At 70.8% G+C, this 46,906-nt stretch carries 44 protein-coding genes and 1 tRNA gene; 16 read left to right on the top strand and 29 right to left on the bottom strand.

Annotated features, from left to right (window positions below; genetic code table 11):
* From HII36_RS21760 to HII36_RS21725, 8 genes are all read right to left on the bottom strand, one after another.
* The coding region (locus HII36_RS21760) for a hypothetical protein (RefSeq protein WP_173525073.1) at positions 1-832 on the bottom strand (832 nt) is incomplete at its 3' end.
* A complete protein-coding gene (locus HII36_RS21755; protein WP_173525072.1) occupies positions 829-1,155 on the bottom strand; it encodes a PadR family transcriptional regulator in 327 nt (108 codons plus the stop codon). The genes HII36_RS21755 and HII36_RS21760, both read right to left, overlap by 4 nt.
* A gap of 112 nt (positions 1,156-1,267) precedes the next feature.
* Positions 1,268-2,749 (bottom strand): hypothetical protein, encoded by a 1,482-nt coding sequence (locus tag HII36_RS21750; RefSeq protein WP_173525071.1) that lies wholly within the window; start codon positions 2,747-2,749, stop codon positions 1,268-1,270.
* 175 nt (positions 2,750-2,924) lie between these two features.
* Positions 2,925-3,872 carry a Ppx/GppA phosphatase family protein gene (locus tag HII36_RS21745; RefSeq protein WP_173525070.1) on the bottom strand — a complete coding sequence of 316 codons (948 nt, stop codon included), beginning with the start codon at positions 3,870-3,872 and terminating at the stop codon, positions 2,925-2,927.
* Entirely contained in the window at positions 3,863-4,351 is a 489-nt protein-coding gene (locus HII36_RS21740) for a DUF501 domain-containing protein (protein ID WP_173525069.1), read from the bottom strand. The genes HII36_RS21745 and HII36_RS21740 overlap by 10 nt, the downstream gene beginning before the upstream one ends.
* Entirely contained in the window at positions 4,341-4,760 is a 420-nt protein-coding gene (locus tag HII36_RS21735) for a septum formation initiator family protein (protein WP_173525068.1), read from the bottom strand. Before HII36_RS21735 ends, HII36_RS21740 begins: the two co-directional genes overlap by 11 nt.
* 105 nt (positions 4,761-4,865) lie before the next feature.
* Complete coding sequence (gene eno, locus HII36_RS21730; RefSeq protein ID WP_173525067.1) at positions 4,866-6,143, bottom strand: phosphopyruvate hydratase; 1,278 nt, start codon at positions 6,141-6,143, stop codon at positions 4,866-4,868.
* Between the two features lie 89 nt (positions 6,144-6,232).
* On the bottom strand, positions 6,233-8,107 hold the full coding sequence (locus tag HII36_RS21725) for a WD40 repeat domain-containing serine/threonine protein kinase (RefSeq protein WP_236003737.1): 1,875 nt from the start codon (positions 8,105-8,107) through the stop codon (positions 6,233-6,235).
* 102 nt (positions 8,108-8,209) lie between these two features.
* On the opposite strand from HII36_RS21725, the gene HII36_RS21720 reads away from it, so the two are divergent.
* Positions 8,210-8,848, top strand: a complete 639-nt coding sequence (locus tag HII36_RS21720) for a class I SAM-dependent methyltransferase (RefSeq protein ID WP_173525066.1) — start codon at positions 8,210-8,212, stop codon at positions 8,846-8,848.
* 22 nt (positions 8,849-8,870) lie between these two features.
* Here HII36_RS21720 and HII36_RS21715 read toward each other — a convergent pair whose 3' ends face one another.
* From HII36_RS21715 to HII36_RS21700, 4 genes are all read right to left on the bottom strand, one after another.
* Positions 8,871-9,812 (bottom strand): MazG family protein, encoded by a 942-nt coding sequence (locus HII36_RS21715; RefSeq protein WP_173525065.1) that lies wholly within the window; start codon positions 9,810-9,812, stop codon positions 8,871-8,873.
* A gap of 2 nt (positions 9,813-9,814) precedes the next feature.
* Positions 9,815-10,405 (bottom strand): SurA N-terminal domain-containing protein, encoded by a 591-nt coding sequence (locus tag HII36_RS21710; protein WP_173525064.1) that lies wholly within the window; start codon positions 10,403-10,405, stop codon positions 9,815-9,817.
* Positions 10,406-10,450: 45 nt separating this feature from the next.
* Positions 10,451-13,939, bottom strand: coding sequence for a transcription-repair coupling factor (gene mfd / locus HII36_RS21705; protein WP_173525063.1), 3,489 nt, complete (start codon positions 13,937-13,939; stop codon positions 10,451-10,453).
* Positions 13,940-14,008: 69 nt separating this feature from the next.
* Positions 14,009-14,260, bottom strand: a complete 252-nt coding sequence (locus HII36_RS21700) for a hypothetical protein (protein ID WP_173525062.1) — start codon at positions 14,258-14,260, stop codon at positions 14,009-14,011.
* A 53-nt stretch (positions 14,261-14,313) separates the two neighbouring features.
* Here HII36_RS21700 and HII36_RS21695 point away from each other — a divergent pair, with 53 nt between their 5' ends.
* The 3 genes from HII36_RS21695 to HII36_RS21685 are packed head-to-tail and all read left to right on the top strand — an operon-like array spanning position 14,314 to position 17,250.
* Complete coding sequence (locus HII36_RS21695) at positions 14,314-15,030, top strand: methyltransferase domain-containing protein (RefSeq protein WP_173525061.1); 717 nt, start codon at positions 14,314-14,316, stop codon at positions 15,028-15,030.
* A gap of 58 nt (positions 15,031-15,088) precedes the next feature.
* Positions 15,089-16,321, top strand: a complete 1,233-nt coding sequence (gene cysC, locus HII36_RS21690; RefSeq protein WP_173525060.1) for an adenylyl-sulfate kinase — start codon at positions 15,089-15,091, stop codon at positions 16,319-16,321.
* Entirely contained in the window at positions 16,309-17,250 is a 942-nt protein-coding gene (locus HII36_RS21685) for a sulfite exporter TauE/SafE family protein (protein ID WP_328807819.1), read from the top strand. The genes cysC and HII36_RS21685 overlap by 13 nt, the downstream gene beginning before the upstream one ends.
* An 8-nt stretch (positions 17,251-17,258) precedes the next feature.
* Here the strand turns inward: HII36_RS21685 and HII36_RS21680 are convergent, their stop codons facing one another.
* Entirely contained in the window at positions 17,259-18,296 is a 1,038-nt protein-coding gene (locus tag HII36_RS21680; RefSeq protein WP_173525059.1) for a glycoside hydrolase family 26 protein, read from the bottom strand.
* 353 nt (positions 18,297-18,649) lie between these two features.
* On the opposite strand from HII36_RS21680, the gene HII36_RS21675 reads away from it, so the two are divergent.
* The 6 genes from HII36_RS21675 to HII36_RS21650 are packed head-to-tail and all read left to right on the top strand — an operon-like array spanning position 18,650 to position 25,129.
* On the top strand, positions 18,650-19,960 hold the full coding sequence (locus HII36_RS21675; RefSeq protein ID WP_173525058.1) for a Wzz/FepE/Etk N-terminal domain-containing protein: 1,311 nt from the start codon (positions 18,650-18,652) through the stop codon (positions 19,958-19,960).
* Positions 19,957-21,222: a hypothetical protein gene (locus HII36_RS21670; protein ID WP_173525057.1), complete on the top strand. Its 1,266-nt coding sequence runs from the start codon at positions 19,957-19,959 to the stop codon at positions 21,220-21,222. The genes HII36_RS21675 and HII36_RS21670 overlap by 4 nt, the downstream gene beginning before the upstream one ends.
* Before the next feature lie 16 nt (positions 21,223-21,238).
* Positions 21,239-22,135, top strand: coding sequence for a hypothetical protein (locus tag HII36_RS21665; RefSeq protein ID WP_173525056.1), 897 nt, complete (start codon positions 21,239-21,241; stop codon positions 22,133-22,135).
* Entirely contained in the window at positions 22,132-22,986 is an 855-nt protein-coding gene (locus HII36_RS21660) for a sulfotransferase family protein (protein ID WP_173525055.1), read from the top strand. Before HII36_RS21665 ends, HII36_RS21660 begins: the two co-directional genes overlap by 4 nt.
* A complete protein-coding gene (locus HII36_RS21655; RefSeq protein ID WP_173525054.1) occupies positions 22,974-24,230 on the top strand; it encodes a lipopolysaccharide biosynthesis protein in 1,257 nt (418 codons plus the stop codon). The genes HII36_RS21660 and HII36_RS21655 overlap by 13 nt, the downstream gene beginning before the upstream one ends.
* Positions 24,227-25,129, top strand: coding sequence for a sulfotransferase (locus HII36_RS21650; RefSeq protein WP_173525053.1), 903 nt, complete (start codon positions 24,227-24,229; stop codon positions 25,127-25,129). The genes HII36_RS21655 and HII36_RS21650 overlap by 4 nt, the downstream gene beginning before the upstream one ends.
* 17 nt (positions 25,130-25,146) lie before the next feature.
* Here HII36_RS21650 and HII36_RS21645 read toward each other — a convergent pair whose 3' ends face one another.
* From HII36_RS21645 to HII36_RS21605, 9 genes are all read right to left on the bottom strand, one after another.
* Entirely contained in the window at positions 25,147-25,986 is an 840-nt protein-coding gene (locus HII36_RS21645) for a WecB/TagA/CpsF family glycosyltransferase (RefSeq protein WP_173525052.1), read from the bottom strand.
* Positions 25,983-26,903: a glycosyltransferase family 2 protein gene (locus tag HII36_RS21640; protein ID WP_173525051.1), complete on the bottom strand. Its 921-nt coding sequence runs from the start codon at positions 26,901-26,903 to the stop codon at positions 25,983-25,985. Before HII36_RS21640 ends, HII36_RS21645 begins: the two co-directional genes overlap by 4 nt.
* A complete protein-coding gene (locus tag HII36_RS21635) occupies positions 26,900-27,784 on the bottom strand; it encodes a sulfotransferase family protein (protein WP_328807818.1) in 885 nt (294 codons plus the stop codon). The genes HII36_RS21640 and HII36_RS21635 overlap by 4 nt, the downstream gene beginning before the upstream one ends.
* Before the next feature lie 159 nt (positions 27,785-27,943).
* Complete coding sequence (cysN, locus tag HII36_RS21630) at positions 27,944-29,206, bottom strand: sulfate adenylyltransferase subunit CysN (protein WP_173525050.1); 1,263 nt, start codon at positions 29,204-29,206, stop codon at positions 27,944-27,946.
* On the bottom strand, positions 29,206-30,120 hold the full coding sequence (cysD, locus tag HII36_RS21625; protein WP_173525049.1) for a sulfate adenylyltransferase subunit CysD: 915 nt from the start codon (positions 30,118-30,120) through the stop codon (positions 29,206-29,208). Before cysD ends, cysN begins: the two co-directional genes overlap by 1 nt.
* A 17-nt stretch (positions 30,121-30,137) precedes the next feature.
* Positions 30,138-30,917: a 3'(2'),5'-bisphosphate nucleotidase CysQ gene (locus HII36_RS21620; RefSeq protein WP_173525048.1), complete on the bottom strand. Its 780-nt coding sequence runs from the start codon at positions 30,915-30,917 to the stop codon at positions 30,138-30,140.
* A complete protein-coding gene (locus tag HII36_RS21615; RefSeq protein WP_236003732.1) occupies positions 30,917-32,299 on the bottom strand; it encodes a sugar transferase in 1,383 nt (460 codons plus the stop codon). The genes HII36_RS21620 and HII36_RS21615 overlap by 1 nt, the downstream gene beginning before the upstream one ends.
* A 189-nt stretch (positions 32,300-32,488) precedes the next feature.
* Positions 32,489-33,073 carry an aminoacyl-tRNA hydrolase gene (pth, locus tag HII36_RS21610; RefSeq protein ID WP_173525047.1) on the bottom strand — a complete coding sequence of 195 codons (585 nt, stop codon included), beginning with the start codon at positions 33,071-33,073 and terminating at the stop codon, positions 32,489-32,491.
* 135 nt (positions 33,074-33,208) lie between these two features.
* The gene (locus tag HII36_RS21605; RefSeq protein ID WP_173525046.1) at positions 33,209-33,853 is read right to left on the bottom strand and encodes a 50S ribosomal protein L25/general stress protein Ctc; all 645 of its coding nucleotides are present in this window, start codon (positions 33,851-33,853) and stop codon (positions 33,209-33,211) included.
* 137 nt (positions 33,854-33,990) lie between these two features.
* On the opposite strand from HII36_RS21605, the gene HII36_RS21600 reads away from it, so the two are divergent.
* Positions 33,991-34,473 (top strand): DUF5946 family protein, encoded by a 483-nt coding sequence (locus HII36_RS21600; RefSeq protein ID WP_173525045.1) that lies wholly within the window; start codon positions 33,991-33,993, stop codon positions 34,471-34,473.
* A 19-nt stretch (positions 34,474-34,492) separates the two neighbouring features.
* On the opposite strand, the gene HII36_RS21595 is transcribed toward HII36_RS21600, so the two are convergent.
* The 3 genes from HII36_RS21595 to HII36_RS21585 form a co-directional block, all read right to left on the bottom strand.
* Positions 34,493-35,470, bottom strand: a complete 978-nt coding sequence (locus HII36_RS21595; protein ID WP_173525044.1) for a ribose-phosphate diphosphokinase — start codon at positions 35,468-35,470, stop codon at positions 34,493-34,495.
* The gene (gene glmU, locus HII36_RS21590; protein ID WP_173525043.1) at positions 35,467-36,918 is read right to left on the bottom strand and encodes a bifunctional UDP-N-acetylglucosamine diphosphorylase/glucosamine-1-phosphate N-acetyltransferase GlmU; all 1,452 of its coding nucleotides are present in this window, start codon (positions 36,916-36,918) and stop codon (positions 35,467-35,469) included. The genes HII36_RS21595 and glmU overlap by 4 nt, the downstream gene beginning before the upstream one ends.
* A gap of 184 nt (positions 36,919-37,102) precedes the next feature.
* Positions 37,103-37,177 (bottom strand) — tRNA-Gln (locus HII36_RS21585).
* 293 nt (positions 37,178-37,470) lie between these two features.
* Between HII36_RS21585 and HII36_RS21580 the strand changes: the two genes are divergently transcribed.
* From HII36_RS21580 to HII36_RS21565, 4 genes are all read left to right on the top strand, one after another.
* Positions 37,471-38,412 (top strand): acyl-CoA desaturase, encoded by a 942-nt coding sequence (locus tag HII36_RS21580; RefSeq protein WP_173525042.1) that lies wholly within the window; start codon positions 37,471-37,473, stop codon positions 38,410-38,412.
* A 79-nt stretch (positions 38,413-38,491) separates the two neighbouring features.
* On the top strand, positions 38,492-39,364 hold the full coding sequence (locus HII36_RS21575) for a TetR/AcrR family transcriptional regulator (RefSeq protein WP_236003730.1): 873 nt from the start codon (positions 38,492-38,494) through the stop codon (positions 39,362-39,364).
* A gap of 53 nt (positions 39,365-39,417) precedes the next feature.
* Complete coding sequence (locus HII36_RS21570; protein ID WP_173525040.1) at positions 39,418-41,478, top strand: RNA degradosome polyphosphate kinase; 2,061 nt, start codon at positions 39,418-39,420, stop codon at positions 41,476-41,478.
* Positions 41,471-42,313 carry an NUDIX hydrolase gene (locus HII36_RS21565; protein WP_217369789.1) on the top strand — a complete coding sequence of 281 codons (843 nt, stop codon included), beginning with the start codon at positions 41,471-41,473 and terminating at the stop codon, positions 42,311-42,313. The genes HII36_RS21570 and HII36_RS21565 overlap by 8 nt, the downstream gene beginning before the upstream one ends.
* A 23-nt stretch (positions 42,314-42,336) precedes the next feature.
* Here the strand turns inward: HII36_RS21565 and HII36_RS21560 are convergent, their stop codons facing one another.
* The 4 genes from HII36_RS21560 to HII36_RS21545 all read right to left on the bottom strand — a co-directional run bounded on the left by HII36_RS21560 (position 42,337) and on the right by HII36_RS21545 (position 46,189).
* The gene (locus tag HII36_RS21560; RefSeq protein ID WP_328807817.1) at positions 42,337-43,407 is read right to left on the bottom strand and encodes a cytochrome P450; all 1,071 of its coding nucleotides are present in this window, start codon (positions 43,405-43,407) and stop codon (positions 42,337-42,339) included.
* A gap of 102 nt (positions 43,408-43,509) precedes the next feature.
* Positions 43,510-44,988, bottom strand: coding sequence for a CYTH and CHAD domain-containing protein (locus HII36_RS21555; RefSeq protein ID WP_173525039.1), 1,479 nt, complete (start codon positions 44,986-44,988; stop codon positions 43,510-43,512).
* A 52-nt stretch (positions 44,989-45,040) separates the two neighbouring features.
* Positions 45,041-45,388, bottom strand: coding sequence for a VOC family protein (locus tag HII36_RS21550; RefSeq protein ID WP_173525038.1), 348 nt, complete (start codon positions 45,386-45,388; stop codon positions 45,041-45,043).
* A gap of 30 nt (positions 45,389-45,418) precedes the next feature.
* Positions 45,419-46,189 carry a trans-aconitate 2-methyltransferase gene (locus HII36_RS21545; RefSeq protein WP_217369787.1) on the bottom strand — a complete coding sequence of 257 codons (771 nt, stop codon included), beginning with the start codon at positions 46,187-46,189 and terminating at the stop codon, positions 45,419-45,421.
* Between the two features lie 252 nt (positions 46,190-46,441).
* Between HII36_RS21545 and HII36_RS21540 the strand changes: the two genes are divergently transcribed.
* The coding region (locus HII36_RS21540; RefSeq protein WP_173525074.1) for a MarR family winged helix-turn-helix transcriptional regulator at positions 46,442-46,906 on the top strand (465 nt) is incomplete at its 3' end.

Below are 46,906 nucleotides of genomic sequence, written 5' to 3'. Positions count from 1 at the left end.
GGGCGGGCGTGGGGTTCGATCCCTCGCCGCTCCAGGTCTGGTCCCTGACCAGCGGCAGCGGATAGCGGTTGAGCACCGGCTCGCCGCACGACTTGTCGATGACGTAGCCGCGGTGCTGCCAGTCGGTGGTGAGCGGCTCGCCGTCCTGGTCGTAGAGGTAGACGTCGCTCAGCGGGGTGCCGTCCTTGGCGTACGGCCGGATGTTGTACACCTCGTCACCCAGCGACGAGGCCGACTCGACGTAGACGGACGCGGCGTCGAGCGACCGGTCGCGCCCGGAGGTGCTCTCCACCGCCGCCCAGCCCACCAGCAGCGCCAGCGCCGCGACGACGTTGACGGCCGCGGTCAGCGGGACCAGCACCCGGCCGCCCGGCCGGCGGCGGCCGAACCAGACCGAGGCCCAGATCCCGCCGGCCACCACGATCAGCTCGACCGGGTTGCGCGGCACCGGCCCGGCGTTGGCGAAGATCGTCAGCAGCAGCATGGCCAGCAGGTAGCCGCGCAGCACCCACCAGCCGGGACGCAACTCCGGCAGGAAGCCCGTGAAACCGCGGTAGGGCGCGTGACGCAGGAGCCCGGCGTGCAGGCCGAAGATCCGCTCACGCAGGCGCAGGCGGCCCTTCTGGCGGCCCTGGGGCCGCCCCCCGTAGGCGGCGACCAGTTCCTCGGCGTAGGCGGCGGGCGGGCCGAGCCGTTCCTCCAGCGGGACGTCGGACTCGGCGGCGATCTCGGCCAGGTGGTCGTCGAGGTCTTCCAGCAGTTCCTCGCGGTCGGGATGGCCGGCCAGAGCATCCCGTACGGCCTGCGCGTACTGTCCGGGGGTGGTGGTCACGCGTGCCCCTTCTCGAGTAGGGATGCCATGGTGGCGGCGAACGAGGTCCAGGTCTTGGCCGATCGGGCGTACAGGTCCCGGCCGGTGTCGTTGAGTCCGTAGTACTTGCGGTGCGGCCCTTCGTCGGAGGCCACCACGTACGAGGTGAGCGCCCCGGCCTTGAACAGGCGGCGCAGCGTGCCGTAGACGGAGGCGTCGCCCACGTCCTCCAGGCCCGCCTCCCTCAGCCTGCGCACCACGTCGTAGCCGTAGCCGTCGCGTTCGTCGAGCACCGCCAGGACGGCCAGGTCGAGGACGCCCTTCAGTAGCTGACTGCTATCCACGCGAAGCACACTACTGTGTTAAGCGTAATACCGGCAACAAGAAAACCGGACGGCGTCACGGGGGACGCCGCCCGGTTCCCGTTTTCAGCGACTCACGCTCTGATCAGGTCGATCAGGCTTCGGCGCTCTTGGTGCTCTCCGCGGCCGGGGCCGGAGCCGGGCAGGTCGCGTTGAACTGGGTCGCGCCGGAGGACACGGCGTTCGGGCTGACGACCACGAGCTCGATCGAGCCCGAGGTCACACTGGCGCCGTGGGTGCCGCCGATGCCCCAGGTCACGTCCATGCTGCCGGCGGCGTTGAAGGTCCGGGTCAGGTTGCCCACACCGTCCTTCTTGCCGTTGATCAGCCAGTAGTACTCGACCGTGGTGGCGCCGGTGGCCGACAGCGTGGCCTTGAAGTCCACGCCCGGGCCCCGGGTGTCCTGGCACATGTCGTTACGCTGGCCGGCGACCGACACCGACGACACGCTCACCGAGACCTTGGCCTGGCAAGCGGCGTAGTCCTGGGTGATCGAGTCGTTGTTGTTCGGCCCGTACACCGACAGGGTGATCTTGCCGCCGTTCTTCGCGGCGCCGTCCAGCGCCTGCTCGGGCAGCGTCACGTTCTCCGCACCGCCGTGACGGCCGAAGGTGACCTCACCCTTGGCGACGGAGGTGCCGTTCACGGCCCAGGTGTACTGGACGCGAGCGGCGCCGGTCGAGCGGATGTTGGCGTGCGCGCCGACCTTGCAGTTGTCGTGGTTGGTCGCGGTCACCAGGTCGGTGGCCGAGACCTTGGCGGCCGGGGCGGGCTCGTAGTCCTTGCACCAGACCTTGTAGTAGGCCCGGTTGGAGGACGTGCGGTCAGGGCCGAGGATCTCGAGCTGGGCCCAGCCACGCTGGCTGTGCTTGGGCGCGAAACCGAAGCCGACCTTGCGCGAGTTCCAGACCTTCACCTTGCCGTAGTCGACGACCTCGCCGTTGAGAACCCAGCGGTAGCGAACCCAAGACGGCTGGTTGACCTTGATCAGGCCGGTGAAGCCGATCTTGTCACCCGGGGTGCACGGACCGGCGTACGAGTCGGGGCTGGCCCAGGCCCGGGCCGCGACACGCACGTCCTTGTCGTTGGGCACACCGTTGAGGTCGACACACGAGACCGCGAAGTAGCCCTTCTTGGACGTGGCCTTCTTCGGGGCGAGGACCTGGATGGCCTCCCAGCCCTTCACGTTGCCCTTGAAGGTGATCGACTGCTTGGCCGTGATGGTCTTGTAGCCGTTGCCCTTGAGCTTGACTACCTGAACCTTGCCCTTGGAACCGTCACCGTGGAGCCAGCGGTAGGCGAGCTCGGTCTTCCCCTTGACGGGGACCTTGATCTTGGCCGAGAAGTTGACCTTGACCGGGCAGGCTCCCTGATAATCCTTGGGGGAAGCCTTGGGCGTGGAGACCGAGACCTTGGACTTGGCGGTGGCCGTGGCGGCGGCGGCCGTGGTGGCCTTCGCCGACGTGGCCGTGGTCGCCGCCTGGGCCGGGCTGGCGGCCAGCCCGCCGACCATGGCGGCCAGCACCGCGCCGGCGCCGAACGCCGCCGCCTTACGTGCTAAACCAACAGACATCATGATGAGAGTGCTCCATTCCGTGAGGGAAAAGATGCGCTCGGGAACGGTCGCCACGCCGACACCATCCGTGTACGGCAATATGGCAAAGCCCCCGTAATGCCCCTTTACCTAATCACAATACAGATTGCACACTCAACACAGCCCCTAGATCGGAAATGTCCGGATTCCGCTACTTCTATCCGGCGAGGGACCAGGCAATGCCGTCCAGGATGTCGTGCTCGCTCACCACCACCTGGGCAAACGCGAAACGACGAACGATCCGATCCAGAATTAGCGCACCAGCCCCAATCACGTCAACACGTCCGGGGTGCATCACCGGAATCGCGGCGCGATCACCATGGGTCATCGCGAGCAGCCGCCGCGTCACCTCGTGCACCTCGTGCGCGGAAATCCTGGCGTGGTGAATTCGCTCCGGCTGGTATGCGGGCAGGTCGAGCGCGATGCCCGCGACCGTGGTCACGGACCCGGCCAGGCCGACCAGCGTGTGCGCCCGGCGCACCGGCACCTCCCGCTCGACCCGGTCGAGCGCGGCCTCGATGTCGGCGACCACGGCCTCCAGCGCCGGCGCCGACGGCGGGTCGCCCGCGTCTCGCAGGTGCCGCTCGGTCAGCCGCACGCAGCCGATGTCCACCGACAGCGCGGACTCGGCGTGCTCGGCGCCGACCACGAACTCGGTGGACCCGCCGCCGATGTCGACCACCAGGTAGGGCGGCAGCGGCCCCTGCGGCACCTCGGTCTCCGGCGACAGCCTGACCAGCCCCCTGGTCGCGCCGGTGAAGGACAGCTCGGCCTCCGCCGACCCGGTGATCACCTCGGGCTCGACGCCGAAGATGGCGCGCACGCCGTCGACGAACTCCTGCCGGTTGGCCGCGTCGCGGGTGGCGCTGGTGGCCACCACCCTGGTGGCCGTCGCGCCATGGCGCTCGATGAGCTCCTGGTAGCCGCGCATCGCCTTGAACGTGCGCTCCAGCGCGTCGGGCGCGAGCCTGCCGGTCTTGTCGACGCCCTGCCCCAGGCGGACGATCTCCATCAGCCGTTCGACGTCGCTCAGCGTGTCGTCGGAGACGTCCGCGATGAGCAGGCGAACGGAGTTGGTCCCGCAGTCGATGGCGGCTACACGCATGGTCCGTCACTCCACCACTCGGGGAGCACGTCGAGCGCCTCCCTGCCGAACGGGTTGGTCCCCGGCGCCGCCAGCTCGTGCGCGACCAGCGCGTGCAGGCACTTGACCCGCTGCGGCATGCCGCCGGTGCTCTGCATGTCGCGCGGCAGCGGCTCCAGGCCCTCCTGCCGCGCGGCCTCGTCGCGATCGGCGACGTACGCGTCGTGCGCGGCCTGGTAGGCGGCCGCCAGCTCGGGCTCGGTGGCGAGCCTGGCCTGCATCTCGCGCATCAGCCCCGAGCCCTCCAGCGTGCCGATCGCTGAACTGGCCTTGGGGCAGGTCAGGTAGTAGAGGGTGGGGAAGGGCGAGCCGTCGGGCAGCCGCGGCGCGGTCTCGACCACGTCGGGATTGCCGCAGGGACAGCGGTGCGCCACCCCGCGCAGCCCTCTGGGCGGGCGCCCGAGCTGCCGCTCGACCGCTTCGACGTCCTTATTCTCCAACGCTTTCCTTCTCCCCAGTGGCCGCTCTGCGGCCGTTGCCCCGGTCGGCGGCCTCGACGGACTCCCACAGCGTCTGATACCACGGCGGCGCCGCGGCCGGCTGCTTCACGGCCGTCTGCTGCTTGCCCTGCTCGGGCTCCATCACCACGAAACACTTCTCGCCGACACCGCAGTAGTGGAGCCGCTCCTTGAGCGTCTTCTTGATCCAGTTCGGGTCGCGGATCTGCCGGTCACGCGCGATGAGCGCCTGCTTCTCCGCCTCGACCCTGGCCTTCTCGGCCTCCAGCGCGGCGATGTCGCGGCGCATGCTGATGGTCTCGCGCACAGGGTAGGCCAGGCTCATCGCGATCGCGCACACCACGATCGCCAGGATGGCGGCCCGCCCGGTCAGCTGCGGCCTCTTCGCCAATTGCTGCACCCCTTTCGAGTACGGCTCGCGGTCGCGACCGAGTGCCCCACCTGGTGAGGCGGCTCGGTCGTCAGAGGGTTCGCCGGCCGCGAGCCGTACTTGAAACTAGCGCCGGAAGCGCGGGAACGCCGCGCGACCCGCGTAGCGGGCGGCGTCGTCGAGCAGTTCCTCGATGCGCAGCAGCTGGTTGTACTTGGCCACGCGGTCGGAGCGGGCCGGGGCGCCGGTCTTGATCTGGCCGCAGTTGGTGGCCACGGCCAGGTCGGCGATCGTGGTGTCTTCCGTCTCGCCGGAGCGGTGGCTCATCATGCAGCGGTAGCCGTTGCGGTGGGCCAGGTCGACCGCGTCGAAGGTCTCCGACAGCGTGCCGATCTGGTTGACCTTGACCAGCAGCGCGTTGGCGGTGGCGGCGGAGATGCCGCGCTCCAGCCGCTCGGGGTTGGTGACGAACAGGTCGTCGCCGACGAGCTGCACCTTGTCGCCGAGGGCTTCGGTGATGGCCTTCCAGCCGTCCCAGTCTTCCTCGTTCAGCGGGTCCTCGATGGAGACCAGCGGGTAGTTGGCGACCAGGTCCTCGTAGAAGGCGATGAGCTCCTGCGCCGACAGGCCCTTGCCGTCGATGGTGTAGACGCCGTCCTTGTGGAACTCCGAGGCGGCCACGTCGAGAGCCAGCGCGATGTCCTCGCCCGGGGTGTAGCCGGCCTTCTCGATGGCGACCAGGATCAGGTCGAGCGCGTCGCGGTTGGAGGGCAGGTTGGGCGCGAAGCCGCCCTCGTCGCCCAGGCCCGTGGCGTAGCCCTTCTCCTTGAGCACGCCCTTGAGCGCGTGGTAGACCTCGGTGCCCATGCGCACGGCCTCGCGGAACGTCTCCGCCCCGATCGGCGCGATCATGAACTCCTGGATGTCGACGTTGGTGTCGGCGTGCGCGCCGCCGTTGAGGATGTTCATCATCGGCACCGGCAGCACGTGCGCGTTGGGCCCGCCCAGGTAGCGGAACAGCGGCAGGTCGGCGCTGTCGGCGGCGGCCTTGGCCACGGCCAGCGACACGCCCAGGATGGCGTTGGCGCCGAGCTTGGACTTGTTCGGGGTGGCGTCCAGATCGATCATGATCTGGTCGATGATGCGCTGGTCTTCGGCCTCGATGCCGTTGATCTCGTCGAAGATCTCGTCGGTGACGGCGAGCACGGCCTTCTCCACGCCCTTGCCGCCGTAGCGGGGTCCGCCGTCGCGCAGCTCGACCGCCTCGAACTGACCGGTGGACGCCCCGCTCGGCACGGCGGCGCGGCCGCTGCTGCCGTCGTCGAGGACCACCTCGACCTCGACCGTCGGGTTGCCCCGGGAGTCGAGGATCTCTCGAGCGTAAACGACCTCGATGGTAGCCACGGGATGCGCTCCTAAATCTGAAGGGCAGTATGCCTTCAGAGCCTATCGGTACCCCGCCGCGCGAGGTCGGGTGCCCGGCCCGGCGGATGTCAGCCCTCGTCCACCAGGCTCCAGGCGCGCAGCCGGTTGCCGACGGACGCGGCGAGCAGGCCGTCGCCGGTGGCCAGGATCGGCGCCCAGGCGTCCGACTCCAGCAGCCTGCCCAGCTTCTCGCCCGTCCGCGCGTTCCAGACGGTCAGGCCGTCGCCGCCGACGATCATCGGGTGGCCGTGCCCTTGCACCACCGCCATGCCGCCCTTGCCGGTGCTGAAGGTCCGCAGTTGCCGGCCGGTGGCCGCGTTGTGCACCGAGGTACGCCCGGCCACGGTGGCCGCGACCAGGTTCTGGTCGATCGAGGCCAGCCACCGCACGCTGCCTGGGACCAGCGTGCCGCGCGTGCCGCTCCAGCCCTTCGCCGTGCCGACCACGAGTTCGGTGTCCTGCCCGCCGCCCAGGTCGAGCGCGGTGACCGGGCCCTTGGCGCGCGGCTCCTGGCCGATCAGCTCGCCGGTGGCCATGTCGGCGATCCGCACGGTGCCGTCGGGGCAGCCGATGAACAGCGCCGCGCGGGTGCGCCATTTGCCCGCCGTCATCCTGGCGCCGCCGCTCGGGCACACCTGGCGCCAGGGGCCCTGCGCGGGCTGGTCGACGCGCCATCTGCGCAGCTTGCCGCCGGTGTCCGTCCAGAACACGGTCTGCTCGCCCGCCACGTCGGCCAGCGCCATCGACGACACCGGCGTGTACGTGCCGTACTTCAGCGTCCGCACCTCGCCGTTCGCCTCGGGACGCCACACCCTGACCACCCGGGCCACGTCGTCGGCGTAGGCCACCATGGCGACGCCCTTGCGGTTGCCGACGGCCATCGCCGCGACCCCGCGCGCCACGGGTCCCGCGCTGCCGCCCAGTTCCACGCCGATCGTCCGGTTCGTCGCCACTGACCCGCTCGCGGCCGGCATGCCGCCGCCCCGCCAGACCAGCCCGACCACGAGCCCGGCCGCCAGCAGCACGCCCACGCCCGCCGCGGTCCACTTGCGTCTCTTGCCGGCGAGCAGGCCGCCGGTGCGTCCGCGCCGCCGCGCGCTCTCGGGTTCGAGCACCCGTGTGGCGCCCGCGGCCTGCTCCCCGGTCCGCCCGAGCAGCCGCATCAGCACGTCGTCGGCCGTGGGGCGCTTGGCCGGGTCCTTGGCCAGGCAGGCTTCGAGCACCCCGCGCAACGGCCGGGGCACCTCGCTCAGGTCGGGTTCGGCGTTGAGTATCCGGTTCATCACGGCCGGGATCGAGTCGCGGCCGAACAGCGGCGTGCCGGTGGCCGCGAACGCCATCGTCGAGGCCCAGCTGAAGATGTCGCCCGCCGAGGTCACGCTCTCGCCGGCGATCTGCTCGGGCGCCATGTAGCCGGGCGTGCCGACGACGCTGCTGGCCGTCGTGGAGGCGTCCATGGCCTTGGCGATGCCGAAGTCGATCACGCGCGGGCCGTCCGGGCCCATCAGCACGTTGCTCGGCTTGAAGTCGCGGTGCACGATCCCGGCCCCGTGGATGGCGGTCAGCGCGGTGGCGGTCCCCACGGCCAGCCGCTCCAACTGGCCGCCGGTCAGCGGGCCGCCGTCGAAGACCAGGTCGTGCAGCGACGGCCCGTCGATGAACTCGCTGACGATGTACGGCCGCCCGTCGACCAGGCCGCTGCCGTACACCTTGGCCGTGCAGAACCCGGCCACCTGGGCCGCGGTCGCGCTCTCGCGCAGGAACCTGCGCGTGGCGCGGTCGTTGGTCAGCAGCCGCGCGTGCAGCACCTTGATGGCCACGTGCCGGCCGGCCGCGTCCTTGCCCAGAAAGACCGAGCCCTGTCCCCCGTCACCCAGCCTGCCGAGCAGGTGGTGACCCTCGATCTCCCGCGGCTCTCCCGCCAGCAGCGGTCTCAGCTCCATCACCAGTCCCCCTGGATCTCACTGGTATCAAGCTAAGGATCCTGACATTTCGCAACATTTGCCGCTACTTTGGGATTTTGGACGTCTGCTCTAATAGGGCGTATGGAGTCGATCGCCCAGCGTCTGATGCGTTCGCGCGTGCTGCCGGAGATCTACGAACGGCTCTGGCGACCGGCGCTGATCGGCCTGGCGAAGGGACCGCTCGGCCCGACGACCGCGCAGGAGATGGCGCTGCTGCGGAGCATGCTGGCGGCCGGGCCCGGCATGAGGATCCTCGACGTGGCCTGCGGCCCGGGCAACACCACTCGCGCCCTGGCGTCCGGTGTCCGGCCCGGCGGGCTCGTCGTGGGGCTGGACGCGTCACCGACCATGCTGGCCCGAGCCGCGCGCGACACGCCGCCAGGCGACCGCGTGGCCTTCGTCCTGGCGGACGTGCTCGACCTGCCCTTCCCGCCGCGGACGTTCGACGCGGTCTCCTGCTTCGCCGCGCTCTACCTGTTCGACCGCCCCTTCGACGCCCTGGACGCCATGGCGCTCGCGCTGAAGCCGGGCGGCCGGCTGGCCGTGCTCACCACCAGGCGGGTCCCCGGGCTCGGCCGGCTCAACGACGTCTTCGGCGCGCTCGGCGGGATCCGCATGTTCGGCGACCGCGAGGTCACCGAGGCGCTGGCCAAACGCGGGTTCACCGGCATCAGGCAGCGCAGGACCAGCCTGATGCAGTTCGTCTCGGCCGTGCGCTAGCGAGGCTCCCGACGCCCGCGCTCTAGCGCGATTCCCAGGCCCGCACCCGGTCACGGTAGGCCCGGGCGGCGGCCCGCAGTTCGGCCTCGGCGTCGAGCCCCGCCTCGGCCGCCCGCTTGACCAGGTCGAACAGCTCCCTGGCCACGCCCTGGCCGACGGCCGACGCCAGCGACTCCGGCGCGCCCGCCCGCTCGGCCCTGCGCAGCAACTGGGCCGCCAGCGACAGCGCGGGCTGGCCCAGCGGCACCCCGTCGAGCGCCGACTGCTCGCCCTTGGCCGCCCGCTCGGCCGCCTTGATCGCGTTCCAGTTGGCGTTGACCTCGTCGGCGCTCTCGACCTGGACCGAGCCGAACACGTGCGGATGACGCCGCACCAGCTTCTCCACGATGCCCGCGGCCACGTCGTCCATGTCGAAGCCGGTGGCCACCCGGGCGTGGAAGACCACCTGCAGCAGCAGATCGCCCAGCTCCTCGCGCAGCGCCGGGTAGTCGCCCTGCTCGATGGTCTCCAGCACCTCGTAGGCCTCTTCGAGCAGGTACGGCACCAGCGTCTCGTGCGTCTGCTTGCGGTCCCACGGGCACTCGGTACGCAGCCGGTCCATCACCGCGACCAGGTCGAGCACCCGGGCGCCCGGCAGGTCGTACGAGCCGGGCACCACCTCGATCAGCGGCGGCTCGTCGAGCGCGATCGCGGCGTGGCCGACGGCCCGCATGAAGTCTTCGTCGGTTCCGTCGGAGGTGACCTCGGCCAGCCACACGACGGTCTCACCGACCGCCCGCCGCGCCAGCGACGCGGCGTCGGGCGTGACCACCTCGACCTCGATCCCGGCCTCGGCCAGGTACGGAAGCTGCGGATGCGCGGCCGACCCGGTCAGCACGGGACCCGACCCGAGCGCCTGCCAGGCCTGGTGGCTCAGCAGGCCTGGCGCGACCCTGGGCGAGGAGGTGACGACGATCAGCGGCACGGCTAGCCCTGAGCCCCCTGCTGCGGTTCCTCGGGGAGCTTGCCGAAGCGGCCGGAGTCGACGAACAGCCGCTCCGGGTCGAACGTGCCGTAACGCGGGCTGAAGACCGGCTTGACCGAGTTGATCTCGGCGGTCCACTTGGCCTGCGCGGCCTGCGCGTCACCGGAGCCGGCGAACCGGCGCTGCAGCTCGCCCATCGCGAGCTGCGCGCGCAGGTACCCGCGCGCGTTGGCCGGCGCCACGCCCTGCCCCAGCAGGTTGTACTCCGGCGACTGGGCCTCGCCCGGGTCCTTCAGCGCGGCGTCGACCGCGGACTCGGGCACCTGGATGTTGTGCTTGGCGGCGAGCTGGCGCCAGCCGCTCTCTTTGCCCATGCGCCACAACACGAGCTGGTTGAGCGGCACGTTGACCTGGTCGAGCAGCTTGGCCTGCTCCAGGGCCGCCTGGTATTCCTGGACGTTCTTGTCCAGGTCGGCCGAGCTGATGCGCTCGCTCCCGACCACGGCGGCCGAACCGGCCTTCATGGGGGAGGAGCAGGCGGTCAGCGCCACACCCGCCACGGCGACGGCCACGGCCACTCGAATCGACTTCACGTGCGTTCGCTCCTATAAAACCCGACATCCCGGCAATGCCGGGCGCTAGCTTACCTGTGCGGACTGGAGAAACATCGCCTCGACCAGGTCACCGCACCACTTGAGCAGGTCGAGATCACGCAGCGGCTGCCCGCCCAGCGGCTTGGTCTTCGGCGCGGGCACCAGCAGAGTCTCGGCCGCCTGCTTGTATATCGCCTTCTTGTACAGCCGGTCGAGCCGCACCTGCTGCGACTCCTTCAGCACCACCGGGCCGAACTTGATGTTCTGGCCCTGCAGCGTGACGTCCGTCAGCCCGGCCTGGCGCGCCCTGATGCGGAAGCGGGCGACCTCCAGCAGGTTCTCCACCTCCACCGGCGGCTTGCCGTAGCGGTCGGTCAGCTCTTCGCGCACCTCGTCGATGTGGATCTGCGCGGTGATCGCCGCGATCCGCTTGTACGCCTCCAGCCGCAGCCGCTCGGAGGTGACGTAGTCGTGCGGGATGTGCGCGTTGATCGGCAGCTCGACCTTGACGTCGTGCTGCTCCTCGGCCACCTCGGCGCCCGACAGCTTGGCCTTCTGCTCCTGCACGGCCTCGGCCATCAGCCGGACGTACAGGTCGAAGCCGACGCCCGCGATGAAGCCGGACTGCTCGGCGCCGAGCACGTTGCCCGCGCCGCGGATCTCCAGGTCCTTCATCGCCACGTACATGCCCGCGCCCATCTCGGTGTGCTGCGAGATCGTGGCCAGGCGCTCGTGCGCGGTCTCGGTCAGCGGCTTCTCCGGCGGGTACAGGAAGTAGGCGTAACCACGTTCCCTGCCTCGCCCGACCCGGCCCCTGAGCTGGTGCAACTGCGACAGGCCGTAGTTGTCGGCCCGGTCCACGATCAGCGTGTTGGCGTTGGGCACGTCGAGGCCGGACTCCACGATCGTGGTGGAGACGAGCAGGTCGTACTCGCGCTCCCAGAAGCCCACCATGATCTTTTCGAGCTGGTGCTCGTTCATCTGGCCGTGCGCCACCGCCACCCTGGCCTCGGGCACCAGCTCGCGCAGCCGCGCCGCGACCCGGTTGATCGAGGCCACCCGGTTGTGCACGAAGAAGATCTGGCCGTCGCGCATCAGCTCGCGCCTGATAGCGGCCGCGATCTGCTTCTCGTCGTACGGGCCGACGAACGTCAGGATCGGGTGCCGCTCCTCCGGCGGGGTGAGGATGGTCGACATCTCCCGGATGCCGGTCAGGCCCATCTCCAGCGTGCGCGGGATCGGCGTGGCCGACATGGCCAGCACGTCGACCTGGGTGCGCAGGTGTTTCATGGCCTCCTTGTGCTCGACGCCGAACCGCTGCTCCTCGTCGATGATGATCAGGCCCAGGTCCTTGAACCTGACCTCGGGGCTGAGCAGCCGGTGCGTGCCGATCACCACGTCGACCGCGCCCGTGCGCAGGCCCTCCAGGGTGCCCTTGATCTCGCCGTCGGTCTGGAAGCGCGAGACCGGCTTGAGCGAGACGGGGAAGCTGGAGAACCGCTCGGTGAACGTGGACATGTGCTGCTGCACCAGCAGCGTCGTCGGCACCAGCACCGCGACCTGCTTGCCGTCCTGCACCGCCTTGAACGCCGCGCGCACCGCGATCTCGGTCTTGCCGTAGCCGACGTCGCCGCAGATCAGCCGGTCCATCGGGACGCCGCGCTCCATGTCGCGCTTGACCTCGTCGATGGCTTCGAGCTGGTCGCCGGTCTCGGCGTAGGGGAAGGCGTCCTCCATCTCGCGCTGCCACGGCGTGTCGCCGCCGAACGCGTGGCCGGGCGAGGCCATGCGGGCCGAGTAGAGCCTGATCAGCTCGCCGGCGATCTCCTTGACCGCCTTCTTGGCCCTGGACTTGGCCTTGGCCCAGTCGGCGCCGCCCATGCGGTTCAGCGTGGGCGCCTCGCCGCCGACGTAGCGGGTGACCTCGTCGAGCTGGTCGGTCGGCACGTAGAGCCTGTCGCCCTTGGCGTACTCGATGACCAGGTATTCGCGCGTGGCGCCCTGCACGGTGCGCTGGACCATCTCCACGTAGCGGCCGACGCCGTGCTGCTCGTGCACCACGTGGTCGCCGACCTTGAGCTGGAGCGGGTCGACCATGTTGCGCCGGCGCGAGGGCAGGCGGCGCATGTCCTTGGTCGAGGCCTTCTGGCCGACCAGGTCGAGGTGGGTGAGCACGGCCAGGCCGGGCGTGATGAAGCCGTGCTCGATCAGGCCGGTGCTCACGTGCACGACCTTGGGCTCGGGCGCCTGGTCGAGGAAGTCGCGCAGCCGGGCCGGCACGTCGACGCCCTTGAGCAGCTCGACCATGCGCTCGGCCGGGCCGTGGCCCTCGCTCAGCAGCACGACCGCCTTGTCCTCGGCCAGCCACGCCTTGATGTCGGCCAGCGCCCTGGCCGTGTCGCCGCGGTAGGACTCGGAGTCGTGCGCGTCGAGCTCCACGCCGCCGCCGAACGGGGCCATCGTCCACCACGGCCGGCCCAGCGCGTCGGCGTGGTCGCGGATCTCCTCCAGCGATCTGAACGCCGCCGCGCCCAGGTCGATCGGCGCCTCGCCGCCGGCCGCCGCGTTGATCCAGGACGCCTCCAGGAACTCCTGCGAGGTGCGGACGAGCTCCTCGGCCCGCCCCCTGATGCGCTCGGGATCGCACACGAACACCGCGGCCCGGGCCGGCAGGTGGTCGAGCAGCAGGTCCATCTCCCCCGCCAGCACCGGCGCGAACGCCTCCATGCCCTCGACCGGCGCGCCCTCGGCGAGCTGGTCGAGCACCTCGGCCAGCGCGGGATGCTCGCGCGCCAGCTCGGCCGCCCTGGCCCGCACCTCGTCGGTGAGCAGCAGCTCGCGGCACGGCGGCGCGAACAGCCCGTCTTCCGCGGCCTCCAGCGAGCGCTGGTCGGCCACCTTGAACCAGCGCACCTCCTCGACCGTGTCGCCCCAGAACTCCAGCCGCAGCGGGTGCTCCTCGGTGGGCGGGAACACGTCGAGCAGCCCGCCGCGCACCGCGACCTCGCCACGCTTCTCCACCATGTCGACCCGGTGGTAGCCGTTGGTGACCAGGCGCTCGACCACCTCGTCGAGATCGGCGTCGTCGCCGGCCCTCAGCCTGATCGGCTCCAGGTCGCCCAGGCCCTTGACGATCGGCTGCAGCAGCGCCCTGACCGGCGCGACGACGACGCTCAGCGGGCCGGCGGCGGTGTCGTCCTTGATGGGGTGCGCCAGCCGCCTGAGCACGGCCAGCCGCTGGCCCACGGTGTCGCTGCGCGGCGAGAGCCGCTCGTGCGGCAGCGTCTCCCAGGCCGGGAACACGGCCACGGAACTGGGCTCGATGAGGCTGGTCAGCGCGGCCGCCAGGTCTTCGGCCTCGCGCCCCGTCGCCGTGACGGCCAGCACCGTGCGCTGGTCGTGCTGGGCCAGCGCGGCCACGCCGAACGGACGCAGCGCGGCAGGCGCGACGAGCGCGGCGTCACCGCCCTCTTCGAGAGCGGTGGTCAGTTTCGGGTCGGCGGCAACAAGGTCAAGCAGTCCGGAAAGACTCATCAGCTAGCCCCACGATGGCAACACAACTACCCCCGACCGTCGAGGTGGCGGGGGTCTCAGGCTTTCAGCCTACTCGCCCCCGCCCACCCGGTAGCCGGGCACCGAGGGCCGGCGGACGGTCAGCACGACCGACTCCTCCGCGGTGCGCACCTCGCCCCTGACCCACTGGTCACGCTCGTCGCCCGCGGCGTGCACGCCCCACTTGATCTCCGCGTCTTCGCTGAACCTGGGATCGCCCGGGGGTTTGAAGTGACCGAGCAGCCGGCCGGCGTCACCGGCGGCGTCGAGACCGGCGTTGCCGGCGTACACCTGATCGCTCACATCACGGAACGCTAGTGCATTACTTTCCGCCATTGATTGAATACTGTAGGTGCATGTCTGAGGTGCGATCGGTCGCCCCGAGAGGCGATCTCTTTGGTCAGCGGGTCCGCGAGCAGTGGGCCGGGCAACTCGGCCGACGGCTCAACGTGCTGGTCGCGGGCTGCACGCACGACGAGCCGCTGGTGCTCGAGCACATCGACACCCGGGTCACCGGCGTCGACGAGGACCTGCCCGCGATCAGGGAGGTGGTCGAGGAGCGGGCCGACCTGGTCGCCTGGTCGCTGGGCGACCTGCGGTGCGTGCCGATGCGGCCCAGATCCTTCGACGTCATCCAGCTCTCGTTCCTGCTCGAGCGCATCCACCACGGCGAACTCGTGCTCGACCGGCTGCTGCAGGCGCTGCGCCCCGGCGGGCTGCTGCTCCTGCGCATGCGCGACCGCCAGTCCGCCTACGGCCTGCTCGACCGGATCACGCCGTCGTGGCTGCGCCGGCTGCTCTGGCGGCACGTGGTGACGCCGGGCACGCCGGGGCCGCTGCCCGTCGTCCACGAGCCGCTGACCTCCAGCGACGGCATCCACGGCTTCTGCCTGAGCCGCGGGCTGATGGTCATCGACGACGAGCGCGCGACCAGCGGCCCGGCCTCGGGCGGCCTGGTGCGTACCGCGATCAGGGCGGCGAGCCGGCTGACCGGCGACCGCTACACCGCCGAACATGATGAGATAACGATGGTGATCAGAAAACCGCACTATCACTTCGCACGGCTCATCTAGCATCACTACAGCAAGGTCGCTAGGCTGGTTTCCGACCAATTCAATCGGAATAGTTGGGATGGGTGCGATCGTGGAGTGGACCCCAGACCCACGGGAACTGGCCGACCTCGAGCTGCTGCTCTCCGGCGCGTTCCAGCCGTTGACCGGGTTCCTCGGCCACGAAGACCTGCACGCCGTGCACGAGCGCGGCACGCTCGCCGACGGCGGCCCGTGGCCCGCGCCGGTCACACTCCACCTGCCCGGCGACGTCGAGACCGCACCCGGCGACGAGATCACCCTGCTCGACCCCGAGGGCATGCCGCTGGCCACGCTCACCGTGACGGAACGCGAGCCCGACGGGCTGGTCGCCGGTCCGGTGAAGGGCCTGGGCACGCCCGAGCACGGGCCGTTCGCCCGGCTGCGCCGCACCCCGGCCGAGCTCCGGCAGGAGCTGGCCGGTCGGCCCGCGCTCGCCGTGACCATGCGCGGCCCGCTCGACGACCTGAGCGAGATCGTCGCCACCGCCAAGGAACTGGGCGCGGTCATCGTGCTGCTGCCGCTGTCGTACGGCGAGGCCGGGCCGGCCGTCGTCCGCGCCGCGCTGCGCGCCAAGGACCGGCTGCCCGCGGACACGATCGTGGTGTCGGTGCCGCTCGCGCCGCGCGACGAGCCCGAGATCGACCTGGAGCTGCGCGAGCACGTGGCCACCGCGTACGGCGCCGCCGAGCACCTGGCCGGGCCTGAGCCGGTGAGCATCCCCGGCCCGCCGCACCGGCGTGGGCTCGTGGTGTTCTTCACCGGGTTGTCCGGCTCGGGCAAGTCCACGATCGCCCGCGGCCTGCGCGACTCGCTGCTCGAACTGGGCTCGCGCACCGTGAGCTACCTCGACGGCGACGTGGTGCGCCACCTGCTGTCCAAGGGCCTGACGTTCTCCAAGTCCGACCGCGATCTCAACATCCGCCGCATCGGCTTCGTGGCCGCCGAGACCGCCAGGCACGGCGGGCTGGCCATCTGCGCGCCGATCGCGCCGTACGCGGCGACCCGCGCGGAGGTGCGCGAGATGGTCGAGTCCGTCGGGGCCGACTTCCTGCTCGTGCACGTGGCCACGCCGCTGGCGGAGTGCGAGCGCCGCGACCGCAAGGGCCTGTACGCCAAGGCGCGGGCCGGGCTCATCCCCGAGTTCACCGGCATCTCCGATCCCTACGAGGAACCCGACGACGCCGATCTCGTCATCGACACCACGCACATCTCGATCGAGGCGGCCGTGACCCAGGTGCTCGGCACGCTGCAGTCCGGAGGGTGGGTGCGTTGATCGACTTCGCGCTGATCGCGGGTTCCTTCCTGGTCGCGATCGTGGTCGGGCTGACCGGCATGGGCGGTGGCGCGCTCATGACGCCGATGATGATGTTGTTCTTCAACGTCCCGCCGCTGGCCGCGGTCTCCAGCGACCTGGTCGCCTCGGCCGTGATGAAGCCGGTCGGCAGCGTCGTGCACCTGCGGCACGGCACGGTCAACCTGAAGCTGGTCGGCTGGCTGTGCGCGGGGTCGGTGCCGGCCGCGTTCTGCGGCGTGTTCCTGGCGCGGGCGTTCGCGGTGACCGACGCGGTCAAGTACGCGCTCGGGGTGGCGCTGCTGCTGGCCGTGGCCGGGATGGCGATCAAGAGCTGGCTCGGTTCGCGAGGCGGTTCGGCGAGCACGCACGACATCGTCGTGCGCCCAATTCCGACCCTACTGGTCGGTACGGTAGGCGGGCTCGTGGTCGGCGTGTCCTCCGTCGGCTCCGGCTCGCTCATCATCGTGGCGCTGCTGGTGCTCTACCCGGCGCTCAAGGCCAACCAACTCGTCGGGACCGACCTGGTGCAGGCCGTGCCGCTGGTGACCGCGGCCGCGCTCGGGCACCTGATGTTCGGCGACTTCCGCCTCGATCTCACGCTCTCCCTGCTGCTCGGCTCGATCCCGGGCGTCTACCTGGGCGCCAGGATCTCCTCCAGGGCGCCCGGCGGGCTGATCAGGGCGATGCTCGCGATCGTCCTGCTGGCCTCGGCGCTCAAGCTGCTCGACGTGGACAACACCCTCACCCTCCTCATCCTGGCCGCCGCCACCCTGATCACCGTCGCGGGCTGGCGCCTGCGAGGGGGCGCCGTCGTCTGGACCGAGGAACGGCGGGAGCGCAGCGACCACAGTGACGAAGGAAGACGACGGATCCCAGCGACCGAGCCGCCGCACGAAGTGCGGCCATAGACGCGCGCTCAAGGCCGCGGGACGGGAGTCTCGCGGAAGTACGGGTCTCGTGCGAGCGCCGTGAAGGCGCGGTCGGCAGACGGCTCGGTGTCGAAGCTGGTGTCGCCGCGCGGCGCGTTCGGTGAGTCGAAGTAGATCAGGGCCTTGATCTGCGGATAGTCCCGGATCTGGCGGCGTACGGACTCGAAGAACGCGCGCTTGAACGACCGGTCGGCGGCCCGCTCGAACACGCCCCACTCGGCCACCATCACCGGTTTGCCGGGGAAGCGCCACTGCGTCCACCGGTAGAACCCGGGCCAGGTCGCGTACTCCTTGCGCGTCTTGTTCACCAGCCCGTCGAAGTCGTCCACCCGGTCGTCGGCGTACGGGTCCATGCCCACCCAGTCGACCACGTCGTCGCCCGGGTACAGCTCCTCGAACCAGGGCTTGGCGGCCCAGTTCGGCACGCCCATGTACGTCATGACCGTGACCGCGTTCTTCACGCCGCCGGCCCGCAGCCTGAGCACCACGTGGCGGTACATGGCCGCGTAGTCGGCCGCCCGCATGCCCGAGCCGGGGGCGGCGTCGACGTCGTTCTCCGGCTCGTGGTGGACGGTGAGGAAGAACCGCTCGGGGAAGGTGCGCCTGAGGTAGGCGGCCAGCCGGTCGATCCTGCGGTCGAGCGCGCCGCGGGCGATCTCGGCCCAGGTGTGGTCGAACGACGGCTTCCAGTTGATCATGAGCAGCCGCGGCCTGGCGGGATCGCGGGCCAGCGCGACCTCCTGGCGGGTGGGGAACAGCTCCTTGCCCCGGTGGTAGACGTGCACGACGTCGGCCGTGACGCCCATGCGCGACTCGGCGCCGCGCAGCGCCTCGGTCACCTGCGCGCCGGTGAACACCTCGGGGGCGATGCCCCACCAGGCGCCGCACGACGGGATGAGCCGCGTGGTGACCGTACAGGCCGGCGAACCGGCCACCTCCGGGCGGTCGGCGACGGCGGCGACGCGCGGGCGGCCGTTGGCGCCTTCGGCGCTGGAACAGGAGGCGAGCAGCGCGACCAGCGTCATGAAGACTCCGCCGAACGCGGTGTTCGCCGCGGTATGAGAAATGCCCCGTAGTTGCAAAACCGTCGAACCCCCTTGTCGAAGGACCCCCGCCCTTTCAAACCTGAACCTTGCCATGTCATTCCTCGAACTTCAGCCAGTGCGGACGTCTTACCAGGTGGAAGCCCATGTCCCGCCACCCCGAATTTCCCGAAATTTCGGTTTATAGGGTGGCGAATTTCCAGCCCGACCGGAGAAAATCTTGGGTATTCAAGCTGGGTAATATCCCTCCGCCCTATAGTGAGCGAACACCTCGGCCGTGACGCAGCGTTGCCGCTCGACGACAACGCGCACACCCCTCCAGGAGAACCGCGCTCATGAGCCAGACGCCGGAGTCCCCGGCCCGCCGCTCGGGCACCGACCTGGGCGAGCACTTCGCGCTGCTGCGCCGGCGCTGGCTGCTGTTCGCCGGCTGCGTGGTGTTCGGCGGCACCGCCGGGCTCGCGGTGCTGCGCATGGTCCCGCCCGCCTACACCGCGACCACCCAGGTGCTGGTCACGCCGGTGGGGCAGGAACCGGGCAACCAGGTGACCGGCAGGCAGCGCGAGTCCCTGAACCTCGACACCGAGGCCCAGATCGCGCAGTCGGCGGTGGTGGCGGCCAGGGCCGCGCCGGCGCTCCAGCGGGCCGCGCTCGACCCTGTCGAGGTCTCGGTGCCGCCCAACTCGGCGGTGTTGTGGATCTCCGTCACCGCCGCCGACCCCGGCTCAGCCGCCGCGCAGTCCCGCGCGTACGCCGAGGCGTACCTGGCGCACCGCCACGACAGCGCCGCGGCCGCCGCGACCGCGCAGCAGCAGGCCGTCCTCGACAAGCTCAAGCAGGTCAACACCGGGCTCGACGAAGTGGTCGAGGAGCTCGACGGGCTGCCCAGGAGCGGCTCGCGGCGCGCGCTGGCCACGCACCGGCAGGCCGTGCTCAACCGGCAGGCCGCCGCCCTCGCGCTCAAGTACGACGCGCTCAAGACCGCCACGATCAACCCAGGTTCGATCATCAGCCAGGCCGCCGTGCCCACCGCGCCCAGCTCGCCCAGGCTGCCGCTCTGCCTCGGCACCGGGCTCATGCTCGGCCTGCTGGCCGGCGCCGCGGCCGCGCACCTGCGCGACAGGCTCGACACCCGGCTGCGCACCGCCGCCGACGTCGAACGGCTGACCGGGCTGCCGGTGCTGGCCGACCTGTCGTGGCCGCGCCACGCCGGGGTGCTGCACGACCTGGCCTGCGCGGTGGTCGCGGCGATCCCGGGCAAGCGGCTGCTGATCCGGGCGCTGCCCGCCGACCTGCGTGCCTCGCCGGCCGAGCCGCTGCCGCTCAGCGCGCCGGTGATGGTGCTCGACGGCTCCGACGTACGCGACCTGGCCAGGGCCGACGCCGCCCTGCTGCTGCTCGGCCTCGACCAGGTCGACGCGGACGAGGTGGCGGCGGCGGTGCGGGAGCTCGCCAGGCACGGCGTGCCGGTGATCGGCGTGGTGACGGCCACCGGCGCGCTGCCGTCGTTCGTCCCGGTGCTCGAATCACCGGCGCACACCCCGCTCGGCAAGCTGGTCGCGACCGGCGAGACGCCCCGGATCAGCACGTCGGCGGAGACCACGCCCATGCAGGCGATCCATCCCCGGCCCACCCGTCCGACGTGACAGGCCCCGCCTGGCCGATCGCCGCGCTGCTGCTGGGCTACCCGCTCTGGTGGGCGCTGGGGTTCGGCGGACTGTCGGTGATCGGGCTGGCCGTGCCCATGGCGGTGATCCTGTGGCGGCGGCGGCCGATCAGGGTGCCGCCCGGGTTCGGGCTGTGGCTGCTGCTGCTGGCCGGGTACGCCATCAGCGCGCTGATGCTGGCCGAGCTGCCGCCGGGCACCTACGGCCAGTTCGGCGCCGGACGCCTGCTGGGCTACGGCATGCGGCTGGCGCTCTACCTGGCGCTCCTGACCATGGTGCTCTACCTGGGCAATCTGACCGAGCGCGAGCTGCCGCAGCTCCGGCTGGTGCGGATGCTGGGCGTGCTGTTCCTCACCACCGTGGCCGGCGGGCTGCTCGGCGTGCTCTTCCCCGCGTTCTCGTTCACCTCGCCGGTCGAGCGGCTGCTGCCGGACTGGATCGGCGGGCATCCGTTCGTCCAGAACCTCATCCATCCCACGGCCGCGCAGACGCAGAAGGTGCTCGGCTTCTCGCTGCCGCGGCCCGAGGCGCCGTTCGAGTGGGCCAACGCGTGGGGCAGCAACGTGTCGGTGCTGCTGGTCTGGTTCGTGGTCGGCTGGTGGGCCTACGGCGGCAGGCGGCACAAGGCGCTGGTGGCCGCAGCGGTGGCGCTGGCCGCCGTCCCGATCGTGTACTCGCTCAACCGCGGCCTGTGGATCGGGCTCGGGCTGGCCGTGGTCTACCTGATCGTCCGGGTGGGCGGCAGGACCAGGCTCGCGCTGTGCGCGGGCGCGGCGGGCGCGGCGGTGGCGTTCGCGCTCAGCCCGCTGGCCCCGCTGGTCGCGCAGCGGCTGGACCGGCCGCACTCCAACGACATCAGGGCCTTCACCGTGTCGGCCACCGTCGCGGCGGCGAGCCGTTCGCCGGTCATCGGCTACGGCAACACCCGCAACGCGCTGGGCAACCATCGCACGATCACCACCGGCAAGACCGGGTGGTGCGCCGAGTGCGGTCACCCCCCGCTGGGCAGCGACGGCCAGCTCTGGCTGCTGCTGATCACGCAGGGGTTCACCGGGGCCGCGCTGTACGTGGCGTTCTTCGCCGGGGCGATCCGCAGGCACTGGGCCGACCGCAGCCCGATCGGGCTGGGCGGCGTGCTGGTGATGAGCCTGGTGCTGCTCTACATGCTCGTCTACGACGGGCTGGTCACGCCGCTGAGCCTCTATCTCATCTCGTTCGCCCTCCTGTGGAGGAACTCATGAACCTGTGGCGGAACTCATGAACGACTCCGCGATCCGGCTGGGTTATCTGGCGGAGACCGTACGCCTGCTGTATCCCGGGCCGGGGGCCGCCAGGGCGTACACGGTGCTGCCGCACACCGCCGTGCCCCGGCGGCTGGCCCCGCGCCGGTGGTGGCACGTGTGGCCGTCGGTGATGGTGCCGGTGGAGGGGTCGATCTCGGCGTACCTGAGCGAGGTGTTCGGCGCGCCGGTGGAGACCGTCGTGCACGTGCGCCCGGCCAGGCGGGCCAATCGCAAGCCGGTGCTGGAGGCGCGCTCCGGCGGGGAGCGGCTGGCGTTCGTCAAGGTCGGCGACAGCGATCGGGCCGCGCGGCTGGTCACCACCGAGGCCGCCGCGCTGCGGCGGCTGGCCGGGCTGCGGCTGGAGACCGTGGTCGTGCCCGAGGTGCTGCACCACGGGAGCTGGCACGGCATGCCCGTGCTGGCGCTGACGCCGCTGCCGGTCAGACGCGGACGTGTCCCGCACGCCCTGCTGAGCGCCGCGGTCAAGGAGATCGCCGCCACCGGCGGTCCCGACGGGGCCTGGCACGGCGACCTGGCCCCGTGGAACCTGTGCCCGTCCGACGACGGCCGGCTGCTGGTCTGGGACTGGGAGCGCTACGCGGACGGCGTGCCCTACGGGTTCGACGCGCTGCACTACTTCCTCCACCGCGCGCTGCGCACGATGACCCCGGTGACGGCCGCCCGCGCCTGCCTGGCCCGGTCCGTACGGCTGCTCGCGCCGCTCGGCGTGTGCGCCGCGCAGGCCAGACGGACGGCACTGGGCTACCTCATCGCGCTGGCCGACCGGCACGACGCCGACGGCTACTTCCCGCTGGGCCCGCCGGACACCTGGCTCAACCCGGTCGTCGATCACGAGGAGCTGCTGATATGAGCACCATGAAGCGGTCGGTGCTGACGGTGTCGCGTCTCGCCGGCCGGTTCACCTCCGGGGTGCGGGTGCTGCCGTCGTTCCTCATCGCGGGCGGCCAGCGGTGCGGCACCACGTCGCTGTACCGGGCGCTGGCCCAGCATCCGCTGCTGCTCAAACCGTGCCTGCACAAGGGCGTGCACTACTTCGACGTCAACTACGCCCGCCCGCTGTCGTGGTACCAGGCGCACTTCCCGCTCAAGGCCGGGGTCGCGCTGCTGGCCCACAGGTACGGCGGCCGCCCGCTGGCCTTCGAGTCGTCGCCGTACTACCTGTTCCATCCGCTGGCCGGGGCCAGGATCGCCGCCGACCTGCCGGGGGTGAAGCTGATCGTGCTGGTCAGGGATCCGGTGGCGCGGGCGTACTCGGCGCACGCGCACGAGGTGGCGCGCGGCTTCGACACCGAGTCGCACTTCGAGTACGCCGTCGAGCTGGAGTCCGGCCGGCTGGCCGGGGCCGAGCCCGCCTTCCGTGCCGACCCGTACGCCGTGCACCACTCCCACCGGCACCACGCCTACCTGGCCAGGGGCCGCTACGCCGAGCAGCTCGACCGGCTGGAGCCGCTGTTCGGCCGCGATCGCATCCTGGTGCTCGACAGCCATCGGTTCTTCGCCGATCCCGAGCACGTCCACGACCGGGTCCTGGAGTTCCTGGGCGTCCCGCACCTGGCCTATCCCGCCTTCGACCGGCACAACGGCAGGTTCACCGCCAAGCCGATGCCCGCCGCGGTCGAGCGCCGGTTGCGCGATTACTTCGAGCCGTACGACGCGGCGCTGGTGCGCTGGCTGGGCGGTGAGCCGTCGTGGCGACGCTGAACCCGGTCAGGCGGCTGGCGCGCGGCGGCGCTGCGGGGATCTGCGGCGCGGCGGTCAGCGCGGCGGCGCAGTTCCTGCTGGTGCTGGTGGTCACCAGGACGTTCACCGCGGCCGAGGCGGGCGCGTTCTTCACCGCCACGGCCCTGACCCTGATGGCGGCCGGGATCGCCAGGCTCGACGCGGGCAACGGGCTGGTGTACTTCATCGCCAGGGCCAAGACGTTCGACTACCTCGGCATATCCGGATATATCCGGGCGGCGCTGGTGCCGTGCGCGCTGGCCGCCTGCGCCGCCTGCTGGGTGCTGCATCCCAGGCTCGGCCCGCTCGCGCCGGCCCTGCCCGTCATCGTGATCGGCGACGTGCTGCTCGCGGCCACCAGGGGGTTCGGCGTCATGCGGCCGACGCTGCTGCTCGACGGCGTCATGCTGCCGATCACGCAACTCCTGCTGACCGTCGCCGTGGCCGTCGCCGACCGGCCTGAGTGGCTGCCGGCCGCGTGGGGGCTGCCGTACCTGCCGCTGCTCGCGCTGGCCGCGCTGGAGCTGCGCGGACGGGTGCCGCGCACGCCGTACCTGCCGGGCACCGGGCGCGACCTGTGGCGTTACACCGGGTTCCGGGCGGCGTCCGGCGCGATCCAGGCGGTGTTCCAGCGCGTCGACATCGTGATCGTGGCCGTTCTGGCCGGGCCGGTCGAGGCGGCCGTCTACACCGCGGCCACCCGGTTCAAGGTCGTCGGGCAGCTGGCGAGCCAGGGGCTCGCCCAGGCCGCGCAGCCGCGGCTGGTCAGGGCGCTGGCGGCCGGCGACCTGGCCGCCGCACGCGAGTTGTACCAGGTCAGTACGGCGTGGCTGGTGCTGCTGACCTGGCCGCTCTGGCTCGGGTACGCCGCGTTCTCGCCGTGGCTGCTGCGGCTGTTCGGCCCCGGCTACGACGCGGCGGCGCCGGTCGCGCTGGTGCTGGCCGCGACCATGATGGTGGCCACCGCGTGCGGCATGGTCGACGTCGTGCTCACCGCCGCCGGGCACACCGGGGCCGCGCTCGGCAACCTGGTGGCCGCGGTGGCCTGCACGATCGTCCTCGATCTGGCGCTGATCCCGGCGTACGGCGCGACGGGCGCGATCGCCGGCTGGTCGGGCGGCGTGCTGGTGAAGAACCTGCTGCCGCTGTGGCAGCTCCACCGCCGCTACGGCCTGCGCCCCTTCGGCCACCACAGCCCGCGCGCCGTGCGCGGCGCCCTCGCGTGAACGCGCCCGTGCTCGTCACCGGGCTGCCCAGGAGCGGGACGAGCTGGGTCGGCAGGATGCTCGCGGCCGGCGGCGAGCTGATCTACGTCAACGAGCCGCTCAACCCCGGCCATCCGCCCGGCGGCTGCCCCGGCGTGCTCGACGCCCGGGTCAGCCACCGGTTCCAGTACATCTGCGACGACGACCGCACCGGCTGGCTGCCCGCCTTCCGCGACACCGTCGCGCTGCGCTACCGCTGGGCGGCCGAGCTGCGCGCGAACCGCTCGCCGTACGACCTGGCCCGGCTGCTGCGCTACGGCACCGCCTTCGCCTACGGCCGCCTGACCGGCCGCAGGGCGCTGCTCGACGACCCGTTCGCGGTGCTGTCGGCCGGCTGGTTCGCCCGCCGCCTGGGCTGCCGGGTGATCGCGCTGGTGCGTGATCCGGTGTCGGTCGTGGCGAGCTGGCGGCGGCTCGGCTGGCACGTGCCGGTGCGCGAGTGGCTGGACCAGCCCCTGCTGTTGCGTGACCACCCCTGGCTGCTGGAGCTGCGCGCGCTCGACGGCTCCGCCGACCAGCTGGCCACCACCGCCGCGCTCTGGCGCGCCGCCCGCCGGGTGCTGGCCGCCACGCCCGGCATCGAGGTCGTCTCGTACGAGTCGCTGGCCGCCGACCCCCTGCCCGGCTTCCGCCGCCTGTACGACTACGCCCACCTGTCATGGACGCCCCGCGCGGCCCGCCGCATCACCCGGGCCTGCACCGCGCCCACCACCGGCACCAGGAGCTTCACCTGGTCGGGCCTGTCGCGCACGGCCTACCGCCCGATGGACTCCAGGCAGGCCCTGCGCACCGCGGGCCGGGGCCTGACCCCCGAGCAGGCGGCCAGGGTCCGCGAGCTCACCGCGGGCGCAGACGCCTGATCAGGCGGCCGGCGGGCTCACCTCCGGCGCAGACGCCTGATCAGGCAGCCGCAGAACAGCCGGGCGGCGAACGGCAGGTCGTGGACCAGATACCGGCGCGCCAGCCGCCCCGGCTCCCCCGCCAGCCGGTACGCCCACTCCAGCCCGGCCCGCTGCATCCACTCCGGCGCCCTGGACGCCGCGCCCGCCGCGAAGGCGATGGCCGCGCCGCAGCCCAGGAACCAGGCCCCGGGCAGCTCCTCGCGCAGCTCGGCGATGAGCAGATCCTGGCGAGGGAACCCGAGCCCGACGAACACCAGCGCGGGCCGGGCGGCCACCACCTTCGCGCGCACCCGGTCGCGGCCTTCCGCGCTCTCGTCGAACCCGTACGGCGGCGCGTCGGCCCCCAGCACCCGCAGCCCCGGGTAGCAGCTCGTCAGCTCGGCGGCGGCCCGCTCGGCCACCCCGGGCGGCCCGCCGAGCAGGTAGACCGGCCAGCCCCGGCGGGCGGCCAGCTTGCTCAGCGACCAGATCAGGTCGGCGCCGGTCACCCGCTCGGGCAGCGGCGTGCCGGCCAGCCCGGCCGCCCACACCACCGGCATGCCGTCGGCCACCACCAGCTCGGCCGAGCGCACCAGCTCGCGCAGCCGGGCGTCCTTGGCGGCCAGGCGGCAGATGTCGACGTTCGGCGTGACGATGCGTCCGCCCCGGCCGGCGGCCAGCTCGGCGGCGACCGTGCGGACCACGGCGTCCTCGGTGAGCGGGTCGAACCCGATCGGCCCCACGCGGACCCGGCGTGCCGTCCGTCTTCTGCCGGGCTCGGCGGAACCGGATCGCGGCGCGGGGACCTTCGGGATGTTCGCTCCGATGCGGGTCATATGCCGTGCCCGCGCTGGTGCAGCAGGGCCAGCACGGCGGGCGCGGAGATCAGGCCGGCCGCCACCGCCAGCGCGATCGGCGCGCGCGGCTCGCCGGCCCTGGCCGCGAACGTGCGCGCCGCCCAGCGGGCGGCCAGGCCCCGGTGACCGAGCGCGGCGTGCCCGAAGGCGAGCTGACCGTAGACGCGGGCCGCGCCGCGCTGGTCGTCGGCCAGCTCGGGGTGCTTGGCCAGCATCCACTCCAGCCCGGCGATGCGTTCCGCCCACCGCCCGGCGTAGTGCGACGCGCCCCAGCGCACCCGTACCAGCGGCCGGTCGACGTGCGTGATGGGCCGCCGCTCGGCCGCGCGCAGGGCCAGGTCCCAGTCCTCGTTCTGGCCGCCTGGCGCGCTCTCGTCGGCCCACAGCGCGCCGCGCTCGAACAGGAACGTCGAGGAGTGCACCATCACCATGCGGGACCTGACCAGGTCGGCCGCCGTCACCGCCGAGGCGCCGGCCAGCCTGACGGTGCGCCGCCTGCCGTACTCCACCTCGACGGCGCACGAGGCGAACTCGCCGCCGTCGGCCAGCGCCCGCGCCTGAGCGTCGAGCTTGCCGGGCAGCCAGAGGTCGTCGTCGTCGCAGAAGGCCACCAGGTCGGTCTCGCAGGCGGCGATGCCGGTGTTGCGCGCCCCGGGCAGGCCGGGGGTGCGCCGGTTGGCGAGGACTCGCACGTGGTTCCTGAGGTCGCCGGCCACGCGGGGCACCAGCACGTCGGCGATCTGCTCGGCGACCGTCGTGGGATCGGCGCCGTCGGCCACGACGACCAGCGACAGCGGGCCGGCGTACCGCTGGTCGAGCACCGCGCGCACCGCCTGCCCGAGCTGCGCGGGACGATCGCCACGGGTGGGTATCACCACGCCGACGGACCTGGTCATGCCGCGCTCCGGTAGCCGTAGGCGGCTCTGAGCGGCCAGGTGAGCGCGCCGACCAGCCGCCGGTCCCGTGACGCCAGCCCGCCGGTCCAGGAGTCGTCCCGCCGCAGCTCGACCGCTCCGACGGTGAAGCGCATCGGGTTGCCCGAGACCGTGTGCGCCGGGCTCAGCCTGGCCGTGCCGCCGGTCAGGAACGGCGTGCCGCCCGCCGGCAGGCCCAGCCGCGCGGCCAGCCAGGACAGCGTGGCGGCCGGATCGCGCACCAGGTCCTCGTATCTGACCCTGGTCACGCCGGGCAGCAGTTCGAGCGCGAGGTTCTGGGCCGTCCAGTGCAGGGCGGTGCGTGCCGCGCCCCAGCGGGCCATCGGCCGCCCGTCCTCCGGCCTGGCCACGCTCCTGCCCCACGAGTGGGCCACCGCGCGCGGGTCTCTGATGACCTGGACGACCCGTACGTCCACCCCGGCGGCCACCAGGCAGTACGCCAGCGAGGCGTGCTTGCTGGAGTCGACCACCACCCGGGCCCCGGCCGCCCGGTAGATGCGCTCGTAGGCCCGTCCGTACTCGGCCAGGTCGGGATGGCCGATGCGGACGATCCTGCGCGTGCGGTCGACCCGGTGCCGCAGGTGCAGCATCCGCTCGGCGAGCGGCCCGCTCCAGCCGCCGAACGCGCGCTCGCCGACCGAGCGCCAGAACGGGCAGGCGGGGAACGGCTCGCCGCACCCGCACGGCTCCCCGGCCAGGACGCCGCGCGCCCACAGGTGCACGACCTCGCCGAGCGCCACGACGCCGGGCAGCTCGCCCAGGAGTCTTTCGAGCAGCGTGGTGCCGCTGCGGCCGAGCCCGCCCAGGAAGATCACCTGAGGCGGGGAAGTACGGTCGTTCACAGGAGGGACGGGCTTTCCAATCGCGAACACGGATTGCGACGACCCTAGCGCGGAGGGTAATCACAAGGTCGCGAAGCCCGGAAAGATCTACCTCATGCGACCGGCTCCCCGCCAAGCAATGGCAGGGAGCCGGTCAACACCGCATCTCAGCGGTCTCGATCAGTGCGCGTCGATGACCATCCCGGCGCCGACGGTGCCGTTGGTGGCCTCGTCGACCAGGATGAACCCGCCGGTCATCCGGTTGCGCGAGTAGTCGTCGACGAACAGCGGCTGGGTCACCCGCAGCGACACCCGGCCGATCTCGTTGAGCCCGAGCGAGGTCGCCTCCTCGTCGCGGTGCAGGGTGTTGACGTCCAGCCGGTAGTGCAGGTCACGCACCAGCGCGCGGGCGGTGCGGGTGGTGTGCTTGATCGTCAGCTTCGAGCGCGGGGTCAGCTTCACCCCGTCGGCCATCCAGCACACCATGGCCTCCAGCTCCTGGGCGGCCTGCGGCTGGTTGTTCGGCCTGGCGATCATGTCGCCGCGGGAGATGTCCAGGTCGTCCTCGAAGCGCAGCGTCACCGACATCGGCGGGAACGCCTCCTCCACCGGGCCGTCGAAGGTGTCGATCGAGGCGATCCTGGTCGACAGGCCCGACGGCAGGTGCACCACCTCGTCGCCCGGCTTCAGCACGCCGCCCGCGACCTGGCCCGCGTAGCCGCGGTAGTCGTGGAAGGCGTGCTCGGTGGCCCGCTGCGGCCGGATCACGTACTGCACCGGGAAGCGCACGTCGACCAGGTTGCGGTCGGAGGCGATGTGCACGTTCTCCAGGTGGTGCAGCAGCGACGAGCCGTTGTACCACGGCGTGTTCTCCGACCGGGTCACCACGTTGTCGCCGTTCAGCGCCGAGATCGGGATGAATGTCAGGTCGGACACGTTCAGCTTGGACGCGAACGAGGTGAACTCCTCGCGGATCTCCTCGAACCGCTCCTGTGAGTAGTCGACCAGGTCCATCTTGTTGACCGCCAGCACCAGGTGCGGCACCCGCAGCAGCGAGGTCAGGAACGCGTGCCTGCGCGACTGCTCCAGCACGCCCTTGCGCGCGTCGATCAGGATGATCGCCAGGTCGGCGGTGGACGCGCCGGTGACCATGTTGCGGGTGTACTGGATGTGGCCCGGCGTGTCGGCGATGATGAACTTACGCCGCGGCGTGGCGAAATACCGGTACGCCACGTCGATCGTGATGCCCTGCTCCCGCTCGGCGCGCAGGCCGTCGGTCAGCAGCGACAGGTCGGTGTACTCGGTGCCGCGGTCGCGCGAGGTGCGCTCGACCGCCTCCAACTGGTCCTCGAAGATCGCCTTGGAGTCGAACAGCAACCGGCCGATGAGGGTGGACTTGCCGTCATCCACACTTCCCGCCGTGGCGAAGCGCAAAATGTCCATCAGAAGTAGCCCTCTCGCTTACGGTCCTCCATGGCGGCCTCCGAGGCGCGGTCGTCGGCCCTGGTGGCCCCGCGCTCGGTGATCCGGGTGGCCGCGATCTCCTCGATGATCTCCTCGACCGTGGCGGCCTTCGACTGCACCGCCCCGGTGCAGGTCATGTCGCCCACGGTGCGGTAGCGCACCACCGACTCGAACAGCGGCTCGTCCTCGCCGCGGGGCACGACGTCGGCGTCGGGCAGCAGCATGCCGTCACGCTCGAACACCTTGCGGGTGTGGGCGAAGTAGATGGAGGGGATCTCGATGCCCTCGCGCCGGATGTAGTCCCACACATCCAGCTCGGTCCAGTTCGACAGCGGGAAGACCCGGATGTGCTCACCCTTGCGGATGCGCGAGTTGTACAGGTTCCACAGCTCCGGCCGCTGGTTCTTCGGGTCCCACTGGCCGAAGTCGTCGCGGAAGGAGAAGACCCGTTCCTTGGCGCGGGCCTTCTCCTCGTCGCGACGCGCGCCGCCGAAGACGGCGTCGAACTCGTTCTCCTCGATCGCGTCGAGCAGGGTGGTGGTCTGCAGCCGGTTGCGCGAGGCGCGCCGCCCGGTCTCCTCGGCCACCCGGCCGGCGTCGATGGACTGCTGCACGCTGGCCACGATCAGCCGCGCGCCGAGCTCGGCGGTACGGCGGTCGCGGAAGGCGATCACCTCGTCGAAGTTGTGACCCGTGTCGACGTGCATGAGGGGGAAGGGAATGGCGGCCGGCCAGAACGCCTTCTCCGCGATGCGCAGCATCACGATGGAGTCTTTGCCGCCGGAGAACAGCAGACAGGGACGCTCGAATTCGGCCGCGACTTCGCGCATGATGTGGATGGCCTCGGCTTCGAGTACGTCGAGCTGCGACGTGGTGTAGTCGCGCTGGAGCATGGGCGCTTCCTCCGGCGTTAGCGATGCAGGTCCCGAATCCCGGCGAGCAGGGATGACGCCAGTTCAGGTAGGGAAACCAGAATATCCGGTAGTGAAGGGTCGGCTTGGTTGTAGGTCAGCTCTGCGCCGTCGATGCGGCTCGTGTGGGCTCCGGCGGCCTGCGCCACCGCCACCGGCGCCGCCGAATCCCACTCGTACTGGCCGCCGGCGTGCACGTACGCCTCCACCTCACCGGTGAGCACCGCGGAGATCTTCGCCCCGGCCGAGCCGATCGGCACCAGGTCGGCCCCGACGAGATAGGCGAGGTTGCGGACGAACTCGGGCGGCCGGGTACGGCTCACCGCGATGCGGAAGCGGCCCCGGTCGGCGTCGGCCGGGTCGTAGGGCGGCCGCTTGGGCGGGTCCTGCGTGCTGAGCGTGCGGCCCTGCGCGGGCAGCGCCACGGCCCCGGCCGTCAGCCTGCCCTGCTCCCACAGCGCCACGTGCACGGCCCAGTCGGACCGGCCGGCCTCGGAGAACTCCCTGGTGCCGTCGAGCGGGTCGACGATCCACACCCGGGACGCGCTCAGCCGGCGCGGGTCGAGCCGCTCGGCCCTGGTGGCCTCCTCCGACAGCACGCTGTCGGAAGGGCGCAGCCTGGCCAGCGATTCCATGAGGAAGACGTGTGACGACCTGTCCCCCTCGGCCTTGAGCGCGGCGGCGTCGTCGAAGCCCATGCGCTCGCGCGTGCGCAACAGCCTCTCGCCTGCCTCGGTCGCCAGATCGGCGGCGAGCGCGTGGTCGTCGCGAATGGTCATCAATATGCTCCTTGCCCGCGGGCGACGGCCGACCAGGTCTTCCAGAGGATCTGCAGGTCCAGGGTGAGGGACCAGTTCTCCACGTAACGCAGGTCTAGGCGCACCGATTCCTCCCACGATAGGTCAGATCTGCCGCTTACCTGCCATAGTCCGGTAAGGCCCGGACGTACGAGCAATCTCCTTCGTACATCATCGCCGTAGCGCGCGACCTCCTCCGGAAGAGGGGGACGTGGCCCGACTAGCGACATGTCACCCTTGAGTACGTTGATGAGCTGGGGCAGCTCGTCGAGCGAGTGCCGGCGCAGAAACGTGCCGAGCGGGGTGACGCGCGGGTCGTTGCGCACCTTGAACAGCACCCCGTCGCCGTCGCTGACCAGGGTGATCTTCTGCCGCTCCGAGCCGCGGCGCATGGTGCGGAACTTGACGATCGTGAACAGCCTGCCGTCTCTCCCGACCCTGGTCTGGCGGAAGAAGGCCGGGCCCGGGCTGGTCGCGCGCACCGCGATCGCCAGCCCGGCCAGCGCCGGCGCCAGCAGCACCAGCAGCCCGGCGGCCAGCACGCGGTCGAAGACGTTCTTGACGAGCTGCCTGACGCCGGCCAGCTCGGGGTGTTCCACGTGCAGCAGCGGCAGCCCGGCGGCCGGCCTGATCGTGGTGCGCGGCCCGGCCACCTCCATCAGCGCGGGCGCGACGACCAGTTCGGTGTGGGTGCGCTCCAGCTGCCAGGCCAGGCGGCGCAGCGCCAGCCCGTCCATCTCCTGGCAGGCAAGCACGGCGACGGTGTCTGCGCGGTACTGCTCGACGACCAGCGGCACGTCACCGAATCCGCCGGCCACCGGGACCTGGGCCACGCGGCCGGGCCGGCCGGGGACGCAGGCGGCGACGACGTCCATGCCGTGGTAGCGCTCCCTGCGGAACAGCTCGACCAGCTCGGCCACGGACGCGGCGTGGCCGACGGCCACGACCCTGCGCATGCACGCGCCGCGCGCGCGGCGCCGGTGCAGCGCGCGGCGCAGGCCGTATCTGAAGATCAGGGTGAGGGTGGTGACCAGCGGCAGGGAGAGCACGACGTAGCCGCGCGCGACGTCGGTCTTGGTCAGGTAGGAGCCGATGGCGGTGGCGGCGGTCAGCGCGAGCCCGCACCGGGCGATCCTGCGGAATTCCTCGGATCCGATGCCGATCATGCGGGGCTCGTAGGCGCGGCTGAGCGCGACCGAGCAGACCCACACGAGCGGCAACGCCGCGCTGACCAGCAGGTACGGCAGGTCATGACCATTGAACCCGCCGAACCGGATATGAAAAGCGGCCGATGAGCCGATGGCGGCGCCACACAAGTCGGCGATGACGGCACGCAGGCGGTAGGAGCGCACCCATGTCGGCATGCGTGGACTGACCCTGCGAGACGTCGGTGGGCAAGGGTGGACGACGGTCATCAGTCCCGCGCCGCGAGCTCCGCGAGCCCATCGAGCTCCGTCGCTCACGCACGCCTCCACGTGACCCGTCGTCAACTGACAGGCACTGATCGTAGCGACGCGGGCCGGGCGGCACCGGCGAACGGCTCTATGCGGTGATCAGCGTGGAGGGCCGGAGATGTGCAGGTCGGCGCGGTGGTAGTCGTTTTGCGTGGCTTCCAGGCCGCGGGCGATCAGCGACTCGACCACGTCGGCCGCGCGGTCGACCAGGAAGGGCAGGTCCTTGCGCTCGGCGGTGCCGAAGTCGCGCAGCACGAAACTGGCCGGGTCCATCCGGCCGGGCGGGCGGCCGATGCCGAAGCGGACCCTCAGGTAGTCGCGGGTGCCGAGGGCGCTGGTGATCGACTTGAGCCCGTTGTGCCCGTTGACGCCGCCGCCGAACTTGGCGCGCAGCGCGCCGTACGGGACGTCGAGCTCGTCGTGGACGACGATCAGCCGGTCGGGACCGATCTTGTAGAAGTCGCCCAGCGCCTTGGTGGGGCCGCCGGACAGGTTCATGAACGTCAGGGGCTTGGCCAGGATCGCGGCCTGGGTCTCGAGCACGTCTGCGCGGCTCTTGTGCGCCTTGAAGCGCCCGCCGGCCCGGGCGGCCAGCTCGTCGAGCACCATGAAGCCGGCGTTGTGCCGGTTGGCCAGGTATTTGGGCTCCGGATTGCCCAGCCCGACGATCAGCCAGCGGTCCATGCGCTCCCCCTCGTGGTGCCCTCGTGTCTCGATGACGGCCCGATGATGACGGCCAGTGATCACTGCCGGTGATGACGGCCGGATGCGGAAACGGGGCGGCCGGAATCCGGCCACCCCGTGTCGCGAACAGACCGGTTACTCGGCGGCAGCGCCCTCGACGGCCTCGTTGGCCTCGGCCTCGACCTCGGGCTCGCCCTCGGCGGCAGCCTCGTCGGCGGCCTCGTCGAGCTCCTCGACGGTCTCGGTCGGCTTGTTGATGACGTGCAGCACGACCGACTCGGGGTCAGCGGCCAGGGTGACGCCCTGCGGCAGCTTGAGGTCGCCGGCGGTGACCGCGGTGCCGATCTCCATGCCCTCGACGTCGACCTCGACGCCGGTCGGGATGTGGGTGGCCTCGGCCTCCACGGCGACGGCGATGAGCTGCTGGTCGAGCAGGCCCTCGGAGTTGACGTCGCCCACGGTGGTGACGGGGATCTCGACGGTGACCTTCTCGCCGCGCTTGACCAGGAGCAGGTCGACGTGCTCGACGAAGCCCTTGATCGGGTCACGCTGGACGCCCTTGGGCAGCGCGAGCTCGTCGACGCCCTCGCCCTTGAGGTGGATCAGCACGTTGGCGGTGCGCAGCGCGAGCAGGACCTCGTGGCCGGGCAGCGTGAGGTGCTTGGGCTCGATGCCGTGGCCGTAGAGGACGGCGGGCACCTTGTCGGCGCGGCGGATCTTGCGCGCGGCGCCCTTGCCGAACTGGGTGCGGGGCTCGGCGGCGATACGTACTTCGGACACGACATCTCCTAGGGATGCGGAGGTTCGACTGGGTTCCGGCGCTCACCCTCACCCGCCCTAGCGGAAGGCGTTACGAGCGCAACTTGCTCAGTCTACCGGTATCGCGCGCCTCGCCCGCCCCGCCTAGGGTGTCGATCATGATCGGCACCCCTGAGACAGACCGGTGTGAGTGCGGCGCGTCCGCCGGGCCGCTGGGCGTCTGCGTGGACTACTACCACGCCGTGCTCGCCGAGGAGCAGGGCGATCCGCTGATGTACCGGTGGCACGCGCCGGTGGTCTGCGCGTATCTGCTGCAGCATCCCGCCCGGGCCCACCAGAAGTATCTCGACGGCCAGTTCCGCCAGCTCCAGCTGTTCCTGGACCTGGGTCTCGACGCGATGCTCCGGCTGGCGGCACACCAGGTGACGCGGAACAAGCGCGGCGGGCCCGGCTTCGACGTCGCGCCGCTGGCGGCCTACGCGCCGCTCCCGCCGGGCGGCCCGCCGCCGCGCTTCCGCGCCACGTTCCGCGACCTCCCGGCTGGGGACGGCGGCTTCGTCTCCGACGGGCATCCGGCCTACGGCCGCCGCATCGAGGCCATCGCGGCGGCGACCGTGGAGTCGTGGCTGGCTCTGCGATAGCCGGGCCGGCGGCGCTCGATCAGGTGTCGCCCTCGAACAGGCTGGTGACCGAGCCGTCGGTGAACACCTCGGTGATCGCGCGGGCGATCAGCGGCGCGATCGACAGCACGGTGAGCTTGTCGAAGCGGCTGGCCGGCGTCAGCGGCAGCGTGTTGGTGACGATGACCTCGGATATGCGCGAGTTCTTCAGCCGGTCGACGGCCGGGTCGGAGAAGACCGCGTGGGTGGCCGCCACGATCACGTTGGTGGCGCCCTGCTCGTAGAGCGCGTCGGAGGCCTTGCAGATCGTGCCCGCGGTGTCGATCATGTCGTCGATCAGCACGCAGGTGCGGCCGCGTACCTTGCCGACGACCTCGTTGACCTTCACCGAGTTGGCCACGTCGAGGTCGCGGCGCTTGTGGATGAAGGCCAGCGGGGTGCCCAGGGTGTCGGCCCAGCGCTCCGACAGCCGCACGCGGCCGGTGTCGGGCGAGACGACGGTGGTGTTCTCCAGGTCGAGCTTGTTCTTGAGGTAGCTCTCCAGGACCGGCATCGCGAACAGGTGGTCGACGGGGCCGTCGAAGAAGCCCTGGATCTGCGAGGTGTGCAGGTCGATCGACATGAGCCGGTCGGCGCCCGCGGTCTTGAACAGGTCGGCCATGAGGCGGGCGGTGATCGGCTCGCGGCCGCGGCCCTTCTTGTCTTGCCTGGCGTAGCCGAAGAACGGCATGACCACGGTGATGCGCTTGGCGGAGGCCCGCTTGAGCGCGTCGACCATGATGAGCTGTTCCATGATCCATTTGTTGATCGGGCCGGTGTGGCTCTGGATCACGAAGGCGTCGCAGCCGCGCACCGACTCCAGGTAGCGGGCGTAGATCTCGCCGTTGGCGAAGTCGATCAATTTGGTGGGGGTGAGGGAGACGCCGACGTGCGCGGCCACCTCCTCGGCCAGCTCCGGATAGGCGCGGCCGGAGAAGAGCATGAGGTTCTTCTCGCCCGGCTGTTTGATGCTGGTCACTGATTACTCTCCTGCTGTGCTCGCTCGGCCAGCGCCCGCTCGGCGGCGGCGGCCGACTTCGTGCCCGCGCGCCTGCGCAAGACCCATTTCTCGATGTTGCGCTGCCGCGCTCTGGCCACGCCGATCGCGCCTGGGGGTACGTCGTCGACGATCACCGACCCCGCCGCCGTGTTGGCGCCGTCGCCGATCGTCACGGGTGCGATCAGCATGGTGTCGCAGCCCACGAACGCGCCGTCGCGCACGGTGGTGTGGTTTTTGTTGACCCCGTCGTAGTTGACGAAGATGGTGGAGGCCCCGATGTTGACGTCCTCGCCGATCGTGGCGTCGCCCGCGTACGTCAGGTGGGGCACCTTGGAGCGGTCGCCGACCTTGGCGTTCTTCATCTCCACGAACGTGCCGGCCTTCGACTTGTGCCCGAGCACGGTGCCCGGGCGCAGGTAGGCGTAGGGGCCGACGCTGGCCTCCGGGCCGATCTCGGCGCTGTCGCAGACCGCGTTGCGCACGGTCGCGCCCGCGCCGACGCGGGTGTCGGTGAGCGTGGTGCCCGGGCCGATCTCGGCGCCCGCCTCGATGACGGTGCCGCCGTGCAGCTGGGTGCCGGGGTGGATGACCGCGTCAGGCTCGATCCGCACGCCCACGTCGATGAACGTGCTGGCCGGGTCGATGATCGTGACCCCGGCGCGCATGTGGGACTCCAGCAGCCGCTGGTTGAGCACCTTGCGGGCGAAGGCGAGCTGGACGCGGTCGTTGACGCCTTCGACCTCGGTGTAGTCGGCGGCGGTCCAGGCGCCGACCCGGTGGCCGTCGCCGCGCAGGATGGACAGCACGTCGGTGAGGTATTCCTCGCCCTGGGCGTTGTCGGTGGAGACCCGCTTGACGGCGTCGGCCAGCAGCAGCCCGTCGAAGGCGTAGATGCCGGAGTTCATCTCCCTGATGGCGCGCTGCTCGGCGGTGGCGTCCTTCTCCTCGACGATCTTCAGCACGGCGCCGGACTCGTCGCGGATGATGCGCCCGTATCCGGTCGGGTCGGGCACTTCGGCGGTGAGCACGGTGACCGCGTTGCCGTCGGCGGCGTGCCGTTCGAGCAGGGCGGCCAGGGTCTGGGCGCGCAGCAGCGGCACGTCTCCGTAGGTGACCAGGACGGTGCCGGCGATCGTGCCGACCTCTTCGAGCACGGTGCGCACGGCGTGGCCGGTGCCGCGCTGCTCGCGCTGCACGACGGCGCGCGCGTCGGGGCTGGTCTCGGCCAGGTGGCCGCCGACGCGTTCGAGCGCGTGGCCGATGACCACGATGAGCTCCTCGGGCCCCAGGTCGCGGGCGGCGGCGAGCATGTGGTCGACCAGCGCACGGCCGCACAGCTCGTGCAGGACTTTGGGGGTCTGACTCTTCATCCGGGTACCCTCGCCTGCGGCGAGGACGATGACTGCGGCCGGGCGCGGCACACTCACGGACTGAGGCTCCCTGTGACTGGACGGATCAGGGCTGTCGATGCGGCTTCCGCGCCATCACGCCGGGCCGTGTTCGGCGGCCCTGCGTAGGTCACGGTTCACCGGCACCTACCCTCCCGACACCGTGAGGATACCTGGCCGCCCCGACGTTGTTCCTCGGGGGTGAAGCCTCAGAGCATGGTCATGGCTCCCGGAAGAGGACTCGAACCCCTACAAAGTGGACCAAAACCACTTGTCCTGCCGATTAGACGATCCGGGACTGGGCAGACGCCGTGGCGTCCGACACATCTCCTACGATACCGACCCCCCATCAGCATCGCGCCCGTAATTACACCGCAGATCCGGCGTCCGGGTGAAGCCGCCCTGGTCGCGACGGCCTGAGCACATAACAGACGACCCGAAAAGCCGCAAGACGCAAACCTCGCCACACCTCGGGCGCGACAGCGTCACGTTCCCCACATTCACACCTTAGGTCTTCCTTACTTACGCTGGCGTAGGTTACGGTTGCGTAGCCCGGACATTCGTCCTCATACATGTCGTGAGAGGTAGCCCATGACCGTTCTCGCCGAGCGTCCAGCGCCTGCGCCGAAGCCCGATTTCGAGCCGGAGCCGAAGTCCAGGGCAGAGCTCATCACCTTCGGACTCGTCGTCGGACTGCCCCTGGTCGCCTTCGTGGCCGCGATCCCGCTGGCCTGGGGCTGGGGCCTGGTCGGCTGGACGGACCTGGCGATCATGTTCGTCTTCTACCTGGTCTCCGGGCTGGGCGTCACCGTCGGGTTCCACCGTTACTTCACGCACGGCTCGTTCAAGGCCAACCGGCCGCTCAAGATCGTGATGGGCGTCGCGGGCAGCCTGTCGCTGGAGATGTCCGTGCTCGACTGGGTCGCCACCCACCGCAAGCACCACAAGTTCTCCGACAAGGAGGGCGACCCGCACTCGCCGTGGCGCTTCGGCCCCGGCTTCAAGGCCATGTCCAAGGGCCTGCTCTACGCCCACATGGGCTGGCTGTTCGAGAGCGAGCGCACCAACAGGGACAAGTACGCGCCCGACCTGTGCAAGGACCCCGACATCATCAAGCTGCACAAGTGGTTCCCCGCGTTGGCCGTCACCTCGATCGCGCTGCCCGCCGTGCTCGGCGGCCTGATCACCTGGTCCTGGCAGGGCGCGCTGACCGCGCTGTTCTGGGGCTCGATCGTCCGCATCGGCCTGCTGCACCACGTGACCTGGTCGATCAACTCGATCTGCCACGTGTTCGGCGAGGAGGAGTTCCAGTCGCGTGACAAGTCGCGCAACGTCTGGTGGCTGGCGATCCCGTCCTTCGGCGAGTCATGGCACAACCTGCACCACTCCGACCCCACCTGCGCCAGGCACGGCGCGCTCAAGGGCCAGATCGACCTGAGCGCCGGGCTCATCCGGATCTTCGAGAAGGCCGGCTGGGTGCACGACGTGCGCTGGCCCACACCGGAACGCCTGGCGGCGAAGCGCATTGCCTGACGCCGATACCTTGGCGAGCGGCCGTCAATCGGCTACCGCCATTATGGAGACCGTGACCGAACCCCGATCTCGCAGGCGCATGACCGGTAGAGAGCGAAGAGAGCAGCTGATCAGGATCAGCCGCACCCTGTTCGCCGAGAAGGGGTTCGACGGGACCTCTATCGAGGAGATAGCCGCCACGGCCCAGGTCTCCAAGCCCGTGGTGTACGAGCATTTCGGCGGCAAGGAAGGCGTCTACGCGGTCGTGGTCGACCGCGAGATGCAGAAGCTGCTCGGCATGATCACCGAAGCCCTCGCCGCCGCTCACTCCCTGATCAAGCTGGAGCGGGCCGCGCTGGCCCTGCTGCAGTACATCGAGGAGAGCAGCGAGGGCTTCCGCATCCTGGTGCGCGACTCGCACGCCGCCTCGGGCACCGGCACGTTCGCGAGCCTGATCAGCGAGATCGCCAGCCAGGTCGAGGACGTCCTGGCCGACGAGTTCTCCTCCAGGGGCTACGACCCCAAGCTGGCCCCCATGTACGCCCAGATGCTGGTCGGCATGGTGGCGCTGACCGGGCAGTGGTGGCTCGACGTACGCAAGCCCGGCCGCGAGGAGGTCGCCTCCCACCTGGTGAACCTGGCCTGGAACGGGCTGACCGGGCTCAACCCGCAGCCCGCGCTCACCCTGGCCTCCCGCGAGGCGACGGCGCCGAAGACGGCCCGGCCGCCGGCCAGCGAGAAGGAGCTGCGCGAGCTGGAGAAGGCCCGCGAGAAGGAGCTCAGGGAGGCCGAGAAGGCCAGGGTGCGCGAGCTGAAGGAGGCCGAGAAGGCCAGGGTGCGTGAGCTGAAGGAGCGCGAGCGGCTGCTGCGGGAGGCCGAGAAGGCCCGCGAGCGGGAGGACAAGATCCGCCAGCGCGAGGCCAGGCTGGCCGAGCGGGCGGCCAGGCTGGAGCAGGCGGACCCGACCGAATAACCGTTGCGGTTAAGTTAACGTTCCGTTCAACCAAAGCGGGCAATATACGCCATATGTCCGCGCAACCGCTGCACTCGGGAAATGACCTGCCCCTACCACAGGAACGGTTCCTCAACCGCGAGGAAAGCTGGTTGCAGTTCAACGAACGGGTGCTCCAACTGGCCGAGGACCCCTCGCTCCCGCTGCTCGAACGCGTGCGTTTCCTGGCCATCTTCGCCAGCAATCTCGACGAGTTCTTCCGCGTGCGCGTGGCCGGGCTCAAGCGGCGCATGGCCACGGGGCTGCTGCTGCGGACCAAGAGCGGGCTGAAGCCGCGCGAGGAGCTGGTCAGGATCGCCGCCATCGCGGACGCCCTGGCCAAGCGGCATGCGGCCGTCTTCCACGGGCAGGTCTGCCCGCAGCTGGCCGGGGAGGGCATCGAGATCGTCCGCTGGGACGATCTGGGCCGCGAGGAGCGCACCGAACTACGCAAGCTGTTCAGGGAACGCATCAGGCCGGTGCTCACTCCCCTGGCCGTGGATCCCGCCCACCCCTTTCCCTATATTTCCGGGCTCAGCCTGAATCTGGCGGTCGTGGTGCGGAATCCGGTGACCGATCACACGGTGTTCGCCCGGGTAAAGGTTCCTTCGCAACTTCCCCGGTTCGTCCCGGCGTCCAAGGATCGTTTCGTACCGCTCGAAGACGTCATCGCCGCACATCTCGGGCAGCTCTTCAAGGGCATGGAGATCGTCCAGCACCACGTCTTCCGCGTCACCAGGAACGAGGACCTCGACGTGGACGAGGACGTCACCGAGAACCTCATGCAGGCGCTGGAGAAGGAGCTGCTCAAGCGCAGGTTCGGGCCGCCGGTGCGGCTGGAGGTCGAGGACACGATCACCCCCGAGGTGCTCGAACTGCTGGTGGAGGAGCTGGAGCTGGCTCCGCACGAGATCTACCGGCTGGCCGGGCCGCTCGACTTGTCCGGCCTGCACGCCATCGCCGACCTGGACCGGGGCGAGCTGAGCTACCGGCCGTTCGTGCCGTCGGAGGTGGTCAACGCCGAGGACGACATCTTCACCGTGCTGCGCGAGCGCGACGTGCTGCTGCACCACCCGTACGACTCGTTCGCGACCAGCGTGCAGCGCTTCATCGAGGTGGCCGCGGCCGACCCGCGGGTGCTGGCCATCAAGCAGACCCTCTACCGCACCAGCGGCGACTCCCCCATCGTGGACGCGCTGATCGACGCCGCCGAGGCGGGCAAGCAGGTCGTGGTGGTGGTCGAGATCAAGGCCCGCTTCGACGAGCACGCCAACATCTCCTGGGCCAGGAAGCTGGAACGGGCCGGCTGCCACGTGGTCTACGGCGTGGTCGGGCTCAAGACGCACTGCAAGCTCGCGCTGGTCGTGCGCCAGGAGCCGTCGGGCGAGCTGCGCCGCTACTGCCACATCGGGACGGGCAACTACAACCCCAAGACCGCCCGCCAGTACGAGGACTTCGGCCTGCTCACCGCCGACCCGCTGGTGGGCGAGGACGTCACGGACCTGTTCATCCACCTGACCGGTTACTCCAACCACTCGGCGTACCGGCGGCTGCTGGTGGCGCCGCACTCGCTGCGCGGCGGGCTGCTGGCCAGGATCGAACGGGAGATCGCGCACCAGCAGGCCGGGCGGCCGGCCAGGATCAGGATCAAGACGAACTCGCTGGTGGACGAGCCGATCATCGACGCGCTGTACCGGGCGTCCAGGGCCGGGGTGCCGGTGGACCTGTGGGTGCGGGGGATCTGCATCCTCCGGCCCGGAATTCCCAATTTGTCGGAAAATATCCGCGTAAGGTCGGTTTTGGGGCGGTTTCTGGAGCACTCGCGGGTGTACGAGTTCGGGCTCGGGCGGCGTCCCGAGATCTGGATCGGCAGCGCGGACCTCATGCGCAGGAACCTCGACCGCCGGGTGGAAGCCCTGGTCAAGGTGACCGCGCCGGCACACAAGTCCTACCTCGTCGAGCTGATGGACCGCGCCATGTCCGACACCACGAACGCGTGGTGGCTGAACGCCGACGGCACCTGGATCCACCACCCCGGCCAGGACCTGCAGAGTCACCTGATCGGCACGCGTCGCTGGAGGACCATTGATGACTGATGTGCTCCGGGCCGCCGGCGCGGTGGTCTGGCGGGGCGAGGAGAGCCGTCCCGAAGTGGCCGTGGTGCACCGTCCGCACTACGACGACTGGACCTTCCCCAAGGGCAAGGTGAAGACCGGCGAGCACCTGATCGCCGCGGCGCTGCGCGAGGTGCACGAGGAGACCGGCATGACCGTGTCGCTCGGCCGCGCGCTGCCGCCCGTCCACTACCTCAAGGCCGGACGGCTAAAGCGGGTCGACTACTGGGCCGCCCAGGCCGATCCCTTCGCCGGGTTCACCGCCAACGACGAGGTGGACGAGATGCGCTGGCTCCCCCTGGAGCGGGCGCGTGAGCTGCTGAGCTACGAGTGGGACGTGGGCCTGCTGCGCGCGCTGGTGGCCGCGCCGCTGTCCACCGTCCCGCTGGTGCTGGCCCGCCACGGCACGGCCGGGTCGCGTCAGGACTGGGCGGACGACGACGCGCTGCGCCCGCTCGACCCCGACGGGCGTGCCCAGGCCGCCACGCTGGCCGAGGTGCTGCCCGCCTTCCGGCCCGAACTGCTGCTCAGCTCACCCAGCCGGCGGTGCGTGGAGACGCTGGAGCCGTACGCCGACCGGGCCGAGCGCCAGATCGGGGTCGAGCCGATGCTCAGTGAGGAGGGCCAGGACCCGCAGAAGACGCCCGACCTGCTCAGGGACCTCACCGTGGCCACGGTGGCGTGCAGCCACGGCAAGGTGCTGCCCGAGCTGATCCACGCGCTCAGCGGCAAGGACGTGCACCTGCGCAAGGGCGCCTTCGCGGTCGTGCACCGGCTCGGCCGCGACGTGGTCAGCGTGGAACGTTACGCCAGCTGACCTCGCCGCGGGCCTGGACCCCTTCACCAGGTGACGGGGAGCGCGGCGAAGCCGTCGGCGATGCGGCCCTCGCTGAGCGGCAGGTCCGCGAAGGGCACCGCCAGCCGCAACCCGGGAAACGCCTGGAACAGCCGGCCGAAGACGGCCTCCAGCTCCACCCGTGCCAGGCTGGCGCCGATGCAGAAGCGCGGCCCGTACCCGAAGCTCAGGTGCGCCTCACCAGGCGGACGAGTGATGTCGAAGACGTCGGGATCGGGATAGACCCGCTCGTCCCGGTTCGCCACGCCCGGCACGATCACCACCCCCTCGCCCCTGCGGATCGTGAGGTCGCCGAGGTCGATGTCCTCGTGGGCGTACCTGGGTATGCCGTGCAGGCTCGTGGTGACCATGCGCAGGATCTCCTCGACCGCGCCGGGCGCCAGCCCCGGATCGGCCCTGAGCAGCGCGAGCTGGTCGGGATGGGCCAGCAGGAGCATCACGCCGAAGTCGATCCGGTTGACCGTGGTCTCGTGCCCGGCGAACAGCAGCCCGCCGGCCAGCTCGGCGATCTTCCCGTCGTCGTCCAGCTCGTCCACCAGGTCCGACAGCACGTCCTCGCCCGGGTTGTCGCGTTTGTCGCGGATGAGCGTCGCCATGTACGCACCCATCTCCTCGCGGGCCGCCTGGCTGTCCGCCGCGTCCAGCGTCGACCCCATACGTGCGGAGATGCCGCTGAAGTAGTCCCTGTCCTCGTAAGGGACGCCGAGCAGCTGGCAGATGACCAGCACCGGCAGCGGGAAGGAGAGCTCGGCGTGCAGGTCGGCGGGCGGGGTCAGCTTGGCCAGGTGGGCCAGCCGCTCGTCCACCAGCGTGCCCACGTGGTCGGTGAGCGCCTTCATGCGGCGCGCGGAGAAGGCCGGCACGAACAGCTTGCGCATGCGCGTGTGCTCGGCCTTCTCGGTCTCGATCTCGCCCTGCGGGCCGCCGAGCAGCGCCGAGCCCGACAGCCTGGCGGCCTTGTCGGGCTCCGGGTGCGAACGGCCGAGCCTGGGGTCGGCGAACAGCTTCCGCGCGTCCTCGTAGCCGGTGACGAGCCAGAACTCGTCCCCGGCCACGGTGCGTACCCGCGCGATGCCCGCCCTGGCCCGCAGCTCGCGATACGCCGCGGGAACCTCGAGAAGGTTACTTCGCCCGAAAGGGGATTACCGGAAGCTCAGTCATAGAACCTTCTTAACAGCTTCCACGGTCTGCGCCCAGATCCTCGGGAAGTCGGCGTGTGCCCGGTCGGCGGTGTTGCGTTCGATGCCGATGAGCAGGCCATAGGTGAAGGTGTCCTCGCCCGCCTGCCTGGCGCTCTCCGCCTCCTTGGCCAGGGTCTCCTGCGCCACCACGCCGTCCTGGTGGGTGCCCAGCACCTCCTGGACGTCCTCGGCCAGCCCGGCCAGCTTGCCCATCCGCTTGCCGAGGGTGGGCTGGAGCGCTTCCGCGGTGTATCGAGCGCGTTTGGCCGCCTTGCGCACGTCGTGCATGGCGATTTCGCGGCGTTCCGGGTCTTCGATGGCCTGAGCGGTGTCGTACGCCTTCGTGACCCGGTTCCAGTTGGCCGCCGCGATCGCGCTCAGCCTCTCCCCCGCGGGCTGGGCGGCGGCCTTGCCCAGCTCGGGCTCGGCGACGAGCGCGTCCAGGGCGTTCAGCAGCGTGTAGTAGCGGTCGCCGCTCAGCGTCTCCCTGATGTGCTCGTACGCCTCCTGCTCGCGTTTGTGCAAGTCGGAGCCGAGCCGGGTCTGAATGGGGCCGGTGACCAGCTCCGGGGCCAGGCCGGCGAGATGCCCGGCGAACCTGGCCCTGATGACCTCCAGGTCGCGGGCCTCGCCCAGCACCGTACCCAGCCAGCGCAGCTCCTCCTGGAGCCGGTCGGTGCCGGTGACGACGGACTTGAACGCCTTGAGCGCGCTGCGCAGCCTGCGGGAGGCCACCCGCATCTGGTGCACGGCGTCCTCTTCCGCGCGGCGCACGCGGGGGTCCTGGGCCAGGAGCGCGTTCACCTGGCCGGCCAGGTAGTCGATCACGGTCTCTCCGGCCGTGTCCGGATTCGTGGCCACGCGCCGGGGCTGAGGCGGATCGAGCAGCTTGGCGAGCTTGCTGGCCGCCCCGGACGGCGTGGCGCCGGCCTTCTTCAGCCGCTTGCCGACCTTGGCCAGTAAGGCCCGCCGCTCCTGATCGAGCAGCTCGGCCTCGACCTCGCGCCAGCGGATCACCGTCGGCGTCTCGCCGAACACGGTGCCCTTGACCCGGTCGTCCGCGATCTCCACCAGCCCGGTCCCGCCCTCGCGCAGGACGGTCACGCTCCTGCGGGTGTCGAGCTCGGCGACCACCTGGAGCTCGGCGCCGCGCGTGTAGGCGCGCACGAGCTCGGCCAGCTCCAGCGGCACCTGCTTGGTGCTGCGCGTGAGCGGGGCGGTGATCTCCTGGCGCACGCCCTTGGCCTTGGGCAGCTTCAGATGCCAGCCGGCGTCGTCGCCGCCACGTCTGCGCCGGAGTGTGATGCCACGGGTCGCCAGCCGCAAGTCCGGCGTGTCGTAATAAAGGGCCACAAGCTGGTACGACTTGGGGCCGACCACCTCGGCCAGACCACTCAGGTCCGGTACGCCGAAGCCGGGGGGAACGTCGAACTTGTCCTCGATCTCGATGCCCACTGCACCTCGCAAGAGTCCGATTTCGGACAATGATGCCACCCGTTGGTGAACATCACACGGATTGCAGCAGCTCGATTCTGTTGCCGGCCGGGTCGCTGACGTACACGCGGCGGTAGCCGGGGAACAGGTCGTCGGGGATCGCGTCGGGCAGCTTCGCGACGAGGGCGTCCAGGTCCGTCACCAGGAACGCCGGATGCGCCTTCGTGGCCGGCCTGAAGTCGGCGTCGATGCCGATGTGGATTTCCACCCCGTCGCCGCGGAACCACGCGCCGCCGCGCTTGGCCAGCTCGGGCGGCTTGGGCACCTCGGTGAGCCCGAGCACGCCCGCGTAGAACGCGCGCATCTCGGGCTCACTGCCGGGCGGGGCGGCGAGCAGGACATGGTGTAACGCTCTGATCATCGGTGGATCACCCTTCTGCTTTCTAGGTTTCTACTTCTGGGCTACGACGAAGATGCGGCGGAACGGGAACGGCGTGCCGTAGCTCTGGGCCGGATAGGCCTCGGTCAGCAACCTGCCGAGATCGGACTTGAAGCGGTACTGCTCGTGCTCGTTCAGCCGGTCGAATATCGGGCGCAGCGCGGTGCCGGAGACCCAGTCGAGCACCGGGTTCTCACCGTGCAAGACGTGCACGTACGTGGTCTCCCAGGCGTCCACCTGGGTGCCGGCGTCGTTGAGCAGGTCCAGGTACTCCATCGGGGTGCCGACCGGGCTGCCCCGGTCGAACTCGCCGAGCTTGTCGGACCACGTCCTGGACGCGCAGACCTCGCGGATCGCGACGTGGCTGGGCGCGTCGAAGTTGCCCGGCACCTGGAAGGCCAGCCACCCGCCGAAGCTCAGCTCCTCCATCCAGTGCTCCAGCACCCCGCGATGCTCCGGCACCCACTGCAGGACGGCGTTGGAGATGATCACGTCCACCGGGCGGTCCGGGTGCCAGGTGCCCACGTCCGCGACCGCGAACCGCACCTTGGTCTCCAGCTTGCGCGCCTTGGAGATCATCGCCGGGGACGCGTCGTAGCCTTCGATCGTCGCGTGCGGCCAGCGATTCGCCAGCTCGACGGTGAGTTCACCACTGCCGCAGCCGGCGTCCACGACATAATCGGGTTCTACCGACCCGACGCGCGAGATCAGCTCGATGAACGGCCGGGACCGCTCGTCTGCGTAGATCGCGTATGTGAGCGGGTCCCAGATATCTCTCGACATAAAGATAATTGATATCGAGATAGGTATCTCGATGTCAAGACAGTACACTTCTGTGTCATGACGGAGGACGCGCACGACGAGGCGGAACGCCCGACCCCCGAGGGGGTGCATCAGGAGACCAGCCGGCCCACCCCGAACTCAGGGACCGGCGCGGATCACCCCTCGAGACCAACCCCAGGACGGCCCGCGGAATCCGGGCGGCGGAGACGGGTTCAGCAGTCGGCTGCGGCCGAAGGCCAGGACGAGGTCGACCTGCTCGTCGCCGCCTGGCAGGCCGAACGGCCCGACCTCGACGTCGAACCGCTGCAGGTGCTCTCGCGGGTGTCCCGGCTGGCCAAGCACCTCGACCGGGCCAGGAGAGCCGCGTTCGCCGAACACGACCTGGAGCCCTGGGAGTTCGACGTCCTGACCGCGCTACGCCGCGCCGGCAAGCCGTACGAGCTCAGCCCCGGCGCGCTGCTGCGTGCCACGCTGGTCACCTCGGGCACGATGACGAATCGCATCGACCGCCTCGCCCAGGCCGGCCTCGTCCGCCGCCGCCCGGATCCCGAGGACCGGCGCGGCGTCCTCGTCTCACTCACGGACACCGGCCTGGCCAGGGTCGACGCCGCATTTGCCGACCTGCTGCGTCGCGAGCGAGAGCTCCTGTCCGGGCTCGGCACCACTGACCAGCGCGCCCTGGCCGCCCTCCTCCGCACCCTCCTCGCCCCCTTCGAC

The organism is Nonomuraea antri (assembly GCF_013283785.1).
Classification (GTDB): domain Bacteria; phylum Actinomycetota; class Actinomycetes; order Streptosporangiales; family Streptosporangiaceae; genus Nonomuraea; species Nonomuraea antri.
Note: the sequence above shows the minus strand (reverse complement) of the source record. Positions and strands in the feature narration are given on the sequence as shown.

Coding starts and splice junctions, on each gene's coding strand:
- HII36_RS21600 (WP_173525045.1), top strand. CDS start 33,991: ATGATCGGCACCCCTGAGACAGACCGGTGTGAGTGCGGCGCGTCCGCC.
- HII36_RS21720 (WP_173525066.1), top strand. CDS start 8,210: ATGGAGTCGATCGCCCAGCGTCTGATGCGTTCGCGCGTGCTGCCGGAG.
- HII36_RS21565 (WP_217369789.1), top strand. CDS start 41,471: ATGACTGATGTGCTCCGGGCCGCCGGCGCGGTGGTCTGGCGGGGCGAG.
- HII36_RS21615 (WP_236003732.1), bottom strand. CDS start 32,299: ATGCCGACATGGGTGCGCTCCTACCGCCTGCGTGCCGTCATCGCCGAC.
- HII36_RS21550 (WP_173525038.1), bottom strand. CDS start 45,388: ATGATCAGAGCGTTACACCATGTCCTGCTCGCCGCCCCGCCCGGCAGT.
- pth (WP_173525047.1), bottom strand. CDS start 33,073: ATGGACCGCTGGCTGATCGTCGGGCTGGGCAATCCGGAGCCCAAATAC.
- HII36_RS21695 (WP_173525061.1), top strand. CDS start 14,314: ATGTCTGAGGTGCGATCGGTCGCCCCGAGAGGCGATCTCTTTGGTCAG.
- HII36_RS21640 (WP_173525051.1), bottom strand. CDS start 26,903: ATGACCAGGTCCGTCGGCGTGGTGATACCCACCCGTGGCGATCGTCCC.
- HII36_RS21675 (WP_173525058.1), top strand. CDS start 18,650: ATGAGCCAGACGCCGGAGTCCCCGGCCCGCCGCTCGGGCACCGACCTG.
- HII36_RS21665 (WP_173525056.1), top strand. CDS start 21,239: ATGAACGACTCCGCGATCCGGCTGGGTTATCTGGCGGAGACCGTACGC.
- cysN (WP_173525050.1), bottom strand. CDS start 29,206: ATGGACATTTTGCGCTTCGCCACGGCGGGAAGTGTGGATGACGGCAAG.
- HII36_RS21570 (WP_173525040.1), top strand. CDS start 39,418: ATGTCCGCGCAACCGCTGCACTCGGGAAATGACCTGCCCCTACCACAG.
- HII36_RS21545 (WP_217369787.1), bottom strand. CDS start 46,189: ATGTCGAGAGATATCTGGGACCCGCTCACATACGCGATCTACGCAGAC.
- HII36_RS21725 (WP_236003737.1), bottom strand. CDS start 8,107: ATGGAGCTGAGACCGCTGCTGGCGGGAGAGCCGCGGGAGATCGAGGGT.
- HII36_RS21580 (WP_173525042.1), top strand. CDS start 37,471: ATGACCGTTCTCGCCGAGCGTCCAGCGCCTGCGCCGAAGCCCGATTTC.
- HII36_RS21575 (WP_236003730.1), top strand. CDS start 38,492: ATGACCGGTAGAGAGCGAAGAGAGCAGCTGATCAGGATCAGCCGCACC.
- HII36_RS21745 (WP_173525070.1), bottom strand. CDS start 3,872: ATGCGTGTAGCCGCCATCGACTGCGGGACCAACTCCGTTCGCCTGCTC.
- HII36_RS21620 (WP_173525048.1), bottom strand. CDS start 30,917: ATGACCATTCGCGACGACCACGCGCTCGCCGCCGATCTGGCGACCGAG.
- cysD (WP_173525049.1), bottom strand. CDS start 30,120: ATGCTCCAGCGCGACTACACCACGTCGCAGCTCGACGTACTCGAAGCC.
- HII36_RS21680 (WP_173525059.1), bottom strand. CDS start 18,296: ATGACGCTGGTCGCGCTGCTCGCCTCCTGTTCCAGCGCCGAAGGCGCC.
- HII36_RS21750 (WP_173525071.1), bottom strand. CDS start 2,749: ATGATGTCTGTTGGTTTAGCACGTAAGGCGGCGGCGTTCGGCGCCGGC.
- mfd (WP_173525063.1), bottom strand. CDS start 13,939: ATGAGTCTTTCCGGACTGCTTGACCTTGTTGCCGCCGACCCGAAACTG.
- HII36_RS21645 (WP_173525052.1), bottom strand. CDS start 25,986: ATGACCCGCATCGGAGCGAACATCCCGAAGGTCCCCGCGCCGCGATCC.
- cysC (WP_173525060.1), top strand. CDS start 15,089: ATGGGTGCGATCGTGGAGTGGACCCCAGACCCACGGGAACTGGCCGAC.
- HII36_RS21660 (WP_173525055.1), top strand. CDS start 22,132: ATGAGCACCATGAAGCGGTCGGTGCTGACGGTGTCGCGTCTCGCCGGC.